The sequence below is a fragment of the Aquamicrobium aerolatum DSM 21857 genome, from assembly GCF_900113935.1.
Classification (GTDB): Bacteria; Pseudomonadota; Alphaproteobacteria; order Rhizobiales; family Rhizobiaceae; genus Aerobium; species Aerobium aerolatum.
Genome location: NZ_FORF01000010.1, coordinates 1 through 55,959, shown reverse-complemented (window position 1 = coordinate 55,959; position 55,959 = coordinate 1). Strand labels below are relative to the sequence as shown.

Here is a 55,959-nt window from a genome sequence, read left to right as displayed (position 1 = left end):
CGGAAGCTTCCAAACTTCTGGCCTCGCGCATGTCGGTGGAAGAGATGGCGGAATTCATCCGCGTCGATTCGCTCGGCTTCCTTTCAATCGACGGGCTTTACCGCGCTGTCGGCGAAGCAGCGCGCGACAACGAGCAGCCGCAATTCTGCGACGCCTGCTTTACCGCGCAATATCCGACGCGACTGGTCGATGTGGAAGGCAGCGACAACATCCGTACGCTGTCGCTCCTGGCCAATAACGGCTGACGACGCGGCCATTCTGATCCTTGCGGCTCTGCCTGCCCCGACGGGCCATGCAGGGCCGCTTTGCGTTCGCAAGACGCCAATCTGCGTGACGGGTTCCGTTTCGGCGCAATTCAGGCTATCTGCCCATCGATGGATGCTGCGCTTTTCCCGCAGCCCTTGAAGCCGCGATGGAGTTCTGGCCATGACGACCTCTTCTCTCAATCTCTCCGGCCGCGTTGCGGTCGTTACCGGCGCTTCGCGCGGCATCGGTTATTTCCTCGCCCGCGAACTGGCTGCGGCCGGCGCCCATGTGGTCGCCGTTGCGCGCACGGTCGGCGGGCTTGAAGAACTCGACGACGAGATCAAGGCCGAGAAGGCGATCAGCGGCAAGGGCGAAGCAACCCTCGTGCCGCTCGATCTGACCGATGGCAAGGCCGTCGACCGCCTCGGCGGCGCCATCCACGAGCGCTGGGGCAAGCTTGACATCATGGTCGCCAATGCCGGCGTGCTGGGCGTCATCGCGCCGCTTGGCCATGTCGAAGCAAAGGTGTTCGACAAGGTGATGGCGATCAACGTGACGGCGACGTGGCGTCTGATCCGCTCGCTCGATCCGCTGCTGCGCCTCTCAGACGCCGGACGGGCGCTGATCATGTCGTCGGGCGCAGCCCACTCAGCGCGTGCCTATTGGGGCCCCTACGCGGCCTCCAAGGCGGCTGTGGAAGCCATGGCGCGCTCATGGGCCGACGAAAGCAAGAACCTGCCGCTGCGGGTCAACTGCGTGAACCCCGGCGCGACCCGCACCGCGATGCGCGCACAGGCAATGCCCGGCGAAGACCCAAGCACGCTGCCGCACCCGTCGGAAATTGCCAAGACAATTGCACGGCTGGCGAGCCCCGAGGTGACTGAGACCGGCCAGATCTTCGACGTTCCGTCAAACCGCTTCGTGCGCTACCGGATGCCGGAGTAAACGGCACCGTGGCTCATCTTTCGCAGAACTATCGACCGGCAATCGCGAGCATGCTAGATTGCAGCGTTGCCGGGCTTTAACCATTTGCGGAAGCGACTGATGAGAAAGACCTCTTTGTCTGTGGCGTTCACGAGCATCGCGCTGCTGATGTCTTCACCGACATTTGCCGATGTCTTCAGCTCACAGGGTTTTTCAGGCCAGACCACGACGCTCAACAACCTGCCGGGGGTCAACCTCGATGCGGTTCCGGGCTTCTCCAAGAACGACAATTGCGTCGAGACGCAGTTCAACGGGCCGATCTGGCGCGACGGACCGCGCTCGGGCACACGCACGGACTGCCGGGTCGGCAACTTCACGTTCAGCACGGAACGCAGCAGCGACCTGCCGAACCCCAACGATTTGCGCTATGGCGGCAATCCTCCGCCGTGGGAGCAGCGCTGGCGGCCGGACTGACGCCGGCATTTCCACGAAACAGACTATCCGGCTTATCACCAGCGTAACCACCCGATTGACCTGCGTTGAGCTTGCGCTACGATTCTCAAGAGCCTGATATGAGGAACGCATGATCCTGGCAGGACTTATCATCGGCGCCATCGTGGCCCTGTGGCTCGCTTACGCGGCATGGCTCGCATCGGCACAGAACATCACCTATCGTCAGGCACTGGTGCATGCACCGCTGGCGCTGGTGCGCCGCGTCGACGCCCACGCCTTGCGCAATGCACGTAATGAAAACCGGGTGATCTATGTGGTCAGCCACCAGTCGAAGATCGATCCGGCGCTGATGCTGGCGTTGCTGCCGGACGAGACGCTGCATATTCTCGACCCCTACTCGGCACGGGCGCTGTGGCTGGAGCCGTGGCGCGAACTGGCGCGGACCATCACGTTCAATCCTGAACACGTCTTCGTCAGCCGTCGGCTGGTGCGCGTGCTGCGCGGCAGCGGCAGACTGTGCGTATATCTGCCGGTGTCAGCGACACCGGACACGCGCGAATTCCGCCTCTACCGCGCGATCTCGCGCATTGCGCTGCGCGCCGATGCCAAGGTGATGCCGATCCATGTCGCGGGAAGCGGCGACGGCAAATTCAGCAAGCTGACGGTCAAAGCGCTGCGGCCAATGACGATCGAGGAGCTGATCGAGCGCAACAGCGAATCGGACATGTCCTCGGCTGCGCTCTACAAGCGGGTGAGCGAGGTCGCCACGCCACCGCCAGCCAAGGCGGCCTGAGCCGGTTTTGTTTTTCACCTAATGTCTTTGATCCCGAAACCGGTTTCCACTTTCGGGAGACATTGCTTGCTTTAACGCATGTCTTGAACCCCGAAACCAGTTCCCACTTTCGGGAGACATGCTTGTTTTCACGCATGTCTTTAACCCGAAACCGGTTCCCACTTTCGGGAGACATGCTTGTTTTCATGCACGTCTTTAAACCCGAAACCGGTTCCCACTTTCGGGAGACATGCTTTATTCGGTTGTGGTCGCTGAATTTTGCCCGGCTTCGCCTTGCGAAAGCGCTTCGCGGCGGAAATAGGCACGCGCTCCGAACGGCAGAAGGGCGATGTAGGCCAAGGCCGTGAATGCCATCGTGTGCCAGGTATAGCTGAACAGCAGCACGACATAGGCGACGATGCCGAGGATCAGCGGCATCACCATGTCCCGGCGGATGCGCGCATCGCCGCTCTTGCCCGAATAGACCGGCAGGCGGCTGACCATCAACAGCGCAATGACAACGGCAAATCCGCTGGCGATGAAGGCGAAGGTTTGCGTGATCGGAAGGCCGAGGAAGCCGAGATAGACCGGCAGCATCACCAGAAGCGCGCCAGCGGGAGCTGGAACACCAACGAAATAGTCGCTTTTCCACGCCGGACGGTCGGGATCGTCGAGCATCACGTTGAAGCGCGCTAGCCGCAGGCAACAGGCAATCGCGAACAAGAGGGCGGCAGCCCAGCCGAACGATCCGGCCTGATCCAGCAGATAGGCGTAGAGCACCAACCCCGGCGCGACGCCGAAATTGACGATGTCTGCCAGAGAATCCATCTCCGCGCCGAAGCGGGACGTCGCCTTGAGCATGCGCGCAACACGCCCGTCGAGCGCGTCCAGCAGCGCCGCCGTGAGGACCATCGCGACCGCGAGCTCGAACCGGTGCTCGAATGCCAGCCTGATCCCCGACAAGCCGGCGCACATCGCCAGCACTGTAATCAGGTTTGGCGCGATCAGACGGATCGGAATTTCCCGCAAACGCGATTTGCGGCGGCGCGGAGCGTTAGCTTCGGGTGACGAACGCGGCGCCATGCGTCAGGAAACACGCACAACGGGCGACATTGCCTGAACGCCGAATTCGGCGATCACGGTCTCACCGGCAACGGCGGTCTGCCCCACGGCCACCTTAGCGACGGCTCCTGCCGGCAGGTAGACGTCGACGCGCGAACCGAAACGGATCAGCCCGAAACGGTCGCCGGTGGAAATGTCGCTGCCGGCGTCGGTCCAGCACAGGATGCGACGCGCAACCAGACCTGCGATCTGCACCGCGGCAACGCGGCCATGGGGGCTGTCGATGACGAGACCATTGCGCTCGTTCTCAGAACTCGCCTTGTCCAGCTCCGCATTGAGGAACTTGCCGGGGCGATGCTCGACGGCAACGATGCGGCCACGCACCGGCGCACGGTTCACGTGGCAGGAGAACACGTTCATGAACACCGAAATGCGGGTCATCTCGGTCGGTCCCAGGCCCAGTTCGCGCGGCGGCACAGCCGGACCTACAGCCGAGACGATGCCGTCGGCAGGGCTGATGACCAGATCGTCATCGACCGGCGTGACCCGCTCGGGATCGCGGAAGAAATAGGCGCACCATGCGGTGAGGATCGCCCCTACCCAAAACAGATTGATAGAGAAGAAGCCCAACACGACAGTCACCGCGGCGAAGCCGGCTACGAAGGGCCAGCCCTCGCGATGAATGGGCACAAATGCGTTCTTAATGGTGTCAACCAGGCTCATGACGAGCAAGCGCTCCCTCAAATTACAGGTCCGCTGCTTAACGCATTGCCGCCCAGCTATCAACGAACGATTAGCACTTGCTTACACGCCCGGCTCGACTTCCTCGGTACGGCGGCGGACCACGACGCCGAATTCATCTTCCTCGCGCGCACGGCGCAGGCGTTCTTCAGCCTCGGTTGCCTCACGCTGACGATCCCACATTGCCGCGTAAAGTCCACCCGCGTCCAGAAGATCGACGTGACGGCCGCGCTCGGCGATCTGCCCATCCTGCAGCACGATGATCTCGTCAGCGGAAATGACCGTCGAGAGGCGGTGCGCGATGACCAGCGTGGTGCGACCCTGACTGACGAGATCCAGCGCGGACTGGATTTCCTGCTCGGTCTGGGTGTCGAGCGCCGACGTCGCCTCGTCCAGCATCAGAATCGGCGGCGCCTTGAGGATCGTGCGTGCAATGGCGACGCGCTGCTTTTCACCGCCTGAAAGCTTCAGACCGCGCTCGCCAACCATGGTCTTGTAACCCTCGGGAAGACGCTCGATGAAGCTGCCGATCTGCGCAAGCTCGGCTGCGCGCTGCACATCCGCCTCGCTGGCATCAACGCGACCGTAGCGAATGTTGTAGGAAATGGTGTCGTTGAACAGCACCGTATCCTGCGGGACCATGCCGATTGCGGAGCGCAGGCTCGACTGGGTGACGTCGCGAACATCCTGTCCGTCGATTTTCACCGAGCCGCCCTGCACGTCGTAGAAGCGGAAAAGAAGGCGTGAGATCGTCGACTTGCCAGCGCCGGAAGGGCCGACAATGGCAACGGTCTTGCCCGCTGGCACCTCGAACGACACGCCCTTGAGGATCGGACGGTTGGCGTCATAAGCGAAGTGGACATTGTCGAAGATGACCGTGCCCTCCTTGACGACGAGAGCCGTCGCATCGCTGCGATCCACGATCTCGGCCTTGACGTGCAGCAGGTCGAACATCTGCTCGATGTCGGTCAGCGCCTGACGGATTTCGCGATAGATGAAGCCGATGAAGTTCAGCGGGACGGAAAGCTGCATCAGCATCGCGTTGACGAAGACGAAGTCGCCGATGGAATGGGTGCCGCGCGACACTTCCCATGCCGACAAGGCCATCACAGCCGCCATACCAATGCCGAAGATCACACCCTGGCCGAAATTGAGCCAGCCGAGCGAAGTCCAGGTCTTGGTCGCCGCGTCCTCATAACGCGCCATCGAGCGATCGAAGCGCTCGGCTTCCATCTTCTCATTGTTGAAATATTTGACGGTTTCGTAGTTGAGCAGCGAGTCGATGGCCTTGGTATTGGCCTCCGTGTCACTGTCGTTCATCTCGCGACGGATCGAGATGCGCCAGTCGCTCGCCTTGACCGTGAACCAGGTGTAGAGCGCCACGGTGACGGCGATGATGGCGACATAGATCCAACCGTAGACGACCCAGAAAATGATGGCCGTGAGGGCAAATTCGAGGATGGTCGGCAAGGTGTTGAGGATCGTGAACCGGACGATCGACTCGATGCCCTTCACACCACGCTCGATGACCCGCGACAAGCCGCCGGTGCGCCGCTCCAGATGGAAGCGCAACGACAGATCGTGCATGTGAACGAAGGTTCGGTAACCCAGCTGCCGGACCGCATGCTGCCCGACGCTGGCAAACAGAGCGTCGCGCAGCTGGTTGAAGCCAAGCTGCAGAATTCTGACCGCGTTGTAGGCAAGCACCAGCATCACCGGCGCGACAAGGACCGCCGGCACATAATCAGCCGGCTTCAACTCGCCAGTCAGCGCGTCCGTCGCCCATTTGAAGAAATAGGGCACGAGAATGAGAACGAGCTTGGCGATCACCAGAAACACGGTCGCCCAGACGACCCGCGCCTTCAGGTCGGCGCGGTCGCTCGGCCACATATAGGGCCACAGATTGACCAGCGTTCCAAATGTCGTATCGCCCTTGGAGGCAGTTTTAGAAGCCAAGGCACTATCCTTGAAAAAAATCAGTCGGCGTCTTCACCAGCAGGCAAGCCGCAACAAGAAGTCAAAAGTCCATTCACGGATTCCGCCAGCGCCCTGACCTCATCACCGTCGACCTCATATCTGGATCGCCGATTGTCGGGCGTGAACCTGACGAGACCTGATTCAACCAGAACCTTGAGGTGCTGCGACACGGTCGACTGCGCAAGATGCAACCGATCGACGACATCCTTGCAGCAACAGGCCTCCACTTCGGCAAGATGCTGAAGAATCTTCAGCCGCGCCGGGTGCGACAACGCAGCAAGCTTCGCCGCCATCGCATCGCGATCACGGCATTGCTGCATGTTTTCATGGTTTGAAACGGTATCCATCGTATATCGGCGATATACGATGGATAGAGCAATGTTACAAGTTCAACTGTGCGCGAAAGTTGCAGTCGCGCATGTCTTTATTCCGAAACCGGTTCCCACTTTCGGAGAGACATGCGCAAACCTCAACGGCTCGGAGCGGGCGCCTCGTCCGGCGTTACTGCCTGATCGCCAATCGCCTCCATGTCGGCCTGCTCGCCTTCCGACGTCTCGCCAGGAACTGCGAATACCTGGCCCGGCCAGATGCGGTTCGGGTCGGCGATCTGGTCCTGATTGGCAAGATAGATCGTGGAGTAGCGAACACCGCGCCCATAAACGCGCCGCGAAATGCGCCACAGCGAATCGCCGCGACGGATGATAACGGCACCATCGGCGCGCTGAAGCGCCGGGGCGGTCAGATCGTCTGCCTTGGCGTGCTCCTTTTGGGCAGTTGCGTCATCGGTCGACGCGGCTGCTTTTTCACCAGACTGGGTGTCCGGCCCGGCTGCTGCTGGCGCTTGCGCGGCAGGAGCTTCCTGCGAAGGCGCTGGCTGCTGAGGAGCGACGGCGGCAATCGCCTCGCCCGGCTCACGCTCGAACGGAACGGCGGCGCGCGCGACGACGGCACCATCGGCCCCGATCACGTCGGCGCGGATCACGTAGCTGCCGACCGGCAGATCGCGCTTTGCCTCGACAAGAAAACGTCCGCCATCGGAGGCGCGGGCATCGCCAAGCAGGCTGTCGCCGGCATAGACGCGGACGGTCAGACCGGCAGGGGCCTGTCCGGCGACGAAAATCGTATCGCCTTCGATCTCGACCGCATCGACGCTGACCGAATGAACCGGCGCAATTTGCGGCTGAGCCTTTTCTTCTGCGGCAGGGGGCGCGGCAGTGACCTCTGGTTCAGTCGCGGGTGCGGCGGCGGGCTCTTCGGTGGCCGACTGCGCCTCGCCTGCATCACCGCTGCCGGATTTCGACTGCGCATCCACCTCGCCAGCGGACTGTGCAGATTGGGCGGATTGTGCTTCCGGCGTCGCATCAGCCGCCGTTGCATCCTCGCCCGGCGCGGCAGAAGGTTCCGACGCGCCCTCGCCCTGCGCCGCTGGCTCCGGCTGCTTGGCGGCTTCAGGCACGGTGATCAGCTCGGCGGCTTGTCCCGGCGCTTCGACCATGGCCAGAACCTGCCCGGACGAATCCTGTGGCACCGAGACGATGGCGGTTTCGACGGACGTCACGACTTCGTCGCCCGACGTCGTGCGCAGCGAAAGCTGGTAGTCGCCGGGAGCAAGCGCCTTGTCGAACACGGCGACGAAATCGCCTTCGCGTCCGGCCTTGGTGGTGGCGATGATCGCATCGCCATTCAGGATCTCGACCTGGGCATCAGGCGCGGCCTTGCCGGCGATGACGACAGAGCCGTTCGGCTCGACACGCAAGAGGTCGAAGGACGGCGAGACAAGGCGGTCCTGCTTGGTCGCAGATTCCACGGTTTCGCCAGCTGCTTCCGACGCTGCTTGGTCCTGCGACCCAGCCTTCGAGGCTGCATTCGAATCGGCGGCGTTCTGATCTTTTTCGGGGGCCGGTTGCACCTGCGAAGGCGGCGTTGCCACCACAGCCGGCTCACGACCCAGATAGGGGTCGAGCAAACCGGTGAAGTACGCGGTGCCGGCAGCAGCGATCACGCCGCCCAGCAAAAACAGTAACGCCCTAAGCCAACCCACCATGATGCCGGTTCCCTTGCCGAATTTCCCTTGCGTCTAGCCTGTTTTAGCAGCCCCTACAACAAAAAGCCCAGCGACCCTTGACCAGTCTGGTTAACGACGCCACCAATCTTCCTCATGAACCTGATTCGATCAATTTGCGTCTATTGCGGCTCTTCCCCCGGGCAGGGCGATATCTACATGGAAGCGGGCTATCAGCTCGGTCGTTCGATAGCTGGCGCAGGGCTGCGCCTGGTCTATGGCGGCGGCAACAAGGGCATCATGGGAGCGGTCGCAAAAGGCACCATGGATGCCGGCGGTCCGGTGACGGGCATCATCCCGCGCTTCCTGATGAACCGCGAGGCGACGGAAACCGCGCTGACCCAGCTCGACGAAACCATCGTCACCGAGAACATGCACCAGCGCAAGCACGCCATGTTCGAAAAATCGGACGCCTTCGTCGCGCTTCCGGGCGGTATCGGCACGCTGGAGGAAGTGATCGAGATCATGACCTGGGCGCAGCTTGGCCGCCACAAGAAGCCGATCGTGTTCGGTAACGTCAATGGCTTCTGGAACCCGATGATGACCCTGCTCGACCATATGCGTGGCGAGGGGTTCGTTCATACCGGCCATCTTGTTCAGCCCTTGATGATCGACGATGTCGCGGCGATCGTGCCGGCAATCCTGGCGGAAGCGGCCGGATCGGGCTCGCCTTCGGAAGGCGACGCCAGGGTCATCGACCGGCTTTGACCGCCTTTCCGGGACCATAAAACATGGACCATGTGTAAAGCGCCAGGCCGGCCCAGATGAGGGCAAACGCAACCACTCGGACCGGCCCGAACGGCTCGCCGAATATGAACACCGCCATCAGCGCGATGATCGTCGGCGAGATATATTGCAGGATGCCGACGGTCGAGATGCGCAGCGCCTTCGCGCCGATGCCGTAGAGGATCAGCGGAATCGCCGTCACCGGCCCGGCCAGCATCATCAGCGTTACATTCGCGCCGCCATCGGCGAAGAAGTGCCCCTGCCCCGATGTCTCAAGCCAGATGACATAGCCAAGGCTCGGCAGGGCAAGAAGCATCACCTCGAGGAAAAAGCCCTGACTTGGGCCAACCGGAAGCGTCTTGCGCAAATAGCCATAGGCGGCGAAGGTTCCGGCGAGCGCCAAGGACACCCATGGCAAGCCGCCGGCATCCACCGTCAAGATCACAACCGCTAGTACGGCAAGCGCGACGGCGACCATCTGGTAGCGGTTCAGTCGCTCACCCAACAGCGCGGCACCGAGAAGGACCGTCATCAGCGGGTTGATGTAATAGCCCAGCGCCGCCTCGACCGTGCGATCCACCGCAATTGCCCAGACATAGATCGCCCAATTGGCCGAAATGATCGCAGCCGTCAGCGCCGCCATCAGCATCGTGCGCGGCTCGCGCAGCGCCGCCTTGATATCCGCGGTGCGACCGAGGGCGAGAAGAATGACACCGGCAACCGGCAAGGACCACAGCACGCGATGCGCGACGACTTCGACAGCGGGGATGAAATCAACCGCCTTCATGTAAAGCGGCAGCGTCCCCCACATGAGGTAGGAAAGCACCGCGAAACCCAGGCCACGCGATGACGAAGCGTCTTCGCTCGCACTGGTGCTTTCGGCGCCAACCGCCGCGTTCTCCTGCATGTTGCTCTTCTCTTGCTGGTGGCGGGCACTTGTGTGCCCTGCCAATCCGGTTCGTCCCGCAAGGGCTTACCCTGCGACAACAATCCCAACCAGCGCATAAAACTGATGCGTTGGTGGAATTCCATTGAACAATGGGAGCCGACGTCCCGGCCTATTGCGCCGCCACCGCCTGCTGCGCGCGATTTTTCACGAGCTTGTAGACAATCGAGTCCATCAAGGCCTGGAACGAGGCGTCGATGAGGTTTTCCGACACGCCGACCGTGCGCCAGCGCTCGCCGGTGCCATCATGCGATTCAATGAGAACGCGGGTGATGGCTTCGGTGCCGCCATTGAGGATACGCACCTTGAAATCGGTGAGCGTCAGATCGTCGATCTCGTTCTGGAACTTGCCGAGATCCTTGCGCAGCGCGATGTCGAGCGCGTTGACCGGGCCGTCACCTTCGGCCACCGACATTTTCTCCTCGCCGTCGATGAGGATTTTCACGATCGCTTCCGAGACGGTCTTCACGTTGCCATTGGCATCGTAGCGGCGCTCGACCATGCAGCGGAACGATTCGACGTGGAAAAATGTCGGGACCGCGCCGAGCGTGCGACGCGCCAGAAGATCGAAGCTGGCGTCAGCGCCCTCATAGGCATAGCCCTGCGCCTCGCGCTCCTTGACCAGCGCAATCAGCGTATCGAGCCGCGGATCGTCCTTGGCGACCGGAATACCGCGACGCGTCAGTTCGGCGATGAAGTTCGACTTGCCGCCCTGATCGGACACCATGACACGGCGGGTATTGCCGACGGTTTCGGGCGGGACATGCTCGTAGGTTTCCGGCTCCTTGAGCAGAGCGGAAGCGTGGATGCCGGCTTTGGTGGCAAATGCCGACGCCCCGACATAGGGAGACTGCAAATTCGGCACGCGATTGAGAAACTCGTCGAATGAGTGGGACAGGCGCGAAATGCCGGTGAGCTTGTCGTGGGAGATACCGGTTTCGAAGCGGTCGGCGAAGGCCGGCTTCAGCATCAGCGTCGGCAGGATGGTGATGAGGTTGGCGTTGCCGCAACGCTCGCCAATGCCGTTCAGCGTGCCCTGAATCTGCCGCACGCCAGCGTCCACCGCAGCCAGCGAGTTCGCGACGGCCTGACCGGTGTCGTCATGGGCGTGAATGCCCAGATTGGCACCGGGAATGCCTGACGCAATCACCGCGCTGACAATCTCGCGCACCTCGGTTGGCTGGGTGCCGCCATTGGTGTCGCACAGGATGACCCAGCGCGCGCCAGCGTCGTAGGCCGCGCGGGCGCAGGAGAGCGCATAGGCCGGATTGGCCTTGTAGCCATCGAAGAAGTGCTCGCAATCGACCATCGTCTCCTTGCCGGCGGCGACCGACGCCGCGACCGAGGATGAGATCGATTCGAGATTTTCGTCATTGGTGCAGCCGAGCGCCACTCGGACATGGTAGTCCCAGCTCTTGGCGACCAGACAGGTTGCATCCGCGCTGGACTGGATCAGGGCGACAAGGCCCGGATCGTTGGAGGCCGAGACACCCGCGCGCTTGGTCATGCCGAAGGCGACGAACGAAGACTTTCGCGTGCGCTTCTTCTCGAAGAAGGCCGTGTCGGTCGGGTTGGCCCCCGGATAGCCGCCCTCGACATAGTCGAAACCGAACGCGTCCAGCATCCCGGCAATGGCGATCTTGTCCTCCACGGAGAAATCGACGCCGGGCGTCTGCTGCCCATCGCGCAAGGTGGTGTCGTAGAGGTAGATGCGTTCGCGTGTCATGCTTTGCCTGCAAATTTGTCGGTAGCGTAGATCAGCCGGTCAAGGATTCCGGGTTCGGAAAATGCGTGTCCTGCGCCTTCGATGAGGAAAAATTCAGCGTCCGGCCATGCCCTGGAAAGCTGCCATGCATAGGTGGCAGGGCATGGCATGTCGTAGCGGCCATGCACGATCAGGCCGGGAATGCCAGCCAGCTTGTGGGCATCGCGCAGCAACTGGCCCTCTTCCAGCCAGCCGCCATGGACGAAATAGTGGTTCTCGATGCGCGCGAAGGCGAGCGCGAAATGGCCCTCGCCGAACTTGTCGCTGGTCTCCGGCTCCGGCAGCAGCGTGATCGTCTGGCCTTCCCACGTACTCCAGGCAAGCGCGGCCTCGATTTGGGCTGCCTTGTCATCACCGGTCAGGCGCTTGCGGTAGGCAGCCATCATGTCGCCGCGCTCCTGCGGCGGGATGGGAGCCAGAAAACGCTCCCACTTGTCCGGGAACATCTGCGAGACGCCGAACTGGTAGTACCAGTCGAGTTCGGCTTTGGTGAGCGTATAGACGCCGCGCACCACCAATTCGCTGACGCGCTGCGGATGCGTCTGGGAATAGGCGAGCGCCAGCGTCGAGCCCCATGAGCCGCCGAAAACCAGCCACTTGTCGACGCCCATCATCTCGCGCAGGCGCTCGATGTCGGCAACGAGGTGCCAGGTGGTGTTGGCTTCAAGCTCGGCATGGGGCGTGGAGCGACCGCAGCCGCGCTGGTCGAACAGCAGCACATCGTAAAGCGCCGGATCGAACAGCTGCCGATGGACCGGCGCGATGCCGCCACCGGGGCCGCCATGGAGGAACACGGCGGGCTTTGCGCCGCGCGTGCCGACACGCTCCCAATAGATGACGTGGCCGTCGCCGACATCGAGGTGGCCGGTTTCGAACGGCTCAATCTCCGGATAGAGGGTGCGCAATGCGGTCATGCTCTGTCCTTTGGCGGCCATTTGCTCGTGTCGTGGTCGGGGTGCTGATAGCTTTCGATAGAAGCAAGCATCTCCGCCGCCTCTTCATCGTCTAGCGTCACGCGGGCCGGAAGTTGCGACAGCGTATCGACATAAGGAAGCTTGCGCTCGACACCGAACTGGATTGTCGGGCGCACCTCGTCCGGGGCATCGAACGCGCCGATGGCGAGTGCGACCTCGTTCAGCGCTTCATAGGTCAGCGGCGTGCCGCAATTGGCGCAAAATCCGCGCTCGACATGATTTGACGAGCGGAACCGTGTCGGCTCGCCGCGTATCCACTCCAGCGTGCCGGGCTGAACGGCGACCAGAGGCGCATAGAACGCGCCGAACGCCTTCTGGCACATGCGGCAATGGCAGATGGACGCCTGCCCCAGCGCGCCTTCGACGCGAAAACGCACCGCACCGCACTGACACCCGCCGCCATAGATCGGCTTGTTGTCGAGGCTCATCGCCCCTATTCCGGCGCGTGACAGACGGCCTCGATGTTGTTGCCATCCGGATCGAACACGAAAGCGCCGTAGTAGTTCTCGTGGTAATGGGGCCGCGGCCCCGGCGCGCCATTGTCACGTCCGCCGGCAGCAATCGCGGCGGCGTAGAAGGCATCCACCTCGGCGCGGCTGCTGGCCGTAAAGGCGTAGTGACGTCCGGGGCCGGTCTCGCCGCTCTCGTTCAGCCAGAAATCCGGCTTGGTGCGGCCATAGCCGCCGACCTTGACGCCGCCGGTGAATTGTTCGGGAACAATGCTCAACAGCTTGATGCCGAGCGGCGCGAAAGCCGCATCGTAAAACGCCTGCGCGCTCGCCCAGTTGGAAACAGGTATGCCGGTATGATCAATCATCGGATTACTTCCCATGTGGTGACGCGCTCGCCCGTTGCCGGGTCCTTGCCGTCCTTGAGTTGTACGCCCTGAGCTGCAAGTTCATCGCGAATCCGGTCGGCTTCGCTCCAGTTCTTGTTGCGGATGAAATCGAGACGTTCTTCGATTTTCGCAACGAGTTCTGGTTGTTCCGCCGACGTGCGCGAATTCACAACATTTTCAATGAGATTTTCAAAGCCTAACAGCTTGAGACTCGCCAACAACGGCATAATCTCTGGCCTCTCGTCGGCTCCGACTTTAACTAGCCACCTTAAATTTCCGGATAGCGCGCGAATAGCCGAATAAGTGTCGAGATCATTACCTAAATTTTCCAGAACTTCACGAACAACGAATGTAGATCGTATGTCCTCCACGCAGGAAAACTCACGAGAACGTAAAGCTACTGAAATCGCGGTTCGCCAGTTTTTTATTATGCTTTCTGCTTCTTCCAACCGGCGCACCGAAAAGTCGATCGGCTCGCGATAGTGGGTCATCAGCATGGCAAGGCGCAGGACTTCGCCCGGCCATTTGCGGCCGCCGAACTTGTCGGTGTCGAGCAGTTCGTTGATGGTGACGAAATTGCCTTCCGACTTCGACATCTTGCGGCCTTCGACCTGCACGAAGCCGTTGTGCATCCACACGCTCGCCATGTGCGCCGTGCCATGGGCGCAACGCGACTGGGCGATCTCGTTTTCATGGTGCGGGAAGATCAGGTCGAGGCCGCCGCCATGAATGTCGAACTCGTTGCCGAGATGGTGCGCGCTCATCACCGAGCATTCGATGTGCCAGCCGGGGCGGCCATAGATGTCGAGATGCTGCCCGTCGGCGTGGAAATGAGCCGGCCAGCCAGGCTGGTCCGCGGCGCTTTCCTTCCACAGCACGAAGTCGCCGGGGTTGCGCTTGTGATCCTTGATCTCGATGCGCGCACCGGCCTGCTGCTCGTCCAGCCTGCGGTTGGAGAGCTTGCCGTAATCGGGCATCGACGAGACGTCGAACAGCACTTCGCGGCCTTCCGCGCCGGTCGCGACATAGGCGTTGCCCTTGTCGATCAGAGCCTGCGCCATCTCTACCATGCCGTCGATATGCTCGGTGGCGCGCGGCTCGAAATCCGGCTCGAGGCAGCCGAGACGCTTCACGTCGGCGTGGAACTGCGTCGCGGTCTTTTCGGTGACCTTGCGTATGGCGGCGTTAAGGGACAGCGCACCCGACGAAATGTCGTTGCCGAAATCGCGCAGGGCACGCGCGTTGATCTTGTCGTCGACGTCGGTGATGTTGCGCACATAGGTGACGTGCGCTTCGCCGTAGACATGGCGCAGCAGGCGGTTCAGCACGTCAAAGACGATGACCGGACGCGCATTACCGATATGGGCGAAGTCGTAGACTGTCGGTCCGCACACATACATGCGCACGTTCTTCGGATCGATCGGAGCAAAATCCTCCTTCGTCCGGGTGAGCGTGTTGTAGAGCCGCAAGGTGGCGACGGATTCAGACATGGATTCTCCCTGGCCAGCTGGCCGGGGCGTTTATCCTATCCTGTCGAGAAGACGAAAACGGCCAGACCAGCGAGCACGCTAGCCAATAATGCAGATGCCGAAAATGGCGAAAGTCGTTTTCATAGCTGCTTTATCGCGCCCGTCCGGTTTGCCGTCAAGGGTGATACCGAAGCTACACGCAACGAATTCGCCAAGAAGACCGCTAAGAGTTTATTAAATATGTAACGGAAAGTGGCCGTTGATCTCACCAGATTGCCCTTTGCGGACCAATCTTTGGTCCAATTCAGCGCTCAGCCTCAACGCATCTGAAACACGCGTGTTTGCGCGCATATGGGGAATGAGATGACACACCACACCAACCCGGCACTGGAAGCTGAACATGAGCGCGCACGACGCGCACGCTATGCCGACCTGACGGCGCATTATGGCCAGATCGGCTCGGCGGCTCTTCTGGCGGCGCTGGTATACGCCCAACAAAAGCGCGATACCGAGCAGCAGGAGCTTGCCTCAAAGGCTGCGTAGAAGGCTCACGCCGATTGCACACATCACGAGGCCGATCAGGATATCCAGCACGCGCCAGGCAGCCGGCCGCTCGAACACCGGCTGCAACAGCCGTGCGCCATAGCCAAGGCTGAAGAACCAGACGAACGAGGCGAGGCACGCGCCGACGCCGTAGGCCACCCGCGCCGCACCGTCATATTGGCCCGACAACGAGCCGAGCAGGACGACAGTGTCGAGATAGACATGCGGGTTGAGGAAGGTGAAGGCGAGGCAGGCCGCGATAGCGGCCCTGAGATCACTCCGGCCACGCTCCGCCGCAACCATTGCCTGCGGCTTCCATGCCCGGCGAAACGCGATCAGCGCGTAAGCGAACAGGAACAGCGCGCCACCTATCGTCACCACCAGGATCAGCGAGGGTGAACCGGAGATCAAGGTTCCAAGACCCGCTACCCCGGCTGCGATCAACAGCGCGTCGGACAGCGCACAGATCAGGCACAGGATGAAGACGTGCTGGCGCAACAGGCCCTGACGCAGGATGAACGCGTTCTGCGCGCCAATCGCGACGATCAGTGAAAGGCCGAGGAAGAAACCGGAAATGAAGGCGGGAGCGAGAGCATCTGACATCGCGCTCAATTGCCCGTCGATGCTGGCGCTTGCAATAGGCCAGACAGCGGAAGATGCGCGGCACGGCTCAGAACAGATCGAATTGCCGGCTCTCGGGCTTCTTTGGCGGCTGCGGCTTGGCCGCGATCTCGACGCGGTCCTGAATGTCCGGACCGATATTGGCGACCTTGTTGACCTTGTCGGAAATCGGGATCGCTTCGAAAAAGTCCGGCTCGACCGGCTCCAGGATGTCGGCAACGTCGCGCGGCTCGGAGCGGACGCAATCGAGCCAGCGCGCATAATGTTCGGGGCGCACCACGACGGGCATGCGCGCATGGATAGAGGCGATCTGGCTGTTGGCGGCTGTGGTGAGAATCGCCGCCGTGTCGATCTCGGAGCCACCCGGCTCGGCATAGGTTTCCATCAACCCGCCAAAGGCGACGATGCCGCCATCACGCGGCCGAATCCAGTAGGGTTGCGCGCCCTTGCTGCCGGTGCCCTTCCATTCATAAAAACCGGAGACCGGAATGAGCACCCGCCGGTGGCGCATCGCGGCGCGAAACGACGCCTTGGTTGCGGCGGTTTCCGAACGCGCATTGATGAGAAGCGGAAACGCCTTCACATCCTTGACCCAGTCGGGAATGAAACCCCAGCGCACCAGCAACGCATGGCGGTCGGGCAGGTTGGAACCCGCAGGGCGCGGGCCGGATGAAGCCACCACCATGATCGGCTGCGTCGGCGCGATGTTGTAGCGCGGCGGGAACGCTTCGACCGGCGCGCCTAGGGCAGCTTCGACCAGCTCGGGTGTATGTGTGAGAGCGAACCGTCCGCACATGGGTCAGCGCCGGGACATCAGGCCGCGCGAGGAGACATAGACGTCATAGTCGCCTTCAGCATCGTAGACCCTGCGCTCGGCCGACCGTAGCGCCCAGCGTTTCGAGTCGATCTCGTACTCGATGCGCTTGCGCTCTTCCGGCTTTTCGGCGCGGCGAAGATCGTCGAAAAGGCTGTCCATGTCTCTTTGGGCCGTGTCTCGTGCGCTGCGTGCATCGTACAGCGCCTTGGCCACCATGTAGGCAGACTCAAAGCCCGCGTTAAGGTCTGCCGGGCAGGAATTGCGGTAGTTGCGGCCCTGCTTGCCCTGCAACAGACCATTTTCGGGCGTGCAATAGAGACGGATACCCTGCGCCCAGCCGGCATGCCACTGCTGCTCGTCAACCGGAAGCTTGTGCTCGCCACAAGCACGGCGGTGCTCCTGAATGTGCGACATGGTCTTGCCGGCAGCGCCGTCCTGGTGGCCAAGCTCGCGCCAATCGGCGCTGCGGCATTCCTCCTCGTTGAGGGTAGCGCATGAGGTGAGCGCGAAAAGCACGACCACCAAGGTGGCAATGCCGCGCAACGAACCGTGAAGAATTGACATGAACAAAAGCCCCCTGCTTAGTTCGAGACGAGCGCACTGCCAGCGGCCATGCCCCCTTGCGTCTGAGACAGGATTGCCGCAACGCAGATCGACAGACAAGAAGAAAGCTTCCAGCCCATGCATTCCAAACCGATCAAGGCAGTCTCGGTGGCCGTCTTTCATGGCGGCAGATTTCTGCTCGTTCGTCGTGGCCGCCCGCCTGCCTATGGCCTTCACGCCTTTCCCGGCGGCAAGGTCGAGGATGGCGAAAGTCTTGAACAGGCGGTGCGGCGGGAAGCCATCGAGGAGACGGGGGCCGAACTTGCCGACATCCGCCATATCGTTGACCTGGAAATCCCTTATGAAGATGATCGGGCGCAGATCCAGTTCGTTCTGAGCGTGCATGGCGCACGACTTGTTGGCGGCACGATCAGCGCGGGCGACGACGCCGCGGAGGTCGACTGGTTTTCGATTGCCGAAATGAGCAAGCTCCAGCTTGCCGACTCGGTTCTCGAAATCGCGGAGCAGATCGCCAGCGAATGCGAGACGAAACAGCCAGTTCAGGCGCGATAGAAGATGAGACCAGGCCGGCGTCCGATTTTTGCATTTCTGCTGCTTGCAGCCATCTGCCAGGGGCCGATCGCTGCGCGTGCAGCCGAATCGCCATTCGAAGGGCAATTGCTGCGGCTTTCCGAAATCCTCGGCTCGCTGCATTTCCTGCGCAATCTGTGTGGCGAAAACGGCCAGGACTGGCGCGCCCAGATGGAAGCGCTGCTGGAAGCGGAAAACCCCGATGAGGAACGACGCGCCCGCTTCGTCGCCAGTTTCAATCGCGGCTATAGCGGGTTTGCCAATGCCTATGAGACCTGCACGGCCTCGGCTCTGGAAGCGATTAACCGCTATATGCACGAAGGCGCGGCGCTAACCCGCGATACTGCCTCGCGATTCGGCAACTGAGCCCTATCCGGCCCTTCCGACCAGCCACATGCATTCGCGGCGCTAACTGCCGGAAAGATTGTGTTAACTTTTAAAGAATTCGGGCAACCCGTGCCTTATTTCCCGTGGTAGAACTGTTAATGGGACGTTAAAGGATTATGCATGCCGGAATCAGTCCGGCGGGCGGCCATGGGTGGAACGTATGGAACAGGGTCTTAACGACATCGACCGTCTTCTGCGTGAAGAAAAGCGACTCTCGGCAGTTGAAAGCTACGAGGACGCATGGGCAGAAGGCCGCGCGGCAGGCATTGAAGCCGATATCATGGCCGAAGCAGCTATCGCGACCGCACTTGGCGAACTGATCCGCGCCAGCGATGAGGCCGGGGCGCTCGCCCTGCTGGAGCGCATGCGCGACCGCCTGATTGCCGGCGAGTTTGATTCGGACCTGCGGATCCACTGATGCGACAGGGAGAGGATGATTAGTTTTCTTCCCTCCCCCTTTTTGCTCTATGGTGTTGTCCTCACAGGCGGAGTGACGATGGCATGACGGCAAGACCGAGCAGACTTTTCCCCGATCTTCCAGCTTTGAAGCGCGGCAGTGCGATCTGTCTTTTCCTGGCTGGCCTCATGGTGTCATCGCAGGCGATGGCCCTGAGTGAAATACCGGAAGAGGACGTGCCGGTTCCGGCTGAAGAAACCGCGCCCAACGACGAGATCCAGCGCCAGACGCTGCCGCCGGTTCAGGCGGAACCAACCAAGCCAGCATCGCCGGACCCTGCGCCAGCCACCGACGAGGTCGAGGCTCCCCGGCCGCCGCGCGACATGACAGTGCCCCTGCCCGACCCGATCGTGACGCCACGCGCGCCGCATGCGGTGGCCCCCACCGACGAAGAGGCCAATGGCGAGCCGACGGCGGAAATATCCTACGACATCGAGCTGTTGCCGGAGCCGGTCGCGCGCATGCGCAAACTGATCATCGAAGCTGCGCTGACCGGTGAGATGGAGAATTTGCGCCCCATTCTCGAAGTTGGTGATGAAGGCACGCAGCTCTCCTTTGGAGATCTGCCGGAAGACCCGATCACGTTCCTGCGCGAGCTTTCCGGCGACGATGACGGGCAGGAAATTCTGGCGATTCTCTATGAGGTGATGTCGGCTGGTTATGTGCATCTGGAAGCGGGCGAACCGACCGAGATGTATGTGTGGCCGTATTTCTTCGCCGTGCCGCTTGACTCGCTCGACAAGCGCCAGCGTGTCGAACTGTTCAAGCTGGTCACCGCTGGCGACTATGAGGACATGAAGAACTTCGGCGCCTATATCTTCTACCGGGTGGGGATTTCACCCGAAGGTCGCTGGCTGTTTTTCGTCGCGGGCGACTGACCGTCGTTGCGGCCCACGGGCGGGCGTGACCTTGTTCACGTCCCCACCAGGGCTTACGTAGAAGTCGTTCACACGTAATTTGGGCTTGATTCCATGGCGATCATCCAGCTTTCCGACCGCGCGACCATCAGGGTTGCAGGCCCGGACGCGGAGCACTTTCTGCAGAACATCCTGACGGTCGACCTGGATCGGCTGGAACCGGGGATGGTGAAACCGGGCGCGCTGCTCGCCCCGCAAGGCAAGATCCTGTTCGATTTCCTGATCTCGCGCGATGGGCAGGATGCCTTCCTGCTAGAGTGCCGTGCCGAGATCGCCGACGATTTCCTGCGTCGCCTGACGATGTACAAGCTGCGGGCAAAGGCCGAAATCAGCAAGCAGGATCAAGCAATTGTCGTGATTCGCTGGGACGCTGATTCAATCGCATCAGAAACTGATTCAACCGGCTTCTGGCTTCGGGACGCCCGCTTCCCGGAAACGGTTCGGGTCGAGCGCAGCTACAGCGCGCAAGTTTCGCCCGATGCAGAGACGGCGGAATGGACACGTCTGAGAATTGCGCACGGAATTGCCGAGAGCGATTCCGACTATGCGCTCAACGACGCGTTTCCGCATGACGTCCTTCTTGATGAACTCGATGGAGTCGGCTTTCGTAAGGGCTGCTATGTCGGGCAGGAAGTCGTCTCGCGGATGCAACATCGTGGCACCGCGCGACGCCGCGTGATGATCGTCGATGCGCAGGAGCCGCTGCCAGCACCGGGCACTGACATCAAGGCGAATGGCAGATCCATTGGCACGCTGGGAAGCGTCGACGGGACGCGCGGGCTCGCAATCGTGCGCACCGACCGCGTCGGCTCGGCGCTGGCTGACGGAATGCAGATCATGGCCGATGAGGTGGCGTTGTCGCTGTCGATTCCGGCATGGGCGAAATATACGCTGCCGCAAGCGGACGCCGAAGACTGATGGCAGACAAGGCTTCAGCGCCGCCGCGCGCCTGGCAGCGCATGCTTTCGGGCCGTCGGCTGGACCTGCTCGACCCCTCGCCGCTGGATGTCGAGATTTCGGATATCGCGCATGGGCTCGCGCGCGTCGCACGCTGGAACGGCCAGACCTATGGCGATCACGCATTTTCGGTGGCCCAGCATTCGCTGCTGGTCGAAGCGGTGTTCGCAAAAGCCAATCCGACCGCGACGGCTTGCGACAAGCTGGCGGCGTTGCTTCACGACGCGCCCGAATATGTCATCGGCGACATGATCTCGCCGTTCAAATCAGTCGTTGGCGGTGGCTACAAGGAGATCGAGCTGCGGCTGCAGCGGGCGATTCACTTGCGCTTTGCGCTGCCCGCCGACCTGACACAGAAGCTTGCCAAGGCGATCAAGCGCGCCGATCACGTGGCTGCGTGGTGCGAGGCAACGCAGCTAGCGGGGTTTTCGGATGCCGAGGCGGCGAAGTTTTTTGGTCGCCCGCGCGGGTTGGATTTACAGGCCCTGCCACTGACGCCGCTGCCAGCAAAAACGGTGCAGGCCTCATTCGTGGCACGGTTTGAAGCCATTGATCGCGAACGCCAGGCGCTGAATGGAAAGCGTCGCTGACAAGGGTTCAAGCGCAAACCTGCCAACATCGTGGGTTATGCTGGAGCTTATCACTTCATCGGGCAAGGACCGCATCGCATGAGATGGTCAGGCAAAGAAAAGGCAGCGTTGTTCGCCACCGCAATGGCGGTCGGAACAGCATTTGTGGCGCAGGCCGAAGCTGCATGCCCTGCCCGACTGTCGGCGCGCGTCGGTGACACCGCCTATTCGATCGCACGCGCTTGCGGGCTGAACGAAGAGGCGCTGAAAAGCGCCAATCCCGGCATTCGCGCCGATGGCACCGTGCTGCCGGGCACCACAGTGCGAATCCCCCGTCCGGCATTGCCCTCGGAAATGCTCGAAATCGGAAAGCCGCTCATCCGGGTTCAACCCTCGCAGGTGCCCAACGTTGCCATTCCGGGAGGATCGACCGTGATCCTGCCGCCGGAGCCGCCGCCATTGCCGCGCCGGCACGTGATCCGTCCGTTCCCGCCGCAGCCGGGGCAGATCGACCCGTTGGGCTCGTTGCCGCCGCTACCGTTCAATTGAATTGATCGTTGCATCCGCCCAATTGATTTCCCCGCGCGCTTCATCCGGGTTAGTTTGACGCATCTAATTTTTTGGAAACGGTCATCCATGTCACAGTCGGCGCCCGCGCAATCCGTCCCGTCACGCCTGCCGTGGCTCATCATCATCTGCGGCTGCCTGATTGCGCTGCTGACATTCGGTCCGCGCTCGGCGATGGGCTTTTTCCAGTTGCCTATGCTTGCCGAAAAGGGCTGGGACCGGACGACATTCGGCCTGGCGATGGCATTCCAGAACCTTGCATGGGGACTGGGAACTCCGATTTTCGGCGCGCTGGCTGACAAATATGGAACCGGGAAGGTGCTTGCGCTTTCGGGCGTCATGTATGCTGCCGGGCTCGTGCTGATGGCAAATGCCGACAGCGCGACGATGCTGCATATTGGCGGCGGCGTTCTGGTCGGTCTTGGCATCGCCTCCGGCTCGTTCGGCATCGTGCTTGCAGCCTTCGCGCGCAATGTCGCGCCGGAGCGACGCAGTTTCGTCTTTGGCCTTGGCACGGCTGCCGGGTCTGCCGGCATGTTCCTGTTCGCGCCTCTGAGTCAGGGACTGATCTCCGCCTATGGCTGGTACGATGCGCTGCTGGTGATGAGCGCGATGATGCTGATCGTGCCGCTGCTGGCAATTCCCCTGCGCGGCAATGCGACGTCCGGCAACGGCGGGCAAGCTGCCTATCGGCAGACGGTGGCGGAGGCGTTGCGCGAAGCGCTGGGCCATCGCAGCTATCTGCTGCTGACTTCGGGCTTCTTCGTTTGCGGATTTCAGGTGGCCTTCATCACCGCGCATTTTCCCGCCTATATCTCCGATATCGGCATCGAGGCGCGCTATGCGGTGATCGCGCTGGCGCTGATCGGCTTCTTCAACATCATCGGATCGCTCGCGGCAGGGGTGATCGGCCAGCACTATTCCAAGCCGATGTTTCTGGCGTGGATTTATATCGGGCGCTCGATGCTTGTGACGGCGTTTCTGCTGCTGCCGCAGACACCTTCAACGGTAATCTTGTTTGCCGTGCTGATGGGCCTGTTGTGGCTCTCGACCGTGCCGCCGACAAATTCGCTGGTCGCGATCATGTTCGGAACGTCGCATCTCGGCCTTCTCGGCGGGATCGTGTTCTTCTCGCACCAGATCGGCTCGTTCCTCGGCGTGTGGCTGGGCGGGTATCTTTATGACCTGCTCGGCACCTACGATCCAGTGTGGTGGATGGGCGTCGTGCTCGGCCTGTTTGCAGCGCTGGTGCACTGGCCGATCCGCGAACGTCCCGTCGCGCGATTGGCAGGCAGCCCGGCCTGAACGGCCGGGCGGTCGAACGCGCCCTCACTTATGAGGGACGGATACGGCTGAGCGGGAAGATCGAGCAGGTTTCCGTACCGAACGCCAGAAGCTTGCCATCTGCGTCCAGCAAACGTGCCTCGGAGACGGCGAGCGTGCGGCCCTTGTGGACGACCTTGCCTTCGCAGGTGACGATGCCGGTCTGCGGCGTGATCGGACGGGTGTAGTTGATCTTCATTTCCGCAGTTGAATAGGCCTCGCCCGGTCCAAGCAGCGTATGGACACAGCACCCCAGCGCCGAGTCCATGACGGTGGCGGCCCAGCCGCCATGAACGCCGCCCAGCGGGTTCAAATGACGCTCGCTCGGCATCCCCTTGAACACCGCCCTGCCTTCGGACACTTCCACCAGAGCGAAGTTGATGCGCAGGGCGATCGTCGGCGCTGGATAGGTGCCGTCGATGACGCGCCGAAGCAGCTCGATCCCCGAAAGATGCACGACGTCATCGAGCGGGATCGACCCCAGCCCGGCACGCACGATGTGGCCGGGGAAGATTTCAACTTCACTCATGCAGCATTCTCTCCGTCTTGATTGGAAAAATGTTTGCCAAGCGCGGCCAGAAAGCCGGCGCGGGCCTCGGGCGGCTCGATCCCGCGCGGCTCATAAACATGGCGCGACAGGAAGAAGGCGGTGAGCCTGAAGGCCTCCATCATCGTGTCGCGGTCGGCGCGCAGGCCGGAATTGGGACGCAGAAACGGCGGTAGCGCCAGCATCCGGTCAGCCCACGGCGCGCCGGCGTCGCGGCTGACAGCGCGGCCCGATTTGGGCGAGACATAGGTCAGGTCTTCCCGCACACCGGTTGCCACGCACTCGGACAGGTCGAGCCCGAAGCCGAGTTCATCGAGAATCAGCAACTCGAAGCGGACGACCAGTTCGCCAGCCGAAGCTGGCTCCTGAAGGTGCTCGATAAGAAGGTTGAGCGTCTCGAACAGACTTGCGTGCGGGTCGCGCTCGGGAAGCAAACGCAGATGGGCGGCGAGTGTCTGAATGCCATAGACGGCGCAGGCGCTGTCAAAAAGGCGCGCAGCCCGCAGCTCAAGCGGCTCGACCTGAAACATGCCCATATGCTCGTCCAGACGCGCGCGCCAGATGAGATCGACGCGATTGCCGGGTTGCAGCACCGGCTGCATGCGGCGCGAGCGACCACCACGGACCATGCCGAGATGGCGGCCATGCGCCAGAGTCATCACCTCAAGGATGACGCTGGTTTCGCCATGCTTCTTTGTTCCGAGAACGATTCCTTCGTCGCGCCATTCCATAGGAGGAGCCTTCCACCAATGGCCGCTCGAATTCAAGCTTCATGGGTCTCTTGTTTTACGCAATTCCGGACGCAAAACCGCTTCGCACTTTTGCTGGAATTGCTTTAGCCCGGGAACTCAAGGCCCATCTCACGGTAACGTTCGGGGTCATCGCCCCAGTTCTCGCGCACCTTGACGAACAGGAAGAGATGAACCGGCTGCTCGAGGATGCTGGAGATCTCGGCGCGGGAGGCCTGCCCGATTGCGCGGATCGTCTCGCCCTTGGCGCCAAGCACGATCTTCTTCTGACTGTCGCGCTCGACATAGATCACCTGCTGGATGCGGACGGAACCGTCCTTCTTCTCTTCCCAGCTCTCGGTCTCGATATGGGAGGAATAAGGCAGTTCCTGATGCAGACGCAGATAAAGCTTCTCACGGGTGATTTCCGCCGCCAGCTGGCGCATCGGCAGATCGGAAATCTGATCTTCCGGGTAGTACCAAGGGCCAACGGGCAGACGCTTGGCAAGGAAGTCCATGAGATCGGAGCAGCCTGAACCTGTAAGAGCCGAAACCATGAAGGTGCGCTCGAAATTCACGCGGGCATTGGCCTTTGCGGTGAGGTCCAGCAGCTTTTCGCGGTCGATGCGATCGACCTTGTTGAGCACGAGCACCTTCGGCTGGCGCACATCGGCGAGCCGGTCCAGCAGCGCGTCGGCGTCGCCCTTGATGCCGCGCTCGGAATCGATCAGCACGAGGATGACGTCGGCATCCTTGGCCCCGCCCCAGGCGGTGGTGACCATCGCCTCGTCGAGCCGGCGACGCGGACGGAAGATGCCCGGCGTGTCGACGAACACGATCTGGGCGTTGTCGTGGGTGGCGATGCCACGCACCACGGCACGCGTGGTCTGCACCTTGTGGGTGACAATCGACACCTTGGCGCCGACAAGCTGGTTGACCAGCGTCGACTTGCCCGCATTCGGCGCGCCAATGAGCGCGACAAAGCCCGAGCGGGTTTCGGTGTTTTCGGTTTCAGCGATTTCGTTCATCAGGCTTTCGCCTCCTCGCGCCACACGCCTTCGCGCAGCAAAATGTTCATGGCTGCGGCCTGTTCGGCTTCGCGCTTCGATCTTCCAGAGCCCATACCGGGCTCGACACCTTCGATCCGCACCGACACCGTGAAGACAGGATCATGATCCGGTCCCGAGCGGCTGTCCACAGTGTAGGCCGGCACGGACTTCGCAAACTGGTGCGACCATTCCTGAAGCTCGGTCTTCGGATCGCGTCGGGCCGCACTTGGAGCCTTGGAACGGCTGTCCCAATGGCGGCGGATGAATGCGTTTGCAGCCTCAAGCCCGGCTTCGATATAGAGCGCCGCGATCAGCGCTTCCATCACGTCGGCGCGCAGATTGACAAGCTTGCGGCCCGCCTGCGGGCGCAGTTCGCGGCCCGTGGAAATCAGGCCTGACAGACCGACCTCCTCGGCAATCTCGGCCAGCGTCTCGGCGTTCACCAGCGCGTTGAGGCGCAGCGACATCTCGCCTTCGGGCGCGCGCGGGTTCGCTTCGAACACCATCTGCGCGACGACGAGGCCCAGAACGCGGTCGCCCAGAAATTCCAGACGCTGATAGTCGGCCCCTTCAGCGACGCCCTTGGCGCTTGCATGCGTCAGAGCGCGGCGAAGAAGCCCGACATTGGAGAAACGGATGCCGGTGATTGCCTCGATGGAATCGAGCAGCAGCGCATCATCCGGCCTGCGCGACGGCGGTGCTTTCGCGCGCATGTTTACCGAACCATTCCAAACAGACGCGATGCACGCAGCGAGCTCGGCCACTTCCAGACTTCCAGCGGGCTTGCGCCGTCGGCAATCGAGAAGAAGATGATGTTGGCGCGACCGACGAGGTTTTCCTCCGGCACATAGCCGACCGAGAACCGGCTGTCGGTGGAGTTGTCGCGGTTGTCGCCCATCATGAAGTAGTGGCCTGCAGGCACCACGAACTCGCGCGTGTTGTCGCCAACGCCATTCGGGGTGAGGTCCAGCGTGTCGTAGGAGACGCCATTCGGCAGCGTTTCGCGCCAGACTTCGACCGGACGGTTGAGTTCGGTGATGTCGGGATTGTTGATCTCGCCGACCTTCTCGCGGGCCACCGCTTCTCCGTTGATGTAGAGCTGGCCTTCGCGCATCTGCACGCGGTCGCCCGGCAGGCCGATCACGCGCTTGATGTAATCCAGCGACGGATTGGGCGGGAACTTGAACACCGCGACATCGCCACGCTCAGGCGCGCTGCCAAAGATGCGACCGGAGAACAGGTTGGGCGAGAACGGCATCGAGTGATGCGAGTAGCCGTAGGCCCATTTGGTGACGAACAGATAGTCGCCCTCAAGCAGGGTCGGGCGCATCGAGCCGGACGGAATCGAGAACGGCTGGAACAGGAAGGTGCGGATGACCAGTGCGAGCAGCAGCGCCTGGATGATCACGCTGATCGTTTCGCCCACTCCGCCCGATTTCTTCTGCGATTTGTCAGCCACGCTCATGCCGTCCTATTCTTGAATGGGCTTCGTCTTAGCGGCTTGCGTGCTGCACGGCAACGCAAACAAGCATCAGACCACAGGCCGCGCCTCGATGATGACGAATGCCTGAGCCAGCGGAAAGTCGTCTGTGATGGTCAGATGAATGAATGCTTCATGCCCTTCCGGGAGCATTTCTGCAAGTCGCGCCGCCGCGCCGCCGGTCAGGTGCATCGTCGGCTTGCCACCGGGCAGGTTGACCACACCCATGTCGCGCCAGAACACGCCGCGCGCAAGCCCGGTACCGAGCGCCTTCGCACAGGCTTCCTTGGCTGCAAAGCGCTTGGCATAGGAGGCGGCCCGCAGCTTGCGCCCGTCCGACTTGCGCTGCTCGATGGGCGTGAACACGCGGTTGACGAAACGGTCCGCATGACGCTCCAGCGTCTTTTCCACCCGGCGAATATCGATAAGGTCGCTGCCAATGCCAATAATCATGGAAACCGCCTTTCGTGCATCAGCCGTTCACCCTTTTGGCATCGCTGACGCTTGGGTGATCCTTCAGTTGCATGATGAGCCGGTTGAGGTGCTTTACGTCCCAGACTTCCATGTCGATGATCATTTCAGTGAAGTCAGGAGCCGTACGCGCCATTGAAAGCGTGTGAATATTCGCATCGCTGGCGGCGATCACCTGTGCAATCGCGGCAAGCGAACCCGGCTCGTTGATCGTCGAAACTGAAATCCGTGCCGGGAAACGCTCCTTGCGCGCCTCATCAATGTCCCAGCGCACGTCGATCCAGCGTTCCGGCTGGTCGTCAAAGGCCGTCAGGGACGGCGACTGGATCGGGTAGATGGTGATGCCCTTGCCGGGCTCCAGAATGCCGACAATGCGGTCGCCGGGCACAGCCCCTTCAGCCGCAAACGTCACCGGAAGATCGCCACGAACGCCACGGATCGGCAGCGCTCCGCTGCGGGCTGCATCGGCCCTGCGGCTTCGACGCGAGTTCGAGATGCCCGGCACCTGAAACAGCATACCGGCGGCGTTGCGCAGATTGAACCAACCCTCTTCGCGCACCTTCTGGACCGTGGCGGGAGAGCGTTCTTCCTTCAGATCCGGGAAGACCGCACGCATCACGTCCGCCGACGACAACTCGCCCCGACCGACATCGGCAAGCACATCCTCGACATCCTTTCGGGCCAGCCGGTGCAGCACCGGCTTGATCTGCTCCTTGGAGTAGGTCTTGCCCGCGCGCTCGAACGCGCGTTCGAGAATACGGACGCCAAGGCCGGAATATTGCTTTCGAATCGCGTTCTTGGTGGCGCGGCGGATGGCCGAACGCGCCTTGCCGGTGACCACAATCGATTCCCACGCGGCAGGCGGCACCTGCGCCTTGGAGCGGATGATGTCGACCTCGTCGCCGTTCTTCAGTTCGGTCATCAAAGGCATGACGCGTCCGTTGACCTTGGCGCCAACGCAGGTGTCGCCAACGTCGGTGTGAACGGCATAGGCAAAATCGATGGGCGTTGCGCCGCGCGGCAGCGCGATCAGGCGGCCCTTCGGCGTGAACGCAAACACCTGATCCTGGAACAGCTCAAGCTTGGTGTTCTCGAGGAACTCTTCAGGATTGTCGCCCTCGGCCAGCGCCTCGATGGTCTTGCGCAGCCAGGCATAGGCGTTGGTGTCCTTGGACAGGGAATGGCCGGCGGCATTGGTGGTGCTGCCGTGATCCTTGTAGATCGAATGCGCAGCAACGCCATATTCGGCAATCGAATCCATCGACTGCGTGCGGATCTGCAATTCGACGCGCTGACGCGACGGGCCGACAATCGTGGTGTGGATCGAACGATAGTCGTTCTGCTTCGGCGTCGAGATGTAATCCTTGAAGCGACCGGGCACCATCGACCAGGTTGTGTGAATCGCCCCCAGCGCGCTGTAGCAATCCTCGACATTGGCAACGATGACGCGGAAGCCGATGAGGTCGGACAGCTGCTCGAAGGAAATCGCCTTGGTTTCCATCTTGCGGAACACCGACCACGGTTTCTTGCGACGGCTTTTCACCTCCGCATAAAGCGCATGCTTGACGAACAGTTCGGACAGAGCGTGCTCGATCTCCTCGACCAGCCCGGTATTGCTCTCGAAGAAATTCGCCAGCCGCTCATTGACCGCCTTGTAAGCCTCGGGATTGATGGTCTTGAAGGCGAGTTCCTCCAATTCCTCCCGCATGTCCTGCATTCCCATACGCCCGGCGAGCGGCGCATAGATGTCCATCGTCTCCTCGGCAATGCGCAGCCGCTTGTCCGGGCGCATATGCTCAAGGGTGCGCATGTTGTGCAGCCGGTCCGCCAGCTTCACCAGAAGGACGCGCACGTCGTCGGAAATCGCCAGCAGCAGCTTGCGCAAGTTTTCGGCCTGTGCCGCCTTCTTGGAAACGAGGTCGATCTTCTTGAGCTTGGTCAGCCCCTCGACAAGCTTGCCCATGTCGGGCCCGAACAGCGTGTCGATCTCCTGCCGGGTGGCGCTGGTGTCCTCGATCGTGTCGTGCAGCAGGGCAACAGCGATGGTCGCCTCATCCATCCGCATCTCGGTGAGAATGGCCGCCACTTCGAGAGGATGCGAAAAATAGGGATCGCCCGAGGCGCGCTTCTGATGACCATGCTTCTGCATGGCATAGACATACGCCTTGTTGAGCAATGCCTCATTCACGTCAGGCTTGTAGCGCTGGACGCGCTCGACAAGCTCATACTGACGCATCATGGGCGCTCTTCCTGTCATTCAAATGAAAACATGCGCCGCACGGATTGTGTGACGCATGTTTTAGATAGCCATGAAATCGCCGATGATAAAGTGGCGATTGCTGGTCCAGCGATCAGAAATCGTCGCTTTTCTCGGGCGCGACGAGACCTTCGATGCCGGCCAGGAGGTCTTCTTCGGTCATGCGGTCGAACACGATGTTCTCTTCTTCCTCAATCTCGGAGGAAATACCGACGGTCGCGTCAGCGATAACCGGCGCGTCCGGTGCTTCCGGCTCGTCGACTTCGACGTGCTTCTGGAGCGAATGAATGAGATCTTCCTTGAGGTCGCCGGGCGACAGCGTCTCGTCGGCAATCTCACGCAATGCAACGACCGGGTTCTTGTCGTTGTCGCGGTCGATCGTGATCGGAGCGCCCTGGGAGATCAGACGGGCGCGATGTCCAGCGAGGAGAACCAGCTCGAAACGGTTCTCGACCTTGTCGATGCAATCCTCAACAGTAACGCGGGCCATTTGGTGCCCCTTTCATTCGTGGAATTGTCAGAGAGTTTGCCGGTGAATAACGCGAGCGCGCCCAAAACACAAGCGCGTTGAATCGTCAATCCCCTTTGACAATGCCGCATTTTGCGAAAATCAACATTGAAACTCACGCGACCGGCACAGAGTTCCAAAATATTGTCAGCGCATCATAGCAGTTGTTTGCGCGCTTGACGATTGCGGCACAGCGATTGCCGGACGCGGTGTCGATTTCTCAAAAATGTGATCGAAAAACTGGTGGCATGCGCATGATGTCCATGGAATAGCCTAAAATACCAGCTATCCAGTAGTATTTTAGCGCCAAGGGATTTTCATCATGTTTGATCCGCGAGAAAAGATCGCCTTGTTTATTGACGGTGCAAATCTATACGCGACCTCCAGAGCACTTGGATTTGACATCGACTATCGAAAGCTCCTCTCCCACTTTCAGGACAAGGGCTACCTGTTGCGCGCCTATTACTACACGGCGCTGGTGGAAGATCAGGAATATTCCTCGATACGACCGCTGATCGACTGGCTCGACTACAACGGTTATGTCGTCGTCACCAAGCCCGCCAGGGAATTCACTGACGCAACCGGACGGCGCAAGATCAAGGGCAATATGGACATCGAGCTTGCCGTCGATGCGCTCGAACTGGCACCGCATATCGATCATTACGTGATCTTCTCCGGCGATGGCGATTTCCGCACGCTCGTGGAAGCGCTCCAGCGCAAGGGGCGCAAGGTGTCCGTCGTATCGACCATTGCCTCGCAGCCGCCGATGATCTCGGACGATCTGCGTCGGCAGGCTGACCATTTCATTGACCTTCTCTCATTGAAAGGCGAGGTTGGGCGCGATCTCAACGAGCGCTCCGTGCGGCGCGCAGATCCTGACGATGAGGACGACGATTCCACCCAATGACAGCCTTACTTGCCGGCCCAGAACCATCGCATGACTGCAACCTTTGCCCGCGCCTGCACGACTTCATCGCCTTGTGGCGCGCGCGCGAGCCTGACTGGTTCAATGGGCCGGTGCCGACATTTACGGCAAACGAAGGCGATGATCGGGTAAAGCTGTTGATCGTCGGTCTGGCGCCGGGTTTGCGCGGAGCCAATCGGACCGGGCGGCCCTTTACCGGAGACTATGCCGGCGACCTTCTCTACGCGACGCTGAAGAGGTTTGGCTTTTCCAGCGGAAACTTCGATGCCCGCCCGGACGATGGGGTCCAGCTGATCGAGACCGCGCTGACCAATGCGGTGCGGTGCGTTCCGCCGGAGAACAAGCCGGTCGGCGCCGAGATTTCCACGTGCCGCACATTCCTGACGCCGACGATCCAGCGCTATCCGAACCTTCGGGCGATCGTCACCCTGGGCACGATTGCGCACCAGTCAACCGTGCGCGCGCTGGGGCTGCGGGTCGCCAGCTATTCCTTCGGACATGGCGCAGAACACGACGCCGCCGGCATCCGCCTGTTCTCCAGCTATCACTGCTCGCGATACAATACGAACACCGGAAAGCTGACGGAAGAAATGTTCGTCAGCGTGTTTGAGAGTGTTCGGGAGTATCTGGATAAGGGAGTAAGGGAGTAAGGGAGTAAGGGAGTAAGGGAGTAAAAGAAATACCGGCCGGGGAGGAAGGCAACCCTATTCCCCTATTCCCCTATTCCCCTATTCCTACCCTCGTTCCTTCAACAGCCGCGACTTCTCGCGTGACCAGTCGCGCTGCTTTTCGGTCTCGCGCTTGTCGTGCAGCTTCTTGCCGCGCGCGACCGCCAGAAGGAGCTTGGCCCTGCCCTTCTCGGTGAAGAAGATCTTGAGCGGGACCATGGTCATGCCGTCGCGGTGAACCGCCTGGGCAAGTTTGGCCATCTCCTTCTTCTTCAGAAGAAGTTTGCGGCGACGGCGCGGCTCGTGATTGAAGCGATTGCCTTGCAGATATTCCGGCAAATAGGAATTGATCAGCCAGATCTCCCCGCCCTCCACAGAGGCGTAGGATTCCTGGATGTTGGCCTGGCCCTGACGCAGCGACTTGACCTCGGTTCCGGTCAGCACAATGCCCGCCTCGTAGGTCTCGAGCACCTCGTAGGAAAAGCGAGCCTTGCGATTTTCGGAAACGGTCTTGCCGTTGGTCGACGTGTTTTTCTTCTGCTGAGCCATGTCGCTTAGATGGTTAAGTCCTGTGTCAGTTCAACAGGCCGGCATGAACGAGCGCCGCGTCGATGCGCTCCTGCGTCGATGCCTCGATCGGCAGCAACGGCGAGCGGACCGTGTTTTCAACCTTGCCGAGGCGCGAAAGGGCGTATTTGGTGCCGCACAGACCCGGCTCGATAAACAGCGCCTTGTGCAGCGGCATCAGACGATCCTGCAACTCCAGCGCCTTGTCGCGCTCGCCAGCGAGCGACGCAATCTGGAACTGCGAGCACAGGCGCGGCGCAACGTTTGCGGTCACGGAAATCGCGCCGACACCGCCATGCGCATTGAAGCCAAGCGCCGAAGCATCCTCGCCCGAGAGCTGGATAAAGGACGTGCCGCAGGTGATGCGCTGCTCGGACACACGCTCGATCTTGCCGGTCGCATCCTTGACACCGACGATGTTGGAAAAGTCGTTGGCCAGTTGGCCCATCGTCTCCGGGCTCATGTCGACGATCGAGCGTGGCGGAATGTTGTAGATGATGATCGGGATCGAAATCGCCTTCGCGACAGCGGCAAAGTGCGCGTAAAGCCCACGCTGAGTCGGCTTGTTGTAGTAAGGCGTCACGACAAGCGCTCCGTCAGCGCCAACGCTTTCGGCATACTTTGCCAGCGAAACGGCTTCCGTCGTATTGTTCGAGCCTGCGCCTGCAATCACCGGAACGCGGCCGGCAGCGACCTCGACGCAGAGCTTCACGACCTCGCGGTGTTCCTCATGCGTCAGTGTCGGCGACTCGCCCGTGGTCCCAACCGGGACCAGCCCGTTGGTGCCTTCCGCGATCTGCCATTCGACCAACTTGCAGAAGGCGTCTTTGTCCAGGGCACCGTCTCGCGAAAATGGCGTGACGAGCGCGGTATATGACCCTCTGAACATGACGAAACTCCTGGGAATGCCCGACGGGCAATGATGACAGCGATAACCCGCAGCTTTTATCCTATGGCGGGGCCGCGCACCATAGTCTTGACACCAAAGACGGGCAAGTTCCTCTGCCCTTGCGATACAGACAAAACAATCGCCAACGATAACCATTCATTTACGTTGTATTCATCCGACGCAACTAGGCTCGCTGAACGCCCATCCTCAATGTAAGCTGTATGGAACAGGGATAGACGTCACATGGTAGGCAACACCCGCGCCCGAGCCTCGCTAGCAGGCCTGACGCTCCTTTTGGCACCGAACCTGGCATTCGGCGACGTCGCCCTGCCGGGCAACGGACCGATTCCCTTTGAACGGCCCAACGCGAGCACGAGAACCCTTGCGATCGACAAGGCGATCAAGACCGGCTCGGTTTCGGCCTTCGCCGCGCCTTCGATGGCTGCCAACCCGATGAACCTGATCACCGGCGGGAGTATCGCGCAGCTGAAGAACGGCCTCGACGCCGTGGCATCGGGCAATATTTCACGCGCACGGCAGGTGCGCGACAGCCTTTCGCGCAACTCGCTCGACCGGCATATCCTGACCTGGTCGATTGCGACCTCCGGCAATGATGCGGTGTCCAGCGGTGAAATCGCCGAGGCGGCATCGGTGCTGGCCGGCTGGCCCGGCATGGCAACCCTGCGCGCAAACTCCGAACGCGCGATGCTCAAAGAAAATGTCGGACCGCGCGTGGCTCTGAGCGCCTTTGGCAACACGAAGCCGCAGACCATTCAGGGCGCGATCATCCTTGCAAGATCTCACGCAGCGGTGGGCAATCCTCAGGCCGCGCGTGCCGTCCTGTCTCCCTTCTGGCGAACCGCGAGGCTGGAAGCCGCTGAAGAGCAGGCCATCATCCGCGAATTCGGCAAGATCATCCCGACCGCCGATCATCGCTTTCGCATGGAGCGCATGCTTTATAGCGACCGCCTCTCTTCCGCAGACCGCGTGGCCGGACTGGCAGGTGCTCGTGAACTGGCGAAAGCTTTCGCCGCTGTCACCCGCAACGAAAAGAACGCAAACAGCCTGCTGAACGCGGTGCCCAAGGCACAGCGCGGGGCAGCGTTCCTGTTTGCACAAGCCCGCCAATTGCGTCGCAACGAAAAGCATCGCGAAGCGGCTGCGGTGATGCTGAAAGCACCAAAGGACGCTGCATCTCTCGTCGATCCCGACCAGTGGTGGGTGGAACGACGGGTTCTGTCGCGCGAATTGCTCGATCTCGGAGACGCATCCACCGCCTACAAGCTGGCCGCCGCGCATGCTGCCGAAAGCCCGTCGATGGCTGTCGACGCCGAATTTCATGCGGGCTGGTATGCCTTGCGCGGAGCCGGCGATGCGCGCACCGGCGCACGCCACTTTGCAAGAATTGCCGAAATCGCCGACGGGCCGATCTCGCTTTCGCGCGCCTACTACTGGCTTGGCCGTGCGGCAGAAGCGGGCGGCCCCGGAAACGCGCGTCAGTATTATGAGCGGGCGGCGAATTATGGCACGGCATTCTACGGCCAGCTGGCGGCAGAAAAGCTCGGGCGCAAGACGATCCCCGCTGGCTTTCCCGCCCCCAGCGATGCGGACCGCCGCAATTTCGAAAGCCGTCAGGCGGTGCAGGCGATTCGCCGGCTCGAACAAGCCGGCCACGCCCGCCGCGCGGACAGTCTCTACCGCGGCATGGCGCAGGAACTCACCAATGTCGGCGAACTGGCGCTGCTGGCTGTGATGGCCGAGCGGCAGGGAAACCATTTCCTCGCGCTGCGCGTCGGAAAATGGGCCGCAAGCCGTGGGCTGAATGTCGGCGCGCTGGCGCATCCACTCGGAGCGATTCCGGCAAATGCCAATATCAACGGCGCTGGCAAGGCCCTCGCCTATTCGATCGCGCGCCAGGAGAGCGAGTTCAACATCGCGGCGAAGTCTGGCGTCGGAGCGCTCGGCCTGCTTCAGCTGATGCCGGGCACGGCAAAGGACATGGCGCGCAAGGCCGGGCTCAGCTATTCACCCGCTCGCCTGACCACGGACGCCGCCTATAATGCGACGCTCGGCTCGCACTATCTCGACGAGCAATTGTCCCGGTTCAACGGCTCCTACATCCTGACCTTTGCCGGTTACAACGCCGGACCACGCCGGGCGCAGCAGTGGATCGAGCGCTACGGTGACCCACGCGGCAAGAATATCGACGCGGTAGTCGACTGGATCGAGCGCATTCCGTTCACGGAAACCCGGACCTACGTCCAGCGAGTGATGGAAAACTATCAGGTGTACAAGATGCGCCTGACCGGACAGATCGACATCACGACCGACCTGATCCACGGACGTCGCTGACAATCAGCTTTCCCGGAAAGAGAAAACTCTGGAACCCGCCGGTTCCGGAGTTTTTTTATGTGCGCATGGAAGCGCGACAGCAGTGACTGAAAAAACGCGTCGTTTCAGGGATGCGGGTGACTTGCGTGGCTGTTTGGCGCGCACTCGCCAACGTCTTCGCCCTAAAACGCGTCGCTGTGGCTGCCCGGAAACCGGTTTTCACTTTCGGGAGACATGCTTGATCGCTCAAGGGCGACAGGCCCCAAAAGAAAAAGCCCGGCTTGAAGCCGGGCTTTCCCTCAAATCAACTGATCAGCTGATTAGAACGAACGCTGGAAGCGCAGGAAGCCGCCGGTGCTGTCCGGAACGCCAGCTGCGTTGTTCACGCGGTGGTTGACTTCGAGGAGAGCCGACAGACCGGTTGCGATCTGGTGGTTCACGTTACCAACGAAGCGCCAGTCGCCGCCGTCGAAGTACTGAGCGTCGACAGCAACAGTGGTGCGCTCGCCAACTGGAGCCTGAAGGCCACCCATGATCGACCACTCAGCCAGACCGCCGTTGGAGATCGGAGCGTTCCAGTAACGGTTTGCACCGATGTTGGTACGGCTTGCGTAGAAGCCTGCGAGGCGAGCCTGCACGCCACCGAAGTCTGCAGTCAGCTTACCGCGGAGAGCAACCGACTCGAGGCTCTCGTCGTAACCGATGGTTGCAAGAGCTTCAACGTTGCCGAACTTGCCGCCGACGCCGGCTGCCAGGTCAGGCATGTAGTTGCTGCTGTTGTCGTGGTCCATCGACACGAAGCCGGTGAAACCGTCACCCGAGAAGGTGTAGCTGATGTAGTGGTTCTTGTTGTAGCCGTAGACGTTGCCGTCATCGGTGAACCCGCCGTAGCCGAACCAACGCGTGTAGGTCGAGTCGCGGTAACCCATTTCCAGGCCGCCAACGCCGAGCGAGTACTGGAAGTTCTCGTTCATCACTGCGCCGCCAGCTGCAGTCAGAGCGTCGTGCGAGTGCTCAATGCGCAGGTAGCCAGCAACGGTGCCGAGCTCGGATTCGTTACGGGTGTTGAACTCAAGACGCGAACGAGCGCGCTTGCCCCAACCGTCAACGCCGTCACGCTTGTGGATTTCGTAACGCAGCCAGCCGCCGATGCGGAGGCAGGTTTCGGTGCCTGGGATGTAGAAGTAGCCAACGCCGTAGGTGTCGCAAACGCGAACGTATTCCAGCGGCTCTGGCTCAGCGATGATGATTGCGTCTGCAGCGCGAGCGCCGGTAACAGCGACAGCAGCCACTGCGGAGCCGAGAAGAAGGCTCTTAATGTTCATTTTCTGACCTCCAGTCAAAAGTTAATAGTTGGGTCTGGGTATTAATTTGCTGAAGGACAGCGTTTCCCTGCCCCATCCCCTGCATCGAAAAAGACGCTCTTGCGTGCCCCTTCTTCGATGTCGACAATACGCGGACCGACGCTTCGTTCAACAGCGTTCAAGCGCCAAGACCAATCGCAGAAGCGTGATCCAAAACCGTTGTTGCACAAAAGACACGATTTCGACGGGGCGAGTAAGGTTCTGTTAACTTGAGACACCCGCGCGGGCCCCAAAACAGCAAAACGGGCGGGAAATTCGGTCAATTTCGCTGATTTTCACGATTCGACACGCAACGAAGCGACCCAAACCGGCAAATTCGGCGCTATGGCAGCGAGACCCGCGCCACGATTGCCAGGTGATTTGAGCCGAATTTCTCGCTGGTTCGCAACGAAACCGCCCCGACATTTGGAGAAAGCACGATGTGATCGATCGGCACGCCGATTTGCGGCAAGGCAGCGAGTCGCAGACTGAATCGAGTCGCGTGCGGAACCAGGCTTGCATCTGCGCGCGCATAGCCGACCTGTGCGAGCAGGTCTTTATAGAGGGGCGAGAATGGCGGCGTGTTCCAGTCGCCGACGAGAATGACCGCTGCGTCCGGACGCTCGGCGCCGACGGCCTGAGCCAGATCGCGAAAATAGGCGGTACGCTCGCGCCACATCCGCGAACTGCGCGGCGTCTGCGCGTGAATGGCGTATACAATCAGTGTACGGCCTTCCACGTCCAGTTCCAGCCGCAACGGGTGGCGTCCGCCGGTATCGTCGCTTTCGGCCGATATGACGGTTTCATTCAGCACCCGAAAGCGGCTGAACACCTTCATGTCAGTTCTGGAACGCAAGTCGCGTGAACTCTCATGAGCCCAGATGCCTGTCTCGATCAGACGGTCCTGCCAGACGGGTCGCATCTCCTGCAGGACCAGAACATCCGCCTCGCGCACATCCGCCAAGGCAACGAAGTCTTCCGGGTGCTGGTTCTCAACCAGAACATTGGCCGACACGATCCTGATTTCGACGCCGCCGAGATAGGAAGCCGGGGGCAGCAACAACAGATAGGGTGCGACCGCGACCGCAAAAGCGACGACGGCACCGATGCGCGTTGATCGAGCGGGGAGCAAAAGGCCGAGAAGCGCCAGCGAGACGCCGACAATCATCAAATGGAGACGGATGAAATTCGCAAGATCCGCCAGCCAGAGATGGCGCGCGAGGGCCATTGAGCCGATCTGGGCAAGGATGAACAATGTCTGGGCGGCGGCAACTGCGATGATGAACAGACGCAGCCAAGGGCGGTGGGGTTGGTCGGCGGTTGTTCTCTTCATGATGTTCACCCGCCGACCTTCGCATTCAGTGCCAAGCGTTATTTGCGTTTGAACGCATCCGCCAGCGCAGCGCCAAACGCGCCCATCGATGTTCCACTATCGCGGCCGCCAGCGGACTTGCGATCATTGTTGCGCGGATTGCCGGCAGGCTTGCGAATATCGCCGCGCCCGGCTGGACGCACATCGTCAGCAGCATCCTTGCGCATGCTCAGGGCAATCCGCTTGCGCTTCACATCGACATCGACGACGCGCACTTTCACCACGTCGCCGGCCTTCACCACCTCATGCGCATCCTTGATGAAGCGATCCGCAAGTTGCGACACGTGAACGAGGCCGTCCTGATGCACACCGATGTCCACGAACGCACCAAAGGCGGCGACGTTGGTGACGGTCCCTTCCAGCATCATTCCGACCTTGAGATCGTTGATGTCGTCGACGCCGTCAGCAAAAGTTGCAGTCCTGAACTCCGGACGCGGGTCGCGACCGGGCTTTTCCAGTTCAGCGATGATGTCCCGGACGGTCGGAAGGCCAAACTTGTCATCGACGAAGCTGCGCGGATCAATCGAGCGCAGCGCGGTCGGATCGCTCATCAGCGCGCGCAGGTCGCGCCCGCAGGCCGTGACGATCTTTCGCGCAACGCCATAGGCCTCGGGGTGAACCGCAGACGCGTCCAGCGGCTCGGTACCATCCCGAATGCGCAGGAAGCCGGCGCACTGCTCGAAGGCACGCGGTCCAAGGCGACTGACTTTCAGAAGCTCGCGGCGGCTGGCGAACGGACCATTTGCGTCACGGTGCAGCACAATTGCCTCCGCCAGCGAAGAGCTGAGGCCAGAGACATGGGCCAGCAGTGCCGCTGAAGCTGTATTCAGATCGACACCGACAGCGTTCACCGCATCTTCGACCACCGCGTCGAGGCTGCGTCCGAGATTGTGCTGGTCAACATCGTGCTGATACTGGCCGACGCCAATTGCCTTCGGCTCGATCTTCACCAGTTCAGCAAGCGGATCCTGCAGGCGGCGGGCAATCGACACCGCACCGCGCAACGACACGTCAAGGTTGGGAAACTCGGCAGCGGCGGCAGCTGACGCAGAATAGACCGACGCCCCCGCTTCACTGACGATCACCTTCAGCGGCTTCTTGCCATCGGGCTGCGCCGGAAGCGCGGCAAGCAGATCAGCAACGAGCTTTTCGGTTTCCCGGCTACCGGTGCCGTTGCCAATCGCGATCAGCTCGACCTTGTGCTTCACGATCAAGGTGGCCAGTTCCGCCTGCGCGCCACGCACATCGTTGCGCGGCTGGAACGGATAGACCGTCGAGGTGTCGAGCAGCTTACCGGTCCCGTCCACGACCGCGACCTTGACGCCGGTGCGGATGCCGGGGTCCAGCCCGAGGGTCGCGCGGGCACCAGCGGGGGCCGCAAGAAGCAGATCCTTCAGGTTGCGGGCGAACACCCTGATCGCCTCATCTTCGGCCCGTTCGCGCAATTCACGCATCAGATCCAGCGACAAGGACAAGGACAGCTTCACGCGCCACGTCCAGCCGGCGACCTCCATCAGCCATTTGTCACCATCTTGCTGGCGACCGATGCTGAAGGCGTCCGCGATCATACGCTCGACCGGTTTGACCGCCGAGGTGTCGTCAGCGTCGACCTCGATCCCGACTGACAGCACTTCTTCGTTGCGGCCGCGCAGCATCGCCAGCGCACGATGGCTCGGCGCAGTGGCCCAACGCTCGACATGGTCGAAATAATCGGAAAACTTCGCACCCGCCTCCTCCTTGCCGGCAACCACCGCAGCACGAAGGAACGCGCGCTCGCGCATATAGGAGCGGAGTTTGCCAACGAGATCGGCATTTTCGGCGATCTGCTCGGCAATGATGTCGCGTGCGCCGTCCAGCGCTGTCTTCACGTCGGGAACATCGGCAGTGAGATAGCTGGCAGCCAGATCGGCCGGACGCGCGGCACGGTTTGCCCAGATTGCTTCGGCCAGCGGACCCAGCCCACGCTCGCGCGCGATCTCGGCTCGCGTACGGCGCTTCGGCTTATAAGGAAGATAGATGTCTTCCAGTTCAGCCTTGGTGCTGACGGCTGCAAGGCGCGCCTCAAGCTCTTCGGTCAGCTTGCCCTGCGAGCGGATCGATTCGACGATGGTGCTGCGGCGCGCGTCCATCTCACGCAGATAGGACAGGCGTTCGGCGAGCAAGCGCAGCTGCGTGTCGTCCAGTCCGCCGGTCACTTCCTTTCGATAGCGCGCGATAAACGGCACCGAAGCGCCTTCATCCAGAAGGGTGATCGCCGCAAGCGCCTGATCGGCCCGCGCGTTGATTTCGGTAGCGATGAGTGTGCTGAGGCGCTTGGTGTCGGTGGCCATGTTGATCCATTACGTCAGAAAATCGCCGTGAACATAGGGCTTACAGCTCCAGCTTCCAACCATCCAGGAGGTGCTTCGTCCACAGGAAGCGCAAGTTTGCGAGCGCAAATGCGAAGGAGTGGCCATTGTCGGAAACCCGCACAAAATATGCCAGCAGGCGAGAAGGCGATCCTGCGGACGCGCATTTGTCGGCAAATTTCGCCGGCTTTGCCCGCACCCTGCAGAAATCGCTTGTTTCCTTAACCATTACCGTTTTTACAATGCGTTACATCTCGTGACTGATGCCGCGCCAAAACGTGGGAATCTCACCAGTTTTGCGGTCCGGTCGGTCTCTTTCGATTGTCAGCAAAGACGTGAGGACGCAGCCGAAAGTGCGTGATGAGAGTAAAGCGGCGCCGTGCGAATGGCGTCAGCGAGAGGATAATGACGGTTGAACGCGAAAAAATACATCTGGCCGGCAGTCGGTTTTGCGGCAGTAATCTTCTCGATCTGGCTTCTCTATCACGAACTGCGCGGTCTTTCTCTGGACGAGCTTTGGGACAGTCTCATGGCCATCTCGGGCAAGGACTGGACGCTTGCCATCTGCGCCACCCTGCTCGCCTACGGTGCGCTGGCCGGATATGATCGCCTGGCGCTTATGCATCTGGGCCGCAAGGTGAACTGGCTGTTCGTCACGGTGTGCTCCTTCACCACCTATGCGCTCTCTCACAATATCGGAGCCTCGGTTTTCTCCGGTTCCGTTGTACGCTACCGCGCCTACACCGCCAAAGGGCTGAGCGGTGCTGAAGTCGGCGTGCTCGTCGCGTTCTGCTCGTTCACCTTCGCGCTCGGCACAATCATGCTGACGGGGATCGTCTTCCTGCTGGAGCCAGCCCTGTTCGAACGGTTTGTCGATGTCATGCCCATGGCGGCATCGTCGGCGACCGGGATCTTTCTGCTGATGCTCGTGGCGATTTATGTCATCGGCAGCGCGCTGCACTTCAAGCCACTTCGCCTCGGCAGCCTGCAGGTTCACTATCCGCGCCTGCCAATCGTGGCGCGTCAATTGCTGGTCGCGCCGCTGGAGCTGATCGGCGCTGCGGCGATCATCTATTTCGTGCTGCCCGAAGCGGGAAACCCCGGATATCTCGTCATCCTGGGTATTTTCCTGATCTCCTTCTCGGCCGCGCTGCTGTCGAACGCGCCGGGCGGACTTGGCGTGCTGGAGCTGGTCTTCATCACCGGCCTTCCGGAGATGGACCCGGCCGACGTACTGGCCGCACTGCTTGTGTTCAGGCTGCTCTACCTGATCATCCCGCTCATCATGGCGCTCTTCGTGGTGATCGGCTTCGAGCGCACGCAGCTCGGACATTCGAAGGAATGACACTCAGTCCAGTTCCTAAAGCGCGTCGCCATCTTTCAGCTTCGCACCTTGCGCTTTAGCGCCTTGTTTTAACGTATGTCTTTGTCCGCAAACCGGTTCCCACTTTCGGGGAGACATGCTTCAACAGCGGATCGGAGCTGGATTTAGCGGCGCTCGGTATCGCGCCGCCCGCTGAGAGGGGCATCCATCGGCGGGACGCCTGGGTTTCCTTCGGAGCGATCGCGATAGAGCGTCGCGCGACCCAGCAGCATCAGTGTCACCGGCGTCGTCACCGTCACAAAGATCCCGATCAGGATCTCGTGGAAGACCGGGCGAGATTGAAGCACCGTAAACAGAATCATCGATGAAATCACGATGCTCGCCGTGCCCCAGCTCGTGCCCAGCGTCGGAGCGTGGATGCGCTCGTAGAAGGACTTGAAGCGATAGAACCCGATTGAGCCAACGAGGGTGAGAAAAGCGCCCAACAGCAGGAATGCCGACACCAGGACGGCAACCCAGACGGGCAGATCAGCGGCATGGCTCATTCGATCACCTCGCCGCGCATGAGGAACTTGGCCAAAGCGCCCGTCGAGACGAAGCCGAGAACGCTGATGATCAGCGAAGCCTCGAAATACATGTCATTGCCGGTTCGAATTCCAAACGACAGCAGCATCAGCATCGAGTTCAGATACAGCGTATCCAGCGCAAGGACGCGGTCCTGCGCGCGCGGCCCGCGCATCATGCGGATCAGGGCAAAGCACATCGCCAGTGCAAGCGCGCCCTGCGCAATCGTGACCGACCAAAGGAGAATTGTGGCGCTCATTCAAAGATCTCCCTCAACAGAAACTCGTAGCGATCCTTGATGGTATCAACCCACGCCTCTTCATCGACCAGATCAAGAACATGCAGCAGGACCGTGCTGCGGGAGGAATCGTAGTCCATCCACGCCGTTCCCGGCGTACTCGTGACAATCACCGACAGGATCGCCAGACCGATGGGGTCGCGCAGTTCAAGCGGAATGTTCACGAAACCGGCACGCCGTCCGCGACGGTCGCCGGTGACGATGATCTTCACCACTTCGATATTCGACAGCACGATGTCGTACAGCACAATGCCGATCAGCTTTGGAATCAGATCCCAGCGGCGCAGGCGCGGACTGGCGGGATGCAGCGCGGCAAGCCCCTGCCCTGCGAGCAAGGCGACGCCGATGCCGACGATGAATTGTCCGACAGTGAAGCCGGCCAGCAGCAGCCACATCAGCAGCAGCGATGCCATCATCAGCGGATAAGGGATGAGCCGCCTCATTGCCCGGCCTCCGGTGTCGCGCGTTCGACCCGTGGCGCCTGCATGACGCCCTCAACATAGGACCGCGGATCATGCAGGCTTGCGGCGGTCGCCTCCATGAAGCGCATGATCGGCCCGGCCTGAATGGTGATTGCCAGCGTCAGAGCCAGGAGCACGCCGACCGGGATGATCTCGACCAACAGCACGCGGGGAACATTTTCCTCCACCGGCGCCCAGAAGGCACGGATGCCGGCGCGACTGATCGAAATCATCGCCGCAAAACCGGAAATGATCAGCATCGCCGAGAACCACCACGCCATGGATGAGATCTCGCCGCCATTGCCCATGCCGACCGGGTTCAGCGCCGCTGTCAACATGACAAATTTGGCGACGAAGCCGGATAGTGGCGGAAAGCCAGCGACGAGAATGCCGCACACGGCAAAGCTGATGCCGAGCAAAGCAAGCGTGCCGGGGATGGCGACGCCAACCTCCTCGTCGAACTCTTCGTCCTCCTCGCCTTCGCCAAAGGCCTCCATCGTCACGGCAAGAACGTTCGCGACCGCGTCCTGACCGCGCTCGACCAGCTCGATCAGCAAAAACAGGGCACTGACGGCAAGCGTCGAACTGGCGAGGTAATAGAGCGCACCCGCCGTGACATCGACCTGGAGCAGCCCCATCGCGGCCAGCAAGGTTCCCGACGAGACCAGCACCGAGAAACCGGCGAGACGGCCCAAAGCCTGGGATGCCAGCACCCCGATCGTGCCGAACACGATGGTTGCCATGCCGCCGACGAAAAGGAAATTGGCGCCGAACCCGCTGACGCTGGAGCCGGTTCCGTCGAAGAACAGCGGAGACAGGCGCAGGATCACATAGACCCCGACCTTCGTCATGATCGCAAAGATCGCCGCAACGGGAGCCGGTGCAGCGGTGTAGGCAGTGGGCAGCCAGAACGCCAGCGGCCACATCCCCGCCTTGATGAGGAAGGCAATTCCGAGAATGGCAGCGCCCGCTTCCAGAAGCATCTGGTTTTCCGGCGCGACATGGGGAATGCGCAGCGACAGATCAGCCATGTTCAGCGTACCGGTGACGCCGTAGATCATGGCCACACCGATGAGGAACAGCAGCGCCGCCAGAAGGTTCATGGCGATATAGTGCAGGCCCGCGCGCACGCGCTGCGTGCCGGAGCCATGCAGCATCAGGCCATAGGAAGCGGCCAGCATCACCTCGAAAAACACGAACAGGTTGAACAGGTCACCTGTCAGGAAAGCGCCGTTCAGCCCCATGAGCAAGAACAGGAACAAGGTGTGATAGTGCGGACCGGCCTTGTTCCACCGCCCTGCCGCAAACAGCAGCGAAGGCAGTGAAATGACTGCGGTCAGCACGAGCATCATCGCCGACAGCCGGTCCAGAACCAGCACGATGGCAAAGGGCGGCGGCCAATTGCCCAGGAGATAGACCACGACGCGACCATCATCCGCCACGCCATCGGCATGCGTGATGCGCAGCAGCGCAATCGATACCACCAGCAGCGCAACGGCGGTCAGCATCGAGATCGTCGCCTTCAGACGGCGTTCGCGATCATCGAAGAGCAACAGCAATGCACCCGCCACAAGCGGGATGATGATCGGTGCAATGATGAGATGTTCGGGGGCCATGATCAACGCTCCGGCTCCCTGCCATCAACATGGTCAGTGCCGGTCAGGCCGCGCGCGGCGAGCAGAACCACCAGAAAAAGCGCGGTGGTGGCAAAGCCGATGACGATTGCGGTGAGCACAAGAGCCTGTGGCAACGGATCGGCATAAGCCGCAGGATCCACCGTCCCCGCGCCGGGCAGGACCGGAGGCCGGTCGACCACAAGTCGGCCCATCGAAAAGATGAACAGGTTGACCGCATAGGAAAGCAGGCTCAGGCCGATAATGACCTGATAGGTGCGCGGACGCAGGATCAGCCAGACGCCGGAGCTGACGAGAAAGCCGATACCGAGAGCAAGCACGAGTTCCATCAGCCCTCCTCCGCCCTGGCGGCTTCGACCGCGCGGGCACGATGACTACGGATGGACTGGTGGGCAATTGCGATCAGCATCAGCACCGTGGCGCCGACGACCAGACCGAACACGCCCAGATCAAACAGCAGGGCAGACGCGGCAGGCATTTTCGCGATGTAAGGAATCTCCACATAGCGGAAGAACGAGGTGAGGAACGGGAACCCGAACAGCCAGGAGCCCATGCCTGTGAAAGCGGCAATCAGCAACCCGAAGCCGATCCATTTCACCGGCAGAATGCGCAGGCGGTCTTCGACCCACCGCGTTCCGCCCGCCAGATACTGAAGCAGGAACCCGATCGCCAGCGCGATGCCGGCAGCAAAGCCGCCACCGGGCAAATCATGACCACGCAGGAAGAGGTAGGCGGAGATGGTGATGATGACCGGGAACATCCATTGCATGATGACGGACGGCACCATCAGATAGTCGCGCACGGTCGCGCCGATCTCCCGGTCTGCGGCAGCATCGTCAAATTCATTCTGGATGCGCTGCTGTTCCGTCACGCCGATACTGTCGAACGCAGGGCGGAAACGACGCAGAAGCGCAAAGACGGTGAGCGCCACGATGCCAAGAACGGTGATCTCACCCAGCGTATCGAAACCGCGGAAGTCGACCAGAATCACGTTGACGACATTGGTGCCGCCGCCTTCGCTGTAGGCGCGCGTCATGAAGAAGTCTGAAATGGTTTCCGGCATGGGCGTCGTCATCATCGTGTAGGCAAGCACCGCCATCCCGGCACCGCTCACCATCGCGAGGATGAAGTCGCGGTGACGGCGCATCCTTGCCGGCGCGGTTACCGAATTGTCGACCGCTTCCAGTCGTTTCGGCAGCCAGCGCAGGCCGAGCAGGATGAGCACGGTGGTGACGATCTCGACAAGCAACTGCGTGACCGCCAAATCCGGGGCCGAGAACCAGACAAATGTGATGCAGGTGACAATGCCCGCGCCGCCCATCAGCACGAGGGCCGCCAGCCGGTGATATTTCGCCTGATACGCCGCCCCCAGCGCGCAGATGATCCCCACGAACCAGATGGCGGCAAACACCGGATCGAAACCTGCCAGTCTGGGAAGCTCCAGCTGGAACCCTCCCCGGAACAGCGGCCACAGGCCCGCGATGAAGGCCAGAAAAACCACCAGTCGAAGTTGCGGCTGAAGACGACGGGTGCCGAAATTGGCTTCCGCCCATCGTGCCATGCGCCAGGAAATCGTCACCAGGATACGTTCGAAAATGCGCTGTCCCTTCAAATTGCGAAGGTAGGGCGCACCATCCACGGACCTCGCCAGATAACGCTGAAGCGCAAGATAGATCAGAAGTCCTCCGACCAGGGCGATCACGCTCATCAGCATCGGCGTGTTGAAGCCGTGCCAGACAGCAAGACTGTATTCCGGCGTCCGACTCCCCAGCACCGCACGCACACCGACATCCAGATAGGGTCCGATGGTCAGGCCCGGCACGATGCCGACGATCAGGCACATCAGCACAAGAAACTCGATGGGCCGGCGCATCCAGTGCGGCGGCTCATGCGGAATACGCGGCAGGTCGACCGGCTTGGGACCAAAGAACACCGTATGGATGAAACGCACCGAATAGGTGACCGCAAACGCGCCGGCGATGGTCGCGACATAGGGTGCAACACCATCGAGCAACGAGCCATGGTGCTGCTCGAGGGTTTCGGCAAAGAACATTTCCTTGGACAGGAAGCCGTTGAGAAGCGGCACACCCGCCATCGCCGCACCTGCCACCATTGCCAGCGTTGCGGTGAACGGCATGAAGGAGAACAGCCCCGACAGCCTGCGCATGTCGCGCGTACCGGCCTCATGGTCGATGATGCCGGCCGCCATGAACAGCGACGCCTTGAACGTGGCGTGATTGATCATGTGGAAGATCGCCGCGACCGCCGCCAGCGGACTGCCCAGGCTCAGAAGCGTCGTGATCAACCCCAGATGGCTGATCGTCGAATAAGCCAGCAGACCTTTCAGATCCTGTTGGAAAATCGCAAAGAATGCGCCCAGCAGCAAGGTCGACATGCCCGCAAAGCCGACAATGAGGAACCATTCATCCGTACCGGAAAGGACCGGCCAAAGTCGCGCGAGCAGAAAAACACCCGCCTTCACCATTGTCGCAGAATGCAGATAGGCCGACACGGGCGTGGGGGCCGCCATCGCATTGGGCAACCAGAAATGAAACGGAAACTGCGCGCTTTTGGTCAGCGCCCCCAAGAGGATCAGAATCAAAGCGGGCGCGTAAAGGTCGTGCTCGCGGATCAGGTTGCCCGATGCCAGCACGTCGTCCAGTTCGTAGCTGCCGACCATGTGCCCGATCATGACCAGACCGACGAGGAGGCAAAGCCCGCCACCGCCGGTGAGCGTCAGCGCCATGCGCGCGCCGTCGCGCGCGGCCTGATTATGGTGCCAGTAGCCGATCAGCAGGAACGAGAAAATGCTGGTCAATTCCCAGAAGATCGCCAGCAAGATCAGGTTTCCGGAAATGACCACGCCCTGCATCGCGCCCATGAATGCCAGCAGGAACGAGAAAAAGCGCGGAATCGGATCCTTTGGCGACATGTAGTAGCGCGCATAAAGCACGACGAGGAAGCCAATGCCGGTAATCAGCATCGTGAACAGCCACGCAAAACCGTCCATGCGCAACGTGAAGCTCAGACCATATTCCGGCAGCCACTCGACCGGCCGGCTGATCACCTCGCCCTGCGCCAGCGTCGGGAAAAAAGAAACCGCAATCGCGAAAGCCGCCAGAGTAATCCCGCCTGAAAGCCAAGCTTCTGAATTACGAGCGCTTCCCGGCAGCATGCTCGCAAGGACGCTGCCCATGAAAGGAAGGACTATCAGTAGCAGTAGAAGGTTGGCTTCGGTCATGAACAACAGAACTAGATTGAGGCTACGGAGACGGGCAAGCCCGGACCTTAGAAATGAAAAGCAACATCAGACCGGTGTCAGTCAACCCACGAATTGCGTGACCTGAACCTTATGATGCCCGCACCTGGGTGAAACGCCCCTCAGGGCGCTGCAGATCCCGTTTCCCGCAATTCGACCGCAGGTGTTTCTGGAAATGCCGGACTTACCTGCGCTGCCCTCATTTCGTGAAGCCATTCGCGCCAGACAGCGACCAGAAGCGCCATCAGGACAGGACCGATAAACAGTCCCAGGAAACCCATCGTCTTGACCCCGCCGATGAGGCCAAAAAATGTCGGCAAAAACGGCAGCTTGATCGGTCCGCCAACCAGTCGCGGACGCAACGTCTTGTCGACGATGAACAATTCGGTCGCGCCCCATGCAAAAAGCGCAAGACCAGCCACCGGTGAGCCCGAAGCAATCAGGTAGAGCGAGACCAGCGTGAATGACAGCGGCGCGCCGCCCGGAATCAGCGCCATCACACCCGTGATCACGCCCAGCGTCACCGGAGAAGGAACTCCGGCAATCCAGTAGGCCACGCCGAGCACGATCCCCTCGCCGATCGCGATCAGGGTCATGCCCATGACTGTCGAACTGATCGTCGCAGGAACGACGCGGGAGATGCGGCTCCAACGTACCGGCAAGATGCGCTCACCCAGCGTGTCGACCTGCCCGGCAAACTTTTCGCCGTCCTTATAGACGAAGAAGAGCGCGATCATCATGAACAGCAAGGTCAGCATCAGATCGAACAAGCCGGTTCCCGCCGCAAGAACGGCGCGATAGATGCTGCCGATATTGGCACCGCTGACGATCTGCACCAGTTCGCCGATGGCGCCCGGATGTCCGATATAGCGGTACCATTGCTCATCGACCCACTGGCCAACCCCCGGCAGCGTCGCCATCCAGCCGGGCGTCTCTGAACCGGTGCGGTTGGTCTCCACGGCCCAGTTGAACCAGACGCCCACTTCCGTGATCGTGTAGCTGACCGCCATCACCAGCGGGACGATCAGAAACGCCAGGATCAGGAGAATTGCGATCGTCGCGGCAAGCGGCCGGTTGCCGCCGCAGCGGCGCAGGATGTCGCTGTAGATCGGCCAGCTGGCAAAGCCGATGACCAGGGCGGCCAGAACCGGCACCAGAAAGCCATGGAAGAAGTACACGCCGGCCGCCAGCACCAACACGAGCAACCATCGAGCGACCGAAATCGGCGCGATCAAAGCGACGCGGTTCGGCGAGGCAGTGCCGAGCCATCTCGGCTCCGAGGGCTGTTCGTTAGGCTTCATGCTCTGGCGATACTCCCGAATTGGCGTTGGCATCCTGTTTTTGGATCAACACCATGACACCTGTTTGTGTTGCATCCGCTATCAAGGCGGGTCAAGGGGCAGACGATGAATTAGCAGCATCAACGGCAGTTCCACCAAGCGCCATCAAACCCGCTGCCGGTCGCGCCCCGAACGGATCATATCCGCCGCCTTCTCCGCGATCATGACCACGGGCGAAGCCGTGTTGCCGGACACGATGGTCGGCATGATCGAGGCATCGACAATGCGCAGTCCGTCCAGCCCATGAACACGCAGGTCTGGCGCGACGACCGCCTGTGGATCCTGCCCCATGCGGCATGTGCCAACCGGATGAAAGATCGTCGTGGCGATGTTGCCGATTTCGGCCAGCAACTGCTCGTCGGTCTGCTGATGCGGTCCTGGCAGAATCTCCGCAGGAGCGTATCGCGCCAGCGCCGCTGCCGTCATGATCTGCCGGGCCTGACGCACCGAGCGCAATGCCACGTCGCGGTCACGTGGAGCCGACAGATAATTCAGGTGAATGTCCGGCTGCTCCGCCACATCGGTGGTTCTGAGATGGACCGTCCCGCGGCTGTCGGGCCGCAGATTGCAGACCGACACGGTGATGGCCGGGAACGCATGCAACGGATCGCCCAGCCGATCGGTCGAGAGCGGCTGCACGTGATATTCAAGATCGGGCGTCGCAAGCGACGGATCGGACTTGGTGAACATGCCGAACTGGCTCGGGGCCATCGACATCGGACCATTCTGCATCAGGGCGTAACGCATCCCGATCATCGCCTTGCCAACACGGCTGTTGAACATCGTGTTCAGCGTCTTCGCGCCATTGACCTTGTAGACGGTGCGAATCTGGAGATGGTCCTGCAGGTTTTCGCCGATTCCATCGCTTTGATGCGTCACGTCGATGCCCAGCCGGCCAAGAATATCGGGACGGCCGATGCCCGACAATTCGAGTATCTTGGGGGAGTTGATCGCGCCTGCCGCCAGCAGCACTTCCGCGCGCGCTTTGGCGACATAGGTCTGGCCACCGTGTGAAAACTCCACTCCGGTGACGCGCTTTCCTTCCATCACCAGACGGCGCGCCAGCGCATGGGTGACGAGACGCAGATTGCCGCGCCGAAGCGCCGGCCGCAAGAAACCCTTCGCGGTGTTCCAGCGCAATCCGCGCCTCTGATTGACCTCGAAGAAGCCGGAGCCCTCATTATCGCCATCGTTGAAATCGGCGCGCGGCATGATGCCAAACTCCTGCGCGCCAGCCTGGACGGCATGAAGGATGTCCCAGGTCAGCCTTTGCCGGGCGACCTTCCATTCGCCGCCAGCGCCGTGATGTTGCGATGCGCCGCCATGGTGATCTTCAGATTTGAGGAAATAGGGCAGCACGTCGTCCCAGCCCCATCCCGCATTGCCCATCTGACGCCAGCCATCATAATCGGCCGCCTGCCCTCTCATGTAGATCATGCCATTGACGGACGAGCAGCCGCCCAGAACCTTGCCCCGCGGATAGACCAGCGACCTTCCATTCAGGCCGGGTTCGGCGGCGGTCTTCATCATCCAGTCGGTACGCGGATTTCCGATGCAATAAAGGTAGCCGACGGGAATATGCACCCAGTGATAATTGTCGCTCCCGCCCGCCTCCAGCAACAGCACGCGATTGTTCGAATCCGCCGTAAGGCGATTGGCAAGGACACAGCCCGCCGTCCCCGCGCCGAGGATCACATAATCGAAATCGCCCTCAAACCGCGCCGCTTCGGTCAATTGACTGCCTCCCATCCAGTTCGATTCGTCCGCCCGCATGTCCACCGGGCGTGCAAAGGCGGTCTTTTCCCGAGAGATGGCGCATTTGCGGATTTACGATACGGAAACCCATATCCGCACTCAACTGCCTGAATCGGTGCGCAATTGCGAAACGACGCAGATATCCGCACAAAAGCGCTTGTGTTCCTTAAGCGCGCGGGTTAGTGGGGCGTCCGTGGAGAGGTGGCCGAGTGGTCGAAGGCGCTCCCCTGCTAAGGGAGTAGAGGTCAAAAGCTTCTCGAGGGTTCGAATCCCTTCCTCTCCGCCAGCCAACTTGTTGGAATCATTCTCTAATTTGAAATTGCCAGCCGGAACAGCGCGGAACTGCGGGTTATCGGGCCAAAGCTGTTGACTGCGCCACCTGCCCGAATCGCTGATTTCGTTCTCTCTCCGCCGATATTCTCCAAAGCTCCTGACTGCGCGGATTGGGTACGGAGATGTAAGTCGCTGTAATTGCGTCGTTATTTTCTTTGGTTTATCCGTACTTTTGTTACGCGATTCGGCATGAGAGGGAATCTGAAGTCCAATTTGCGGGGTGGTGATCGTCGCTTATGGCGGACAGCACACGACGCTCGTCGCTTGTCTGGTAGTCCTCAACACCGAGCTCCATCGAAAACACCGCATTATCGAGCAATTCCTTCATGTTCAGTAATACTCGCGAATGTAGCCGTATGCCTTCTCGAACAGCTCTGCGTCCTGGTGCAGCTTGTAGCGAAAGAGCGTCTGGCGAAGCGCCTTCTTGACCTCGCGTTCACCCGCGTGCGTGGCTTGCCAGCCGTCGAACCTGACCGCGCGCACGATCTCGTCGATATCGTCCACGACCCGCTTGACCATCACAGGCGTGTCGCCGTTCCGGGCTTCCTCGAACAACTCCGTCAACGCCGCCTTGCCACGGTCGATGCCCTCTTCTTCCGGCGTCTCGCGTTCGGTCCTCACCACGTCTTTCGCCAGCGCAAGAAGCTCTTTCAGGAAGTCGATCGACAGCAGGAGACCCTGCTGATGCCGGTTCTTCAGGTCCTCCAGGCGCTCGCCCAGCGCCCTGAACTTCGGATTCCCCGCATGCTTCCGTAGACGGCCCGCCAGCTTGACCGAGATTTCCTTGGCCTTCTTTTCCGGGTCAGGGTTGCAAAGAACCGCCTCCAGCAGTTCGGCATCCAGAACCAGCGTGTCGAGATCATCCCGCACCGCATCGACATGGACGTTTTCGTGGATCAACTCGATGGTCTTGGCGCCCAGCCGATGCCACAACAGCCGCCCTGTGCCACTGGAGGGCTTCAGCGACTCGTAGACCTGCGCCAGCCAGCGATAATCGGTCTCGTACTGCGTCAGCACCGGATCGGGCGACAGCGCCTCCCAAATACGCGCCAGAACACTGAAATCGGCCGCAAAGGCGTCGCGCAGGTCGTTGTTCGGGATACATTCCTGCGCGGCGATCAGGCCCTCGTAGCCGGTCAGGCTGCGGTCCACGCCCGCGAAATAGGCCAGGCACTTCTGCAGGGCGGTCGGCAGGGTGTTGATCAGCTCGGCGATGTTCGACACCGCCTTTTGCACGCCTTCCTCGTCGAACTTCAGCGCCTGCGCCACGTCGTCGAATATGCCGAGGTAGTCGACGATCAGGCCATGCGTCTTCTGCTCGCCATAGGGACGGTTCGTCCGGCAGATCGCCTGCAAGAGCGTGTGGTCGCGCAGCGGCTTGTCCAGATACATCGTCTGCAGGATCGGCGCATCGAAGCCGGTCAGCAGCTTCGACGTCACGATGATGATCTTCAGCGGGTCCTTCGGGTCGCGGAACCGGTCGAGCAGCTTCTCCTCGGCATCGCGGTCGCGCTTGAAGGCCGCATATTCGGGCTCGCCGCTGTTGACCGAGATCACCACGTCGGACACCTCGGGCGGCAGGTGGCGGTCGAGTTCCTGCTTGTAGAGAAGACAGCTCTCGCGGTCGAAGGTCACCACCTGCGCGCCAAAGCCGTTCGGGGCGACCTTCTCCTTGAAGTGCTTGGCGATGTCGCCGCAAATCGCGCGGATGCGTTCGGGCGCCTTGACCAAGATCGACATCTTGGCAGCGGCCTTGCCCAGCCGATCCCGGTCCTCGTCGGTCAGACCCTGCGTCAGCTCGGCATAGGCCTCCTCGATGGCCTTCTGGTCGATGTGCAGGTCCACCAGGCGCGGCTCGAAATGCAGCTCCTTCGTCGCCCCATCGCGGATCGAGTCGTTCAGACCATAGCGGCTCATGTAGCCGCCATCGTCCGTGTCGGCGCCAAAGGCGTAGAAGGTGTTCTTGTCGGCGCGGTTGATGGGCGTGCCGGTCAGGCCGAACAGGAACGCGTTCGGCAGCGCCTCGCGCATCTTGCGGCCCAGATCGCCTTCCTGCGTTCGGTGCGCCTCGTCCACCAGCACGATGATGTTGTCGCGGTCGTTCAGCACGCCGTCGGCTTCGGCGAACTTGTGGATCGTGGTGATCACCACCTTCCGCGCATCCTTGCCCAGCAGATCGGCAAGTTCCTTGCGGCTTTCCGTGCGCACCATGTTGGCCATGTCGGCGGCATAGAAGGTGCCCGAGATCTGGCTGTCGAGGTCGATGCGGTCCACCACGATCAGCACCGTGGGGTTCTTCAGCGCCGGGTGCAGCCGCAGCTTGCGCGCGGCGAACAGCATGAGCAGCGATTTGCCCGACCCCTGGAAATGCCAGATCAGCCCCTTGCGCGGCTGGCCCGCCACGACCCGCGCGACGATCTTGTTGACGCCGTCCACCTGCTGATAGCGGGCGATGATCTTGATGCGGTGCTTGCCCTTTTGCGTGGCAAAGGCGGTGAAGCTGTCGAGCATGTCGAGCACCATCGCGGGGCGCAGCATCGAGGCGGCGGCCTTTTCCACCTCGCCCAGCGATTGCTTGCCGTCGCCGTCGCGCCAGGGGCCCCACATGTCGACCGGCATCCGGACAGAGCCATAGCGGAACTCCTTGCCCTCGGTCGCGACCGAAAAGATGTTGGGCACGAACAGTTCCGGCACGTTGCGTTCGTAGTCGTCATGCACCTGAATGGCAGCGTCGAGCCAGCTTTGGCTGGACCGCACCGGCGTCTTGGCCTCGATCAGGACCAGCGGAATGCCGTTGACCAGCAGCACCAGATCGGCGCGCTTTTCCGTCTTGCCCGCCCGGATGGTGAACTGCTGGGTGACGACGAAGCTGTTCTTCTCGATCTCGTCGAAGTCGATCAGGCGGATGGTGACGTGTTCGCCATTCGCGCCGAAGGGCATCGACCGTTCGCCCAGAAGCCACGCGGCAAATTCCTCGTTGGCCTTCACCAGCCCGTCCGACCGCGCGCCCATGACGATGGCGCGCAGGCGGTAGAGCACGTCATCGGCCCGGCCGGGGTTGGCGGCGATGTCGGGGTTCAGGCGGATCAGGGCGTCGCGCAGATGGGGTTCGACCAGCACCTCTTGCGGCTGGCGGGGAAGGTCGGCGGGGACGACGTAATGCCAGCCGAGGCCCGCGATCCTGCCGCCCGTGCGGGCGAGGCCGATGGAGAGTTGCGCCGGGCGGGCCGAGGCCGCGCCCGCGAGAAGGTCGCGCAGATGGGCTTCCACGGTGCTGGATTCGGTGAAGGTCATGCGGGCACCTCAAAACTGGCGCGTAACATTTTATGCATGAGCTGCTTCGTTGCGGCCTGCCGCGCTTCGATGGATCGAATCACGCTTTCTGCCGCTGCAAGTTCTTTCGCGATCGCGTCCCGATCCTCTTTGCTTGGCCAAGGAATCGTGAGCGGTCGAAGTACCTCCAGATTTATATTCTTTTGCGCCGTCTGCGTCGCAACCTCAAACTCGAGGTATGGCCTCGTGAAGCGCAAGGTATATTCGAGATAGTCAACGTCGGACGGATCTTTGGGGACGACACCTACTACACTGTCAGTGCAATACGTTTCCGTGGCCGAAATCGCGGTTGCAGCAATCACAGCAGCAATTGTCAGAAAAATGGTCCCTGCAGGGAATGACTTGCTGTATTGCACTCCTTCATCGGAAAGAAACTGAGACGCAGAAAAATCCCTGCCCCTTGCAGCAGCCACGTCTCCGGTCTGCGCGAAAGGATACGGGCCACCGAAGAATTGTGGCAAGTTGCGTGGCCTGTGAGAGAACCTGCCACGATCTACCGACGCAACGTCCGATAGCCTTACAAAGCACATATTGGGTTCATCGTCTTCCTCCCAACCTTGATAGTCGGCCGGTTTGAATGTGATTTTTCATGGAATGAGGACCCTGTTTAAGGGGTGATTTTCGTCCAAACGGGACCCCTTAACGTGGGGTCATCAAAATGCCTCCGGTTTCATCGGAGGCATTTGTGTTTTGGATGTTGATTGTGGAGACGATTGCAAAGATACGCCGGCTTTCGCGGGTTCAGGGCAAGTCGATCAAGGCGATTTGCCGCGAGTTGAAGGTTTCACGGAAAGTGGTGCGCAAGGTGCTGCGCTCGGACGAGACCGAGTTCCGCTACGAGCGCAAGCATCAGCCCTATCCGCGGATGGGGGCATGGCGCGAAGAGCTTGACCGGATGCTGACGACGAACGTGGCCAAGCCCCGGCGG

56 protein-coding genes, 1 tRNA gene and 1 pseudogene (1 of these 58 only partly in view) are annotated in these 55,959 nt (G+C 61.2%); 21 read left to right on the top strand and 37 right to left on the bottom strand.

The annotated features are described in order from the left end of the window. The 4 genes from purF to BMZ42_RS09725 all read left to right on the top strand — a co-directional run. Positions 1–245: the end of an amidophosphoribosyltransferase gene (gene purF / locus BMZ42_RS09740; protein ID WP_091521614.1), read on the top strand. Its footprint begins 1,222 nt before the window's first position; the window shows 245 of its 1,467 coding nt (coding positions 1,223–1,467); the start codon falls outside the window, past its left edge; the stop codon is at positions 243–245. A 181-nt stretch (positions 246–426) separates the two neighbouring features. Then, positions 427–1,191, top strand: a complete 765-nt coding sequence (locus BMZ42_RS09735; RefSeq protein ID WP_091521612.1) for an SDR family NAD(P)-dependent oxidoreductase — start codon at positions 427–429, stop codon at positions 1,189–1,191. Positions 1,192–1,290: 99 nt separating this feature from the next. Then, positions 1,291–1,644 carry a hypothetical protein gene (locus BMZ42_RS09730; RefSeq protein WP_091521610.1) on the top strand — a complete coding sequence of 118 codons (354 nt, stop codon included), beginning with the start codon at positions 1,291–1,293 and terminating at the stop codon, positions 1,642–1,644. Positions 1,645–1,753: 109 nt separating this feature from the next. Next, on the top strand, positions 1,754–2,416 hold the full coding sequence (locus tag BMZ42_RS09725) for a 1-acyl-sn-glycerol-3-phosphate acyltransferase (RefSeq protein ID WP_091521608.1): 663 nt from the start codon (positions 1,754–1,756) through the stop codon (positions 2,414–2,416). Positions 2,417–2,650: 234 nt separating this feature from the next. Here the strand turns inward: BMZ42_RS09725 and pssA are convergent, their stop codons facing one another. The 5 genes from pssA to BMZ42_RS09700 form a co-directional block, all read right to left on the bottom strand. Continuing rightward, positions 2,651–3,478: a CDP-diacylglycerol--serine O-phosphatidyltransferase gene (gene pssA, locus BMZ42_RS09720; RefSeq protein ID WP_091521605.1), complete on the bottom strand. Its 828-nt coding sequence runs from the start codon at positions 3,476–3,478 to the stop codon at positions 2,651–2,653. 3 nt (positions 3,479–3,481) lie between these two features. Next, on the bottom strand, positions 3,482–4,180 hold the full coding sequence (locus BMZ42_RS09715; protein ID WP_091521603.1) for a phosphatidylserine decarboxylase: 699 nt from the start codon (positions 4,178–4,180) through the stop codon (positions 3,482–3,484). Between the two features lie 81 nt (positions 4,181–4,261). Next, entirely contained in the window at positions 4,262–6,154 is a 1,893-nt protein-coding gene (locus BMZ42_RS09710; protein WP_091521601.1) for an ABCB family ABC transporter ATP-binding protein/permease, read from the bottom strand. A 20-nt stretch (positions 6,155–6,174) separates the two neighbouring features. Then, positions 6,175–6,522, bottom strand: coding sequence for an ArsR/SmtB family transcription factor (locus BMZ42_RS09705; protein ID WP_244523221.1), 348 nt, complete (start codon positions 6,520–6,522; stop codon positions 6,175–6,177). A gap of 122 nt (positions 6,523–6,644) precedes the next feature. Then, positions 6,645–8,219 carry a LysM peptidoglycan-binding domain-containing protein gene (locus tag BMZ42_RS09700; RefSeq protein ID WP_244523220.1) on the bottom strand — a complete coding sequence of 525 codons (1,575 nt, stop codon included), beginning with the start codon at positions 8,217–8,219 and terminating at the stop codon, positions 6,645–6,647. Positions 8,220–8,333: 114 nt separating this feature from the next. Between BMZ42_RS09700 and BMZ42_RS09695 the strand changes: the two genes are divergently transcribed. Then, on the top strand, positions 8,334–8,945 hold the full coding sequence (locus BMZ42_RS09695; RefSeq protein ID WP_091521596.1) for an LOG family protein: 612 nt from the start codon (positions 8,334–8,336) through the stop codon (positions 8,943–8,945). On the opposite strand, the gene rarD is transcribed toward BMZ42_RS09695, so the two are convergent. From rarD to cysS, 6 genes are all read right to left on the bottom strand, one after another. Further along, on the bottom strand, positions 8,929–9,870 hold the full coding sequence (gene rarD, locus BMZ42_RS09690; RefSeq protein WP_091521594.1) for an EamA family transporter RarD: 942 nt from the start codon (positions 9,868–9,870) through the stop codon (positions 8,929–8,931). The genes BMZ42_RS09695 and rarD overlap by 17 nt on opposite strands. A gap of 151 nt (positions 9,871–10,021) precedes the next feature. Then, positions 10,022–11,635: a citramalate synthase gene (gene cimA / locus BMZ42_RS09685; protein ID WP_091521592.1), complete on the bottom strand. Its 1,614-nt coding sequence runs from the start codon at positions 11,633–11,635 to the stop codon at positions 10,022–10,024. Further along, the gene (gene pip, locus BMZ42_RS09680; protein ID WP_091521590.1) at positions 11,632–12,588 is read right to left on the bottom strand and encodes a prolyl aminopeptidase; all 957 of its coding nucleotides are present in this window, start codon (positions 12,586–12,588) and stop codon (positions 11,632–11,634) included. The genes cimA and pip overlap by 4 nt, the downstream gene beginning before the upstream one ends. After that, positions 12,585–13,076 carry a GFA family protein gene (locus tag BMZ42_RS09675; protein WP_091521588.1) on the bottom strand — a complete coding sequence of 164 codons (492 nt, stop codon included), beginning with the start codon at positions 13,074–13,076 and terminating at the stop codon, positions 12,585–12,587. Before BMZ42_RS09675 ends, pip begins: the two co-directional genes overlap by 4 nt. A gap of 5 nt (positions 13,077–13,081) precedes the next feature. Further along, complete coding sequence (locus tag BMZ42_RS09670; RefSeq protein ID WP_091521585.1) at positions 13,082–13,465, bottom strand: VOC family protein; 384 nt, start codon at positions 13,463–13,465, stop codon at positions 13,082–13,084. Beyond that, the gene (gene cysS / locus BMZ42_RS09665; protein WP_091521580.1) at positions 13,462–14,976 is read right to left on the bottom strand and encodes a cysteine--tRNA ligase; all 1,515 of its coding nucleotides are present in this window, start codon (positions 14,974–14,976) and stop codon (positions 13,462–13,464) included. The genes BMZ42_RS09670 and cysS overlap by 4 nt, the downstream gene beginning before the upstream one ends. A gap of 342 nt (positions 14,977–15,318) precedes the next feature. Here cysS and BMZ42_RS09660 point away from each other — a divergent pair, with 342 nt between their 5' ends. Beyond that, positions 15,319–15,498 carry a hypothetical protein gene (locus BMZ42_RS09660; protein WP_139207899.1) on the top strand — a complete coding sequence of 60 codons (180 nt, stop codon included), beginning with the start codon at positions 15,319–15,321 and terminating at the stop codon, positions 15,496–15,498. Here BMZ42_RS09660 and BMZ42_RS09655 read toward each other — a convergent pair. The 3 genes from BMZ42_RS09655 to BMZ42_RS09645 all read right to left on the bottom strand — a co-directional run bounded on the left by BMZ42_RS09655 (position 15,484) and on the right by BMZ42_RS09645 (position 17,500). Beyond that, entirely contained in the window at positions 15,484–16,101 is a 618-nt protein-coding gene (locus tag BMZ42_RS09655) for a LysE/ArgO family amino acid transporter (RefSeq protein ID WP_175556687.1), read from the bottom strand. The two genes, BMZ42_RS09660 and BMZ42_RS09655, sit on opposite strands and share 15 nt — an antisense overlap. 67 nt (positions 16,102–16,168) lie before the next feature. Next, entirely contained in the window at positions 16,169–16,915 is a 747-nt protein-coding gene (locus BMZ42_RS09650) for an SOS response-associated peptidase (protein WP_091521575.1), read from the bottom strand. A gap of 3 nt (positions 16,916–16,918) precedes the next feature. Further along, positions 16,919–17,500, bottom strand: a complete 582-nt coding sequence (locus BMZ42_RS09645) for a DUF2799 domain-containing protein (protein WP_091521852.1) — start codon at positions 17,498–17,500, stop codon at positions 16,919–16,921. Between the two features lie 117 nt (positions 17,501–17,617). Between BMZ42_RS09645 and BMZ42_RS09640 the strand changes: the two genes are divergently transcribed. From BMZ42_RS09640 to BMZ42_RS09605, 8 genes are all read left to right on the top strand, one after another. Beyond that, entirely contained in the window at positions 17,618–18,052 is a 435-nt protein-coding gene (locus BMZ42_RS09640; RefSeq protein WP_091521573.1) for an NUDIX hydrolase, read from the top strand. A gap of 3 nt (positions 18,053–18,055) precedes the next feature. After that, positions 18,056–18,436, top strand: coding sequence for a TIGR02301 family protein (locus BMZ42_RS09635; RefSeq protein ID WP_091521570.1), 381 nt, complete (start codon positions 18,056–18,058; stop codon positions 18,434–18,436). Positions 18,437–18,617: 181 nt separating this feature from the next. Beyond that, positions 18,618–18,875, top strand: coding sequence for a hypothetical protein (locus tag BMZ42_RS09630; protein WP_091521567.1), 258 nt, complete (start codon positions 18,618–18,620; stop codon positions 18,873–18,875). Between the two features lie 83 nt (positions 18,876–18,958). Next, positions 18,959–19,792 carry a hypothetical protein gene (locus tag BMZ42_RS09625; RefSeq protein WP_244523219.1) on the top strand — a complete coding sequence of 278 codons (834 nt, stop codon included), beginning with the start codon at positions 18,959–18,961 and terminating at the stop codon, positions 19,790–19,792. A gap of 93 nt (positions 19,793–19,885) precedes the next feature. Beyond that, a complete protein-coding gene (gene ygfZ, locus BMZ42_RS09620) occupies positions 19,886–20,749 on the top strand; it encodes a CAF17-like 4Fe-4S cluster assembly/insertion protein YgfZ (protein WP_091521563.1) in 864 nt (287 codons plus the stop codon). Next, positions 20,746–21,378 (top strand): YfbR-like 5'-deoxynucleotidase, encoded by a 633-nt coding sequence (locus tag BMZ42_RS09615; protein WP_175556691.1) that lies wholly within the window; start codon positions 20,746–20,748, stop codon positions 21,376–21,378. The genes ygfZ and BMZ42_RS09615 overlap by 4 nt, the downstream gene beginning before the upstream one ends. A gap of 78 nt (positions 21,379–21,456) precedes the next feature. Next, positions 21,457–21,906 (top strand): LysM peptidoglycan-binding domain-containing protein, encoded by a 450-nt coding sequence (locus BMZ42_RS09610; RefSeq protein WP_091521558.1) that lies wholly within the window; start codon positions 21,457–21,459, stop codon positions 21,904–21,906. An 87-nt stretch (positions 21,907–21,993) separates the two neighbouring features. Then, positions 21,994–23,229: an MFS transporter gene (locus BMZ42_RS09605; protein ID WP_091521555.1), complete on the top strand. Its 1,236-nt coding sequence runs from the start codon at positions 21,994–21,996 to the stop codon at positions 23,227–23,229. A 28-nt stretch (positions 23,230–23,257) separates the two neighbouring features. Here BMZ42_RS09605 and BMZ42_RS09600 read toward each other — a convergent pair whose 3' ends face one another. The 8 genes from BMZ42_RS09600 to rpoZ form a co-directional block, all read right to left on the bottom strand. Then, positions 23,258–23,776, bottom strand: a complete 519-nt coding sequence (locus BMZ42_RS09600) for a PaaI family thioesterase (RefSeq protein ID WP_091521553.1) — start codon at positions 23,774–23,776, stop codon at positions 23,258–23,260. Then, the gene (gene recO, locus BMZ42_RS09595) at positions 23,773–24,525 is read right to left on the bottom strand and encodes a DNA repair protein RecO (protein WP_091521551.1); all 753 of its coding nucleotides are present in this window, start codon (positions 24,523–24,525) and stop codon (positions 23,773–23,775) included. Before recO ends, BMZ42_RS09600 begins: the two co-directional genes overlap by 4 nt. 104 nt (positions 24,526–24,629) lie before the next feature. Then, the gene (gene era / locus BMZ42_RS09590) at positions 24,630–25,550 is read right to left on the bottom strand and encodes a GTPase Era (RefSeq protein WP_091521549.1); all 921 of its coding nucleotides are present in this window, start codon (positions 25,548–25,550) and stop codon (positions 24,630–24,632) included. Further along, entirely contained in the window at positions 25,550–26,284 is a 735-nt protein-coding gene (gene rnc, locus BMZ42_RS09585) for a ribonuclease III (RefSeq protein WP_091521547.1), read from the bottom strand. Before rnc ends, era begins: the two co-directional genes overlap by 1 nt. A 2-nt stretch (positions 26,285–26,286) precedes the next feature. Next, positions 26,287–27,036 carry a signal peptidase I gene (gene lepB, locus BMZ42_RS09580; RefSeq protein ID WP_091521545.1) on the bottom strand — a complete coding sequence of 250 codons (750 nt, stop codon included), beginning with the start codon at positions 27,034–27,036 and terminating at the stop codon, positions 26,287–26,289. Between the two features lie 66 nt (positions 27,037–27,102). Next, entirely contained in the window at positions 27,103–27,504 is a 402-nt protein-coding gene (gene acpS, locus BMZ42_RS09575) for a holo-ACP synthase (RefSeq protein ID WP_091521543.1), read from the bottom strand. A gap of 19 nt (positions 27,505–27,523) precedes the next feature. After that, a complete protein-coding gene (locus tag BMZ42_RS09570) occupies positions 27,524–29,761 on the bottom strand; it encodes a RelA/SpoT family protein (protein ID WP_091521540.1) in 2,238 nt (745 codons plus the stop codon). A gap of 112 nt (positions 29,762–29,873) precedes the next feature. After that, positions 29,874–30,269 carry a DNA-directed RNA polymerase subunit omega gene (rpoZ, locus tag BMZ42_RS09565; RefSeq protein WP_091521538.1) on the bottom strand — a complete coding sequence of 132 codons (396 nt, stop codon included), beginning with the start codon at positions 30,267–30,269 and terminating at the stop codon, positions 29,874–29,876. A 340-nt stretch (positions 30,270–30,609) separates the two neighbouring features. Between rpoZ and BMZ42_RS09560 the strand changes: the two genes are divergently transcribed. Further along, positions 30,610–31,194: a LabA-like NYN domain-containing protein gene (locus tag BMZ42_RS09560; RefSeq protein WP_091521535.1), complete on the top strand. Its 585-nt coding sequence runs from the start codon at positions 30,610–30,612 to the stop codon at positions 31,192–31,194. Then, positions 31,191–31,862: a uracil-DNA glycosylase gene (locus tag BMZ42_RS09555; protein WP_091521533.1), complete on the top strand. Its 672-nt coding sequence runs from the start codon at positions 31,191–31,193 to the stop codon at positions 31,860–31,862. Before BMZ42_RS09560 ends, BMZ42_RS09555 begins: the two co-directional genes overlap by 4 nt. An 84-nt stretch (positions 31,863–31,946) precedes the next feature. Here BMZ42_RS09555 and smpB read toward each other — a convergent pair whose 3' ends face one another. Further along, a complete protein-coding gene (gene smpB, locus BMZ42_RS09550; RefSeq protein ID WP_091521531.1) occupies positions 31,947–32,429 on the bottom strand; it encodes an SsrA-binding protein SmpB in 483 nt (160 codons plus the stop codon). Between the two features lie 25 nt (positions 32,430–32,454). Further along, positions 32,455–33,336, bottom strand: coding sequence for a 4-hydroxy-tetrahydrodipicolinate synthase (dapA, locus tag BMZ42_RS09545; protein ID WP_091521529.1), 882 nt, complete (start codon positions 33,334–33,336; stop codon positions 32,455–32,457). A 243-nt stretch (positions 33,337–33,579) separates the two neighbouring features. On the opposite strand from dapA, the gene BMZ42_RS09540 reads away from it, so the two are divergent. Then, complete coding sequence (locus BMZ42_RS09540; RefSeq protein WP_091521527.1) at positions 33,580–35,688, top strand: lytic transglycosylase domain-containing protein; 2,109 nt, start codon at positions 33,580–33,582, stop codon at positions 35,686–35,688. 299 nt (positions 35,689–35,987) lie between these two features. Here BMZ42_RS09540 and BMZ42_RS09535 read toward each other — a convergent pair whose 3' ends face one another. The 3 genes from BMZ42_RS09535 to BMZ42_RS09525 form a co-directional block, all read right to left on the bottom strand. Beyond that, entirely contained in the window at positions 35,988–36,992 is a 1,005-nt protein-coding gene (locus BMZ42_RS09535; protein WP_091521525.1) for a porin, read from the bottom strand. Positions 36,993–37,353: 361 nt separating this feature from the next. Then, a complete protein-coding gene (locus BMZ42_RS09530; RefSeq protein ID WP_244523218.1) occupies positions 37,354–38,343 on the bottom strand; it encodes an endonuclease/exonuclease/phosphatase family protein in 990 nt (329 codons plus the stop codon). A 38-nt stretch (positions 38,344–38,381) separates the two neighbouring features. Then, positions 38,382–40,712, bottom strand: a complete 2,331-nt coding sequence (locus tag BMZ42_RS09525) for a Tex family protein (RefSeq protein WP_091521523.1) — start codon at positions 40,710–40,712, stop codon at positions 38,382–38,384. A gap of 125 nt (positions 40,713–40,837) precedes the next feature. Here BMZ42_RS09525 and BMZ42_RS17985 point away from each other — a divergent pair, with 125 nt between their 5' ends. Further along, a complete protein-coding gene (locus BMZ42_RS17985; protein WP_175556686.1) occupies positions 40,838–40,990 on the top strand; it encodes a hypothetical protein in 153 nt (50 codons plus the stop codon). Between the two features lie 152 nt (positions 40,991–41,142). After that, on the top strand, positions 41,143–42,075 hold the full coding sequence (locus tag BMZ42_RS09515; RefSeq protein ID WP_091521519.1) for a lysylphosphatidylglycerol synthase transmembrane domain-containing protein: 933 nt from the start codon (positions 41,143–41,145) through the stop codon (positions 42,073–42,075). Positions 42,076–42,218: 143 nt separating this feature from the next. Here BMZ42_RS09515 and mnhG read toward each other — a convergent pair whose 3' ends face one another. The 8 genes from mnhG to BMZ42_RS09475 all read right to left on the bottom strand — a co-directional run bounded on the left by mnhG (position 42,219) and on the right by BMZ42_RS09475 (position 51,359). Further along, complete coding sequence (gene mnhG / locus BMZ42_RS09510; RefSeq protein ID WP_091521516.1) at positions 42,219–42,599, bottom strand: monovalent cation/H(+) antiporter subunit G; 381 nt, start codon at positions 42,597–42,599, stop codon at positions 42,219–42,221. Further along, positions 42,596–42,877, bottom strand: a complete 282-nt coding sequence (locus BMZ42_RS09505) for a K+/H+ antiporter subunit F (protein ID WP_091521514.1) — start codon at positions 42,875–42,877, stop codon at positions 42,596–42,598. Before BMZ42_RS09505 ends, mnhG begins: the two co-directional genes overlap by 4 nt. After that, a complete protein-coding gene (locus BMZ42_RS09500) occupies positions 42,874–43,359 on the bottom strand; it encodes a Na+/H+ antiporter subunit E (RefSeq protein WP_091521511.1) in 486 nt (161 codons plus the stop codon). Before BMZ42_RS09500 ends, BMZ42_RS09505 begins: the two co-directional genes overlap by 4 nt. Then, on the bottom strand, positions 43,356–44,993 hold the full coding sequence (locus BMZ42_RS09495) for a monovalent cation/H+ antiporter subunit D (RefSeq protein ID WP_244523217.1): 1,638 nt from the start codon (positions 44,991–44,993) through the stop codon (positions 43,356–43,358). Before BMZ42_RS09495 ends, BMZ42_RS09500 begins: the two co-directional genes overlap by 4 nt. 2 nt (positions 44,994–44,995) lie before the next feature. Then, complete coding sequence (locus BMZ42_RS09490) at positions 44,996–45,340, bottom strand: Na+/H+ antiporter subunit C (protein ID WP_091521501.1); 345 nt, start codon at positions 45,338–45,340, stop codon at positions 44,996–44,998. Continuing rightward, the gene (locus tag BMZ42_RS09485; protein ID WP_091521499.1) at positions 45,340–48,252 is read right to left on the bottom strand and encodes a monovalent cation/H+ antiporter subunit A; all 2,913 of its coding nucleotides are present in this window, start codon (positions 48,250–48,252) and stop codon (positions 45,340–45,342) included. Before BMZ42_RS09485 ends, BMZ42_RS09490 begins: the two co-directional genes overlap by 1 nt. Positions 48,253–48,392: 140 nt before the next feature. Continuing rightward, on the bottom strand, positions 48,393–49,571 hold the full coding sequence (locus tag BMZ42_RS09480; RefSeq protein ID WP_091521496.1) for an AI-2E family transporter: 1,179 nt from the start codon (positions 49,569–49,571) through the stop codon (positions 48,393–48,395). A 144-nt stretch (positions 49,572–49,715) separates the two neighbouring features. After that, positions 49,716–51,359: a GMC family oxidoreductase gene (locus tag BMZ42_RS09475; protein ID WP_091521846.1), complete on the bottom strand. Its 1,644-nt coding sequence runs from the start codon at positions 51,357–51,359 to the stop codon at positions 49,716–49,718. A gap of 201 nt (positions 51,360–51,560) precedes the next feature. On the opposite strand from BMZ42_RS09475, the gene BMZ42_RS09470 reads away from it, so the two are divergent. Continuing rightward, positions 51,561–51,651: transfer RNA gene (locus tag BMZ42_RS09470), tRNA-Ser, on the top strand. 377 nt (positions 51,652–52,028) lie between these two features. On the opposite strand, the gene BMZ42_RS09465 is transcribed toward BMZ42_RS09470, so the two are convergent. Both BMZ42_RS09465 and BMZ42_RS09460 read right to left on the bottom strand, forming a co-directional pair. Then, positions 52,029–54,992, bottom strand: coding sequence for a type I restriction endonuclease subunit R (locus BMZ42_RS09465; protein WP_091521494.1), 2,964 nt, complete (start codon positions 54,990–54,992; stop codon positions 52,029–52,031). Then, positions 54,989–55,561, bottom strand: coding sequence for a restriction endonuclease subunit S (locus tag BMZ42_RS09460; RefSeq protein ID WP_091521492.1), 573 nt, complete (start codon positions 55,559–55,561; stop codon positions 54,989–54,991). The genes BMZ42_RS09465 and BMZ42_RS09460 overlap by 4 nt, the downstream gene beginning before the upstream one ends. Positions 55,562–55,725: 164 nt before the next feature. On the opposite strand from BMZ42_RS09460, the pseudogene BMZ42_RS09455 reads away from it, so the two are divergent. Beyond that, positions 55,726–55,959, top strand: a pseudogene (locus BMZ42_RS09455) (IS21 family transposase); the annotation flags it as partial.

Coding starts and splice junctions, on each gene's coding strand:
- BMZ42_RS09465 (WP_091521494.1), bottom strand. CDS start 54,992: ATGACCTTCACCGAATCCAGCACCGTGGAAGCCCATCTGCGCGACCTT.
- BMZ42_RS09635 (WP_091521570.1), top strand. CDS start 18,056: ATGAGACCAGGCCGGCGTCCGATTTTTGCATTTCTGCTGCTTGCAGCC.
- BMZ42_RS09605 (WP_091521555.1), top strand. CDS start 21,994: ATGTCACAGTCGGCGCCCGCGCAATCCGTCCCGTCACGCCTGCCGTGG.
- BMZ42_RS09675 (WP_091521588.1), bottom strand. CDS start 13,076: ATGAGCCTCGACAACAAGCCGATCTATGGCGGCGGGTGTCAGTGCGGT.
- smpB (WP_091521531.1), bottom strand. CDS start 32,429: ATGGCTCAGCAGAAGAAAAACACGTCGACCAACGGCAAGACCGTTTCC.
- BMZ42_RS09695 (WP_091521596.1), top strand. CDS start 8,334: ATGAACCTGATTCGATCAATTTGCGTCTATTGCGGCTCTTCCCCCGGG.
- rarD (WP_091521594.1), bottom strand. CDS start 9,870: ATGCAGGAGAACGCGGCGGTTGGCGCCGAAAGCACCAGTGCGAGCGAA.
- BMZ42_RS09705 (WP_244523221.1), bottom strand. CDS start 6,522: ATGGATACCGTTTCAAACCATGAAAACATGCAGCAATGCCGTGATCGC.
- BMZ42_RS09660 (WP_139207899.1), top strand. CDS start 15,319: ATGACACACCACACCAACCCGGCACTGGAAGCTGAACATGAGCGCGCA.
- BMZ42_RS09650 (WP_091521575.1), bottom strand. CDS start 16,915: ATGTGCGGACGGTTCGCTCTCACACATACACCCGAGCTGGTCGAAGCT.
- BMZ42_RS09530 (WP_244523218.1), bottom strand. CDS start 38,343: ATGAAGAGAACAACCGCCGACCAACCCCACCGCCCTTGGCTGCGTCTG.
- era (WP_091521549.1), bottom strand. CDS start 25,550: ATGAACGAAATCGCTGAAACCGAAAACACCGAAACCCGCTCGGGCTTT.
- acpS (WP_091521543.1), bottom strand. CDS start 27,504: ATGATTATTGGCATTGGCAGCGACCTTATCGATATTCGCCGGGTGGAA.
- BMZ42_RS09730 (WP_091521610.1), top strand. CDS start 1,291: ATGAGAAAGACCTCTTTGTCTGTGGCGTTCACGAGCATCGCGCTGCTG.
- BMZ42_RS09600 (WP_091521553.1), bottom strand. CDS start 23,776: ATGAGTGAAGTTGAAATCTTCCCCGGCCACATCGTGCGTGCCGGGCTG.
- recO (WP_091521551.1), bottom strand. CDS start 24,525: ATGGAATGGCGCGACGAAGGAATCGTTCTCGGAACAAAGAAGCATGGC.
- BMZ42_RS09640 (WP_091521573.1), top strand. CDS start 17,618: ATGCATTCCAAACCGATCAAGGCAGTCTCGGTGGCCGTCTTTCATGGC.
- BMZ42_RS09670 (WP_091521585.1), bottom strand. CDS start 13,465: ATGATTGATCATACCGGCATACCTGTTTCCAACTGGGCGAGCGCGCAG.
- BMZ42_RS09555 (WP_091521533.1), top strand. CDS start 31,191: ATGACAGCCTTACTTGCCGGCCCAGAACCATCGCATGACTGCAACCTT.
- BMZ42_RS09715 (WP_091521603.1), bottom strand. CDS start 4,180: ATGAGCCTGGTTGACACCATTAAGAACGCATTTGTGCCCATTCATCGC.
- BMZ42_RS09480 (WP_091521496.1), bottom strand. CDS start 49,571: ATGAAGCCTAACGAACAGCCCTCGGAGCCGAGATGGCTCGGCACTGCC.
- ygfZ (WP_091521563.1), top strand. CDS start 19,886: ATGGCGATCATCCAGCTTTCCGACCGCGCGACCATCAGGGTTGCAGGC.
- mnhG (WP_091521516.1), bottom strand. CDS start 42,599: ATGAGCCATGCCGCTGATCTGCCCGTCTGGGTTGCCGTCCTGGTGTCG.
- rpoZ (WP_091521538.1), bottom strand. CDS start 30,269: ATGGCCCGCGTTACTGTTGAGGATTGCATCGACAAGGTCGAGAACCGT.
- rnc (WP_091521547.1), bottom strand. CDS start 26,284: ATGCGCGCGAAAGCACCGCCGTCGCGCAGGCCGGATGATGCGCTGCTG.
- BMZ42_RS09535 (WP_091521525.1), bottom strand. CDS start 36,992: ATGAACATTAAGAGCCTTCTTCTCGGCTCCGCAGTGGCTGCTGTCGCT.
- BMZ42_RS09645 (WP_091521852.1), bottom strand. CDS start 17,500: ATGTCAATTCTTCACGGTTCGTTGCGCGGCATTGCCACCTTGGTGGTC.
- BMZ42_RS09735 (WP_091521612.1), top strand. CDS start 427: ATGACGACCTCTTCTCTCAATCTCTCCGGCCGCGTTGCGGTCGTTACC.
- BMZ42_RS09540 (WP_091521527.1), top strand. CDS start 33,580: ATGGTAGGCAACACCCGCGCCCGAGCCTCGCTAGCAGGCCTGACGCTC.
- BMZ42_RS09485 (WP_091521499.1), bottom strand. CDS start 48,252: ATGACCGAAGCCAACCTTCTACTGCTACTGATAGTCCTTCCTTTCATG.
- BMZ42_RS09700 (WP_244523220.1), bottom strand. CDS start 8,219: ATGGTGGGTTGGCTTAGGGCGTTACTGTTTTTGCTGGGCGGCGTGATC.
- pssA (WP_091521605.1), bottom strand. CDS start 3,478: ATGGCGCCGCGTTCGTCACCCGAAGCTAACGCTCCGCGCCGCCGCAAA.
- BMZ42_RS09495 (WP_244523217.1), bottom strand. CDS start 44,993: ATGGCCCCCGAACATCTCATCATTGCACCGATCATCATCCCGCTTGTG.
- BMZ42_RS09560 (WP_091521535.1), top strand. CDS start 30,610: ATGTTTGATCCGCGAGAAAAGATCGCCTTGTTTATTGACGGTGCAAAT.
- BMZ42_RS09625 (WP_244523219.1), top strand. CDS start 18,959: ATGACGGCAAGACCGAGCAGACTTTTCCCCGATCTTCCAGCTTTGAAG.
- BMZ42_RS09725 (WP_091521608.1), top strand. CDS start 1,754: ATGATCCTGGCAGGACTTATCATCGGCGCCATCGTGGCCCTGTGGCTC.
- BMZ42_RS09505 (WP_091521514.1), bottom strand. CDS start 42,877: ATGAGCGCCACAATTCTCCTTTGGTCGGTCACGATTGCGCAGGGCGCG.
- dapA (WP_091521529.1), bottom strand. CDS start 33,336: ATGTTCAGAGGGTCATATACCGCGCTCGTCACGCCATTTTCGCGAGAC.
- BMZ42_RS09610 (WP_091521558.1), top strand. CDS start 21,457: ATGAGATGGTCAGGCAAAGAAAAGGCAGCGTTGTTCGCCACCGCAATG.
- BMZ42_RS09490 (WP_091521501.1), bottom strand. CDS start 45,340: ATGGAACTCGTGCTTGCTCTCGGTATCGGCTTTCTCGTCAGCTCCGGC.
- BMZ42_RS09525 (WP_091521523.1), bottom strand. CDS start 40,712: ATGGCCACCGACACCAAGCGCCTCAGCACACTCATCGCTACCGAAATC.
- lepB (WP_091521545.1), bottom strand. CDS start 27,036: ATGAGCGTGGCTGACAAATCGCAGAAGAAATCGGGCGGAGTGGGCGAA.
- BMZ42_RS09570 (WP_091521540.1), bottom strand. CDS start 29,761: ATGATGCGTCAGTATGAGCTTGTCGAGCGCGTCCAGCGCTACAAGCCT.
- pip (WP_091521590.1), bottom strand. CDS start 12,588: ATGACCGCATTGCGCACCCTCTATCCGGAGATTGAGCCGTTCGAAACC.
- BMZ42_RS09500 (WP_091521511.1), bottom strand. CDS start 43,359: ATGAGGCGGCTCATCCCTTATCCGCTGATGATGGCATCGCTGCTGCTG.
- cysS (WP_091521580.1), bottom strand. CDS start 14,976: ATGTCTGAATCCGTCGCCACCTTGCGGCTCTACAACACGCTCACCCGG.
- BMZ42_RS09630 (WP_091521567.1), top strand. CDS start 18,618: ATGGAACAGGGTCTTAACGACATCGACCGTCTTCTGCGTGAAGAAAAG.
- BMZ42_RS09655 (WP_175556687.1), bottom strand. CDS start 16,101: ATGTCAGATGCTCTCGCTCCCGCCTTCATTTCCGGTTTCTTCCTCGGC.
- BMZ42_RS09460 (WP_091521492.1), bottom strand. CDS start 55,561: ATGTGCTTTGTAAGGCTATCGGACGTTGCGTCGGTAGATCGTGGCAGG.
- cimA (WP_091521592.1), bottom strand. CDS start 11,635: ATGACACGCGAACGCATCTACCTCTACGACACCACCTTGCGCGATGGG.
- BMZ42_RS09475 (WP_091521846.1), bottom strand. CDS start 51,359: ATGGGAGGCAGTCAATTGACCGAAGCGGCGCGGTTTGAGGGCGATTTC.